A 54,275-nucleotide genomic window follows, 5' to 3' on the forward strand; every position below is an offset into this window, starting at 1 on the left:
GGCCGATCAGCAATCGGCGCGCAGCGGTTGAAAGTTTGGACACGAGAGCCAAGAGTAAGCCCACGCGGGTTTGGCGGTAGCGTTCCCTAGGACCCGAATCGGTTGCCGACGTCGGTCACCGATCAGTTGCGACACGCAGTACTCAACCGAAAGGACCTCGGAGTGCGGGTGGTTGTGATGGGGTGCGGCCGGGTGGGCTCTTCGGTGGCAGACGGCCTGTCCCGCATCGGCCATGATGTAGCGGTCATCGACCGCGACAGTGCCGCGTTCAACAGGCTCAGTCCCGAATTCGCCGGCGAGCGGGTGCTCGGCCAGGGTTTCGACCGGGATGTGCTGCTGCGCGCGGGCATCGAGGGGGCCGACGCGTTCGCGGCGGTGTCCTCCGGTGACAACTCGAACATCATTTCGGCGCGGCTGGCCCGCGAGACCTTCGGGGTACGACGGGTGGTCGCCCGGATCTACGACGCCAAACGCGCCGAGGTCTACGAGCGCCTCGGCATCCCGACGATCGCCACCGTGCCGTGGACCACCGATCGACTGCTCAACGCCTTGACGCAGGAGACCGAGACCGCCAAGTGGCGAGATCCCACCGGCACCGTCGCCGTCGCCCAGGTGGTCCTGCACGAAGACTGGGTGGGCCATCGCGCCACCGATCTGGAGCAGGCCACCGGCGCGCGGGTCGCGTTCCTGATCCGCTTCGGCACCGGCGTGCTGCCCGAACCCAAGACGGTGCTGCAGGCCGGCGACCAGGTCTACGTGGCCGCGATCTCCGGTCGCGCCGCCGAAGCGGTGGCCATTGCGGCGCTGCCACCGAGTGAGGATCTGGACAAGTGAAAGTCGCCGTCGCCGGAGCGGGTGCCGTCGGCCGTTCGGTCACCCGCGAACTCGTCGCCAACTCGCACGACGTGACCCTGATCGAACGCAACGTGGACCATCTGGACACCGACGCCATCCCGGCCGCGCACTGGCTGCTGGGTGACGCCTGCGAACTGAGCCTGCTCGAGCAGATGCACCTCGAAGACTTCGACGTCGTGGTCGCCGCGACCGGTGACGACAAGGTCAACGTGGTGCTCAGCCTGCTGGCCAAGACCGAGTTCGCGGTGCCCCGGGTGGTGGCGCGGGTCAACGACCCGCGCAACGAGTGGCTGTTCACCGACGCCTGGGGTGTGGACGTGGCGGTGTCCACTCCGCGCATGCTGGCCTCGCTGATCGAGGAGGCCGTCGCCGTCGGCGATCTGGTGCGGCTGATGGAGTTCCGCAAAGGCCAGGCCAACCTGGTCGAGATCACCCTGCCCGACGACACCCCCTGGGGCGGCAAGGCGGTGCGTAAGTTGCAACTGCCCCGCGACGCCGCGCTGGTGACCATCCTGCGCGGACCGCGGGTGATCGTGCCGCAGGGCGACGAACCCCTGGAAGGCGGGGACGAGCTGCTGTTCGTCGCGGTCACCGAGGTCGAGGAGGAACTGCGGTCGCTGTTGCTGCCGGCGAGTGATCGCGTCGATTAGTCCAGGACGGCTTCGTCGATCGCGGCTGCGTCCACGTCGTCCTGCGTGCTGCCGCCCTGCCCGGTGGCCCGCAGCACGGCCTTGATCGCCACGTAGGTCACCAGCGCCGCCAGCCCGGTCAGCGGCCAGCCCATCGCGATGCGGGTCGCCCCGAGCCAGCCGGTCTTGCCCAGTTCGTAGAGATGCCCCTGCACGCCGAACCGCGCGACGAACACCACCGTCCAGCACAGGGTGGCCAGGTCGAACGCGTGAACCGCTCGCGGCACCGCACGCCAGCTGTTGTCGCGACCGCTGGCCCAGCTCCACAGATAACCCACCACGGGCCGCCGGATCAGGATCGACACCGCGAACACCACCGCCCACGCCAACGACATCCAGATGCCGAGCAGGAAATAGCCCTTGGACTGGCCGACCAGATAGGCGATCAGCGCGCAGATGGCGACCCCGAAAAAGCCGGACAGGGCCGGTTGCACCGAATCCCGGCGAAGCAGCCGCCAACCCAGGATCAGAACAGCAGCTCCCAGCGCGGCGCAGATCGCGGGCAGCAGCCCGGCGATGCTGGATACGATCACGAACGTCAGCACCGGCAGGGACGAGTAGATCAGACCGCTGATGCCACCGGCCTGTACCAGCAGGCGCGCGGCCTTGTTGTCGCTCACGGGAGATCGGGGCGTCGCGGCGTGGGGCGGCCGCGTCACCGCTGAATTTCGTAGTGCGGGTTGTAAATAGCTTTCGTCCCGTTCTCCAGCTTGCCCAGGCGACCACGTACCCGCAGGGTGCGTCCGGAGTCGATGCCGGGGATGCGTCGCTGACCCAGCCACACCAGCGTCACCGTGTCGCTGCCGTCGAACAGTTCCGCGCGGACTCCGCCCGAGCAGCCCTTGCCGTTGGTCTCGACGCTGCGCAGCGTGCCCACCATGGTGACCTCCTGGCCGCGCTGGCAGTCGATGGCGCGCTGCGCGCCGGTATTGAGGACTTCGTCGGAGAGTTCTTCGACGTCGCGCTGCTCCGGGTCCTCCGTCAACCGACGGGTGAGCCGGCGTAGATACCCTTGGGCCCCCATGGCCACTCCTGACAATTCGACGTCGTTAGGGATGCCTCTTGCCGACAACATTCCACTATGCCAACGGTCACCGTAGACCTGTTGGTTCCCGCACGCCACATGGATGAAACCACCGATATCCGGTCACCAGTCGGCACCGGGCACTATGAAAAGGTGGCTGTCGATCTGCGCGGTGTCACCACCGTGTTGCTGCCTGGCACCGGGTCCGACGATAACTACGTCGACCGGGCCTTTTCCGGTCCGCTGCGACGCGTCGGTGCGGTGTTGGTCACACCTGCGCCGCAGCCGCACCGGCTGGTCGAGGGCTACCTGGCCGCCCTGGACTCCGCGGCTGCCGGCGGCCGGGCGATAGGGGTCGGTGGCGTGTCCATCGGCGCTGCGGTGGCGGCCGCCTGGGCGCTTGCCCACCCGCAGCGCACGGTGGCGGTGCTGGCCGCGTTGCCGCCGTGGAACGGGGACTCCAGCTCGGCACCGGCCGCACACGCCGCGCGCTACACCGCCGCGCAGTTGCGCCGCGACGGTCTGGCGGCGACGACGGCGCAGATGCGCGCGTCCAGCCCGGCGTGGTTGGCCGATGAACTGGCCCGGTCCTGGCGGGCGCAGTGGCCGGCGCTGCCCGACGCGATGGAGGAGGCGGCCGGCTACACAGCGCCCAGCACCGCGGAGTTGACCCGCCTGGTCCCGCCGCTGGGTGTGGCGGCCGCAGTCGACGACCCGATCCACCCGCTGCAGGTGGCCGCCGACTGGGTCAGCGCGGCCCCGCGCGCGGCGCTGCGCACAGTGACCCTGCAGGAGATGGGGGCCGACACGGCCGCGCTGGGTACGGCCTGCCTGGCCGCGCTCGTCGCGGTGGGGCGCTAGCCGCCAGTGATCGTGCTGCGCAGCTGCTGCATCGCGGACCCTTCAGCGCTACGACGCGCCACCGGCTCGTCGGACGGCGTGTCATCCGGCGCCGGGTCGGGCGCCGGCTGCTGGGCCGCGGCGGCGGCCTCCCGCAGCTGCTCCACCATCGGTTCGGGTAGTTGCACCGGCAGCGGCGTGCGCACCGGCAGCGGCGTGTCCCCGCGGCGAACCACCGTGTCGGTCAACGCCGCACGTGCCTCGTCGGTCAGCGCATCGATGGTTTCGTGCGGTCCGTTGACCACGCACCGGATCATCCAGCGGTATCCGTCCACGCCGATGAAACGGACCACCCCGGAGGCGGTGCCGACCACCTCGCGGCCCCACGGGCCGTCCTTGATGGAGACCTTCGCCGAGTCTTTGCGGAGGGATTCGGCGAGTTCGGCGGCCACTTCACGCCACAGCCCGGGGCTTTTCGGCGCCGCGTAGGCCGCGATGGTGAAACGCCCGTTGGGCGTGACGACCCACACGGCGCTGGGCACCCCGGTCTCGGTGAGCTCGACCTGCACCTGGCCCGCCGCCGGCATCGGGATCAGCACCGAGCCCAGGTCCAACCGGGCCACCTCGGCCGCGGCCGGGTCGTCGAAGTCCTCGATGTCGAACGGACCCTCGAGTTCCTCGCCGGACTCGTCGTCGGCGACGAGATCGTCGACCGCGACGGTGTCCTCGTCGGCCGGCCCGCCCGCCGTGGCGCCCTTGCGTCTACCGAATGCAGCCATCTGCGCCGCCCCTCCTCATCGCCACGTCCCCGTTGTCACAGACTCGCATGTCCGCCCGACGAACCGTGGCCGCCTTCGCCACGTGAGGTGGCGGCCAGCCCGGCCTCGTCGAACGACGACACCTCGACCAACTCGACCAGCTCGACCCGCTGCACCAACAACTGCGCGATGCGGTCGCCTCGGTGCACCACGATCGGCGTGGTGGGGTCCAGGTTGATCAGCGCGACCTTGATTTCGCCACGATAGCCCGCGTCGATGGTCCCGGGACTGTTCACGATGGAAAGTCCCACCCGCGAGGCCAGCCCGGACCGCGGGTGCACCAACCCGACCATGCCGAGCGGGATCGCGACCGCCACGCCCGTCGGTACCAGCGCCCGGTGTCCGGGGGCCAGCTCGACGTCCTCGGCGCTGAACAAATCCACGCCGGCGTCGCCCTCGTGGGCACGGCTGGGCAACGGGAGCCCCCGGTCGAGACGGACGATGGCCAGAGTGTTCGACACGGGGGCACAGATTACCCTTGACCGCGTGTCCGATACCCGCCACGTCGCGCCGCAGAGCGTGCGGTATCGCGAGCGGCTGTGGGTGCCGTGGTGGTGGTGGCCACCGGGTTTCGCGCTGGCGGCGCTCATCGCAGCCGAAGTCAACGTCGGTGTGCGGTCCCTGCCCGACTGGCTGCCCTTCGTCACGCTGTTCGCGGTGGCCGTCGGAACGCTGCTGTGGCTGGGCCGCGTCGAGGTGCGCATCGTCGCCGGGGCCGACGGGGTCGAGCTGTGGGCCGGCGACGCCCACCTGCCGGTCACCGTGATCTGCCGATCCGCGGCGATTGCGCGTAGCGCCAAGTCAGCGGCATTGGGCCGCCAACTCGATCCGGCGGCTTACGTGGTGCACCGGGCCTGGATCGGCCCCATGGTCCTGTTGGTTCTCGACGATCCCGACGACCCGACGCCGTATTGGTTGGTGAGTTGTCGTCACCCCGAGCGGGTCCTCTCGGCCCTGCGGAGCTGAACCGTCAGGCCGCGCAGTCGGTACAGATCATCACACCGTTCTTCTCGCTGGCGAGACGGCTGCGGTGCTGCACCAAAAAGCAACTCGAGCAAGTGAACTCGTCCGCCTGCTTGGGTACCACGCGCACCGACAACTCTTCGCCGGACAAATCGGCGCCAGGCAGTTCGAAGGACTCGGCGGACTCGGATTCGTCGACGTCGACCACCGCCGACGCGGCCTCGTTCCGTCGCGCTTTGAGTTCCTCCAGCGAGTCCTCAGAGACGTCGTCGGTCTCGGTGCGTCGTGGAGCGTCGTAGTCGGTAGGCATGGTCTTCTCCCCGTCCTGTCCCCTCGGAGCTCTCACAAAGTTCAAGCAACGCTTTGTACCAGCGTCGAACGCGTGCACCAAATGATTCGTGCCCGTATTGCGACGGAATAGAGTGTGATATGCGTCACACCGAGGGATTAACCCGGGTAGTCGGCCTTAAACGGGTGCGTTCCCGGTGCGATTAGAGTGCATGTGTGGTTGCACACATTACCGAAGGCACCGCCTTCGATAAGCACGGCCGGCCGTTCCGGCGCCGCAACCCCCGCCCTGCCATCATCGCGGTGATCTTCCTGGTAGTGGTGACGGGCGTGGTGTGGACGGTCGCGCTGACCCGCCCGACCGACGTCCGTGAGGCGACCGTGTGCAACCCGCCCCCGGAGCCGACGGGCACGGCAGCCACCGCCGGTCCGACCAAGCTCGGTGAGCAGGTGTCCCGGACCGACATGATCGATGTGGCACCGGCCAAACTCGCCGAAACCAAGGTGCGCGTGCTCAACGCGAGTGGACGTGGCGGTCAGGCCGGCGACATCGCGGGGGCACTGCAAGATCTCGGCTTCGCGCAACCAGCCGCGAGCAACGATCCGATCTACGCGGGCACCCGCCTGACCTGTCAGGGTCAGATTCGATTCGGCACCGCCGGGCAGGCCACCGCGGCTGCGCTCTGGCTGGTCGCGCCCTGCACCGAGTTGTTCCGTGACAGCCGCGGCGACGACTCCGTCGACCTCGCCCTGGGCACCGACTTCAACTCGCTGGCCCACAACGACGACATCGACGCCGTGCTGGCGACCTTGCGCCCCGGGGCCACCGAACCGGCGGATCACACGCTGCTGGCCAAGATTCACTCCAACAGCTGCTGAGCCTCAGTCCAGCGGTTCCAGTCCGCCCGCCTGTCCCAGCGCCCCCAGCAGGGCCTCGGCGATCCCGGGCGCAGCCGCGACCACCACGCCGGCACCGCTGACGTCGGGCGCCGGCAACACCACCCGCGCGCCGGCCTCCGCGGCGATCAACGCACCCGCGGCCTGGTCCCACACCTGCAGCCCGTGTTCGTAGTAGGCGTCCAACCGGCCTGAGGCGACCATGCACAGGTCCAGCGCCGCCGAACCGACCCGACGCACGTCGCGCACCACCGGCAGTATCTGGGCGAGCAACGCGGCTTGTCGGACCCGTCGCCGGGGCGAGTACCCGAACCCGGTCCCCAGCAGCGCCATCGACAGGTCGCCGACATCGGTGCATTGCAGTGCGCGCACCCCACCCTCGCCGGTGACGTGCGCCCCGAGGCCCCGGCCCGCCGAATACACTTGTCCCGCAACGACATCGGCGACCGCACCGGCCACCGACACGCCGCCCACCTGAGCGGCGACCGAGACGGCGTAAGCCGGGATGCCGTAGACGAAATTCACCGTCCCGTCGATCGGGTCCAGCACCCAGGTGACCGCGTCGGCCGGGGCAGCGCTCAGATCCGCCGGCCCGCCGCCCTCCTCCCCGAGAATCGGGTCACCGGGCCGCAGCTGTGCCAGCCGTTCCCGCAGCAGCCGTTCGGTGTCGGTGTCGGCGACGGTGACCGGGTCGGTCGGAGTGGTCTTGGCGCGTACGGTGCCACGGCCGGCGCCTGATCCGCCGCCGAACACCTCGACCCGTCGACGGCGCACGAACGCGGCCGCCTCGGCCGCCAGCGCTGCGGCCACCGAGCGCAGCTCTGCGATCTCATCGAGGGCCAAATCGGGCGGAGTCACCGCTCTATCGCATCACACAGTGACTTCTCGCCGCTCTGAGGCGACTTCCCAACTGCCCCAACCCGCCTCACCGCGCCGGCCCCGGATGGTCGCTAAGGTGAGCGAACCACCCAGTCTCGCCGAGGAGATCCGATGACCAGCACCGTCCCTGGGACCGACACCGCCACCGGACAACGTCGAGGGTTCGGTGTCGACGTCGGTGGCAGTGGCATCAAGGGTGCGGTGGTCGATCTGGACACCGGCGCGTTGATCGGCGACCGGATCAAATTGCTCACCCCGCAACCGGCCACCCCCGCGGCGGTCGCCAAGACCATCGCGGAGGTCGTCAACGGATTCGGGTGGACCGGCCCGCTCGGGGTGACCTACCCCGGCGTGGTCACGCACGGGATCGTGCAGACCGCGGCCAATGTGGACAAAGCCTGGATCGGGACCAACGCGCGCGACGTGATCAGCGCCGCGCTCGACGGCCAGGACGTCACCATCCTCAACGACGCCGATGCGGCAGGTCTGGCCGAGGAACGCTACGGCGCCGGTCGGGGCCACGAGGGCCTGGTCGTGTTGCTCACCTTCGGAACAGGTATCGGTTCAGCGGTGATCCACAACGGGAAACTGATCCCGAATACCGAATTCGGTCACCTCGAGGTCGGTGGGAAAGAGGCCGAACAGCGGGCTGCGTCGTCGGTCAAGGAAAAGAACGGGTGGACCTACGAGAAGTGGACCAAACAGGTGACCAGAGTCTTGGTCGCCATCGAGAACGCCATCTGGCCCGACCTGTTCATCGCCGGCGGTGGGATCAGCCGTAAGGCCGACAAATGGGTGCATCTGCTGGAGAACCGCACCCCGGTGGTGCCCGCCACCCTGCAGAACACCGCCGGGATCGTCGGCGCGGCCATGGCAGCGACCAGGGACGTGACACACTGATTTTCGCTGCCGGGCAAGTAGCAGGTCCCGGTGAAGTTACAATGGTCGTCGGCGGCCGCCCAAACCGATAGCGCGCGATACTCACGCTGATATCAAACGCCGACATTCGACATAGCAGACACTTTCGGTCAACCATGCCCAGACCCACCGGAAGTGCGTCCGACCGAAGGGGTGTATGTGGCAGCGACGAAAGCTACTCCGGCGACTGATGAGCCGGTGAAACGCACCGCCACGAAGGCTCCCGCCAAGCGCACCGCGGCCAAGGCCGCCAACGGAACCGCGCCCGCCAAGCGGGCCACCAAGGCCGGCGCGCACGAAACAGACGGTGAGGCCCCCAAGAAGGCCCGGGCCAAGGCCGCTGCGAAAGCCCCGGCCCGCGGTGCGGCGAAGGCGAAAGACGCCGACGACGTCTCGACCGACACCGTCGGCTCCGAGGCCGCTGAGGAACTCGACACCGACATCGACGTCGAACCCGGCGAAGACCTCGAACTCGATGCCGCCGACCTCGTTCTCGACGAGCTGGAAGTCGACGAGACGCCCGAAGAAGAGGACGCCGTGATCGACCCGGCCGACGCCGAGGCCGAGGACGGCGAGCCCGTAGTCGTGGTCGAGTCCACCGCGGCGGCCGCCGAGGACGAAGAAGACATCGCCGAACCCACCGAGAAGGACAAGGCGTCGGGGGATTTCGTCTGGGACGAAGACGAGTCCGAGGCGCTGCGGCAGGCGCGCAAAGATGCCGAGCTCACCGCGTCCGCCGACTCGGTCCGCGCCTACCTCAAGCAGATCGGCAAAGTAGCGCTGCTGAACGCTGAGGAAGAAGTCGAGCTGGCCAAGCGCATCGAGGCCGGTCTGTACGCCACCCAGTTGATGGTGGAGTTGACCGACCGCGGCGAAAAGCTGCCTGCCGCCCAGCGCCGCGACATGATGTGGATCTGTCGCGACGGCGACCGCGCGAAAAACCATCTGCTGGAAGCCAACCTCCGTCTGGTGGTGTCGCTGGCCAAGCGTTACACCGGCCGCGGCATGGCTTTCCTGGACCTCATCCAGGAAGGCAACCTGGGCTTGATCCGCGCGGTGGAGAAGTTCGACTACACCAAGGGCTACAAGTTCTCCACCTACGCGACGTGGTGGATCCGCCAGGCCATCACCCGCGCCATGGCCGACCAGGCCCGCACCATCCGTATCCCGGTGCACATGGTCGAGGTGATCAACAAGCTGGGCCGTATCCAGCGCGAGCTGCTGCAGGACCTGGGCCGCGAGCCCACCCCTGAAGAGCTGGCCAAGGAAATGGACATCACGCCGGAGAAGGTGCTGGAGATCCAGCAGTACGCGCGTGAGCCGATCTCGCTGGACCAGACCATCGGTGACGAGGGCGACAGCCAGCTCGGCGACTTCATCGAGGACAGTGAGGCCGTGGTGGCCGTGGACGCGGTGTCGTTCACGCTGCTGCAGGACCAGCTGCAGTCGGTGCTGGACACGCTGTCCGAGCGCGAGGCAGGCGTGGTGCGGCTGCGGTTCGGTCTCACCGACGGCCAGCCGCGCACGTTGGACGAGATCGGGCAGGTCTACGGCGTCACCCGCGAGCGGATCCGCCAGATCGAGTCCAAGACGATGTCCAAGCTGCGCCACCCGAGTCGCTCGCAGGTCCTGCGCGACTACCTGGACTGAGCGACCTACCGGCGCAATCCGGGTTATCAGCATCATCGTCGCGTCTCAAGAGTCCGGCTTGCCGAAGGCGCCGCCAGGAATGCGGGCGGTCGAGTGCCGGCGAGGCACTGGCGCCCGCGCTGATCATTGACTCCCGGCCAACAATGCCCGGACGGTATGCAGCCCGAAGGTGGTATCGCCTGGAGGTCTAGGGGCGATCGAGGCCGTCGTGGCCGATAGTTGTTCGGCCGTCCTGATTCATAATGGAAACGCTCTGCCCTGGGCCGCCGCAATTCTGCCGCCGCTGGCTTGCATCAACGCATTTCCGCCATTGCCACCCTGCGCGGTGTTAGTGTTCCCCGCTCCGCCGTTACCGCCGTGAGCAGTGCCGCCGGTGATCTTCGCTGAGGCGTCGGTCGCGTTGATCGAAGCGGTGCCGCCCGCGCCACCGCTTACGGTGGCGGCACACGAGGCAGGTAGGAGACTCATGCGATTCGTAGATGCAGTGAAGTTATCCGCCTCGTAGAGCTCAAGCCCTCGAAATCGCCAAAACAATCACAGCTGATTTACATTCTCGAGCGTTGTTACGCGTTGGCGTATCGGCGCTTATCTCAATTGCACCGTCGAGTGCGGTCTACTTGACTCGGTAGGGCGGCGAACGCGCCGTCTTCTCCGGGCGGGTATGGCACGACCCGAAGCACGGATTGCACCGGCAGCGGGCCGTACAGATGTGGAAAAAGCATCGACTCTGGATCGGTCGGGACCCCCGGCTCCCACCGCACCGGCGCGTCCAGCGACGCGGCATCGAGGTGGAGCAGGACGAGGTCGCGACGACCGCGATAGAGGCGGGTCGCCGGCAGGTGCACTTGGTCGATTCTGGACAGGTGGACGAAGCCGTCGGCGGGATCCGGAAGGATCGCCCCCTGCTCGCGGGCGGCCGTCCACTCCGCTGCGGAACACAACCGCACCAGCCGTTCGTTGGCCTGGTGAAACACGTTGATTACGGTGCCCGATTTTGGGGCAAATATGCGTGAGAAACGACACACCCAATAACGGTCGGGGAACAAGGCAAAAACTCCGAACGTCTGACAGAGTGAATTTATCGCCAGAACGGAGGAGCCATGAACGCAACTCTGACCAGTCCCGAGCTCACTCGGGCAGACCGCTGCGATCGCTGCGGTGCCGCGGCTCGGGTGCGCGCCAAGCTTCCTTCGGGGGCTGAGCTCCTCTTTTGCCAGCACCACGCCAACAAGCACGAAGCCAAGTTGGCTGAGCTTGCCGCGGTGCTCGAGGTCAGCGGCCAGTAATTTGCCGTCGAACTCGCCCGGCCTAATGCCGACCGGGCGAGGGGTCATCGGTAATGCTGGACGGATATGAGTGAGCAGGGTTCCACGCACGCCCGCCATCACGTCTGGCAAATAAGTCGTAGGACACTGTCCAAGGCTTGGGATGACTCGATTTTCTCGGAATCCGCCGAAGCCGGCTTCTGGACCTGTCTCTCGACGCCGCCACTGCTGCTGGGCATCTTGGGCACTTTGGCCTGGGTGGCTCCCCTTTTCGGCGAGGACACCTTGTCCTCGATCATCAAGAGCATTCTGTCCACGGCCCGGAACTTCTTCTCCCCCAACGTCGTAGACCAGATCATCGAACCGACCATCCGCGATATCACGGGTATCGCCGGCGGCGAGGTGGCCTCCGTCGGATTTCTGATCTCGTTGTGGGCGGGATCGTCGGCGATCTCGTCGTTCGTCGACGCCATCGTGGAGGCGCACGACCAGACCCCGTTGCGTCATCCCGTCCGACAGCGGTTCTTCGCGCTGTTTCTGTACCTGATGATGTTGCTGTTCGTGGTGGTGACCGCGCCGGTCGCGGTCGTCGGCCCCCGCAAAGTCAGTGAACATATTCCGGAAGGCACCCAGAATCTATTGCACTACGGCTACTACCCGGCCCTGATTCTGGGCCTGATGGCCGGGGTGACGGTGCTGTATCGGGTGGCACTGCCGGTCCCGCTGCCGACACACCGGCTGATACCCGGAACAGTGCTGGCGACAGTGGTTTTCGCGGTCGCCACCCTGGGCCTACGGCTGTATCTCAGTTGGATCGGCAGCACCGGCTACACCTACGGCGCACTCGCCACACCGATCGCGTTCCTGCTGTTCGCGTTCTTCGGGGGCTTCTCGATCATGATCGGGGCCGAACTCAATGCCGCGCTGCAGGAGGAATGGCCGGCGCCTGCGACGCACGCCCACCGGCTGCGCAAGTGGCTGGTCCATCGCACTTCGTCCATGACCGGCACCACCGATGCGGCGCCGTCACAGTCCGCGGACGACGCAGGGGTCAGCCCTTCTTGAGCCGCTCGTAGATCTGCTTGCAGTCGGGGCACACCGGCGAACCCGGCTTGGCCGCCTTGGTCACCGGAAACACCTCGCCGCACAACGCCACAACATGATTGCCCATAACCGCGCTCTCAGCGATCTTGTCCTTCTTGACGTAGTGGAAGAACTTCGGCGTATCGCTGCCGGTCCCGTCATCGGCGCGTTCGTCGGCGTCAGTGCGCTCAATCGTCTGGGTCTCCATGACCTACATTGTGCATCCTGACCCGCAGCGGGACACCGGGAAAACCGCGATCGGCTCAGGTGTGCCACAGTGGAGGAATGAAGCGCGGCCCCGAGCTGAGTTTCGACGACTTCGATGAACACGGTCGCCCGGTACTTATCACCGCTGCTGCACCCTCCTACGAGGTGCAGCACCGGGCGCGTGTGCGGAAATACCTGACGATCATGTCGTTTCGGATTCCGGCGCTGATCCTGGCCGCCCTCGCCTACGGCGCCTGGCACAACGGTCTGATCTCGCTGCTGATCGTCGCCGCTTCCATACCGCTGCCGTGGATGGCAGTCCTAATCGCCAACGACCGGCCGCCGCGCAGCCCGGACGAACCCCGCCGCTTCGAACAGACGCGGCGCCGTACGCCGTTGTTCCCGACTGCCGAGCGGCCGGCTCTGGCGCCACGGCCGCACCCGACGCCGGAACCGGACTGGCGGACGGTCGAGCCCGACGGTTCCGAGTAACCGTCCACTCGCGCCACTTCTCAGGACATTCTCAGGTCACAAGCGCATTCCCGCACGTCACGGGGTGTGAGATGACGACCTCGTGGGAACTCTCGATGCGGGCTTCTCGTTAACCACATGAACAAGACAAGCCAACCGGGAGGGCGCAATGGCACATGCCACCACAGGCCGATTTGACGGCGATTTGGATGCTCAGAGCCCAGCTGCGGACCTGGTGCGTGTATATCTGAACGGCATCGGCAAGACGGCGTTGCTCAACGCCGCCGACGAAGTCGAGTTGGCCAAGCGCATCGAGGCCGGACTGTACGCCGAGCACCTGCTGGCAACTCGGAAGCGCCTGGGCGAGAACCGAAAACGCGATCTGGCTGCGGTGGTGCGGGACGGGCAGGCGGCTCGGCGCCACCTGTTGGAAGCGAACCTGCGGCTGGTGGTTTCGCTGGCCAAGCGCTACACCGGTCGGGGAATGCCGCTGCTGGACCTCATCCAGGAAGGCAACCTCGGCCTGATCCGCGCGATGGAAAAGTTCGACTACACAAAGGGTTTCAAGTTCTCGACGTACGCCACCTGGTGGATCCGCCAGGCGATCACCCGCGGCATGGCCGACCAGAGCCGCACCATCAGGCTGCCGGTTCACCTGGTGGAGCAGGTCAACAAGTTGGCGCGGATCAAGCGGGAGATGCACCAGAATCTGGGTCGTGAGGCGACCGACGAGGAACTGGCCGCCGAGTCCGGCATTGCCGTTGAAAAGATCAACGACCTGCTCGAGCACAGCCGCGACCCGGTGAGCCTGGACATGCCGGTAGGGTCGGAAGAGGAAGCCCCGCTTGGTGATTTCATCGAGGACGCCGAGGCTATGTCCGCCGAGAACGCGGTGATCGCCGAATTGCTGCACACCGACATCCGCAGTGTGCTGGCCACTCTCGACGAGCGCGAGCACCAGGTGATCAGGTTGCGCTTCGGACTCGATGACGGCCAGCCCCGCACGCTGGACCAGATCGGCAAGTTGTTCGGCCTGTCCCGCGAGCGGGTCCGGCAAATCGAGCGGGATGTGATGTGCAAGCTGCGTCACGGCGAACGAGCTGATCGGCTGCGGTCGTACGCCAGCTGAGGTACGAATTCGCTCGTTTGGCAAGCTTTACTGGAGACGGTGTGCCCGCCGCGGTTACGCGGCGGGCATACTGCTGCGGTGGGGTGTTTTGCGCGAACACCCGCAGGGCTGGCGAAGTAGACTCGGCGGCAACGGAGGATGCTGAATGAACGACTTGGTTGATACCACCGAGATGTACCTGCGGACTATTTACGACCTCGAGGAAGAGGGCGTGACGCCGCTGCGCGCCCGGATCGCCGAACGGCTCGAGCAGAGCGGCCCCACCGTCAGCCAGACCGTCTCCCGGATGGAACGCGACGGACTGTTGCGGGTGGCCGGCGACCGGCATCTCGAGCTCACCGACAAGGGCCGCACGCTGGCCGTGGCAGTGATGCGCAAGCACCGGCTGGCCGAACGTCTGCTCGTCGACGTGATCGGCCTGCCGTGGGAGGAAGTGCACGCCGAAGCCTGCCGGTGGGAGCACGTGATGAGCGAGGACGTCGAACGCCGGTTGGTCAAAGTGCTCAACAACCCGACGACCTCGCCGTTCGGCAACCCGATCCCCGGCCTGCTGGACCTGGGCCTGACCGCCGAATCCGGCGCCGACGACGCCAACCTGGTCCGGCTGACCGAGCTGCCGGGCGGATCGCCGGTCGCCGTCGTCGTGCGTCAACTCACCGAGCACGTGCAGGGCGACATCGACCTGATCAGCCGACTCAAGGACGCCGGAGTGGTGCCCAACGCCCGCGTCACGGTCGAGACCGGCCCGGGTGGTGGAGTGACCATCGTCATTCCCGGACACGAGAACGTCACCCTGCCGCACGAGATGGCCCACGCGGTGAAGGTCGAAAAGGTCTGACCCGCCTCGTTCCGCGCCGTCACCCGGCGCGCCTGCCTTGGCGCGGCGGCAGCCGTACCCCGAGTTGCTCGGCCAGCTGGTAACCGGTACCCGCCAATCTGCGAATGTCGTTGGGCCGCAACCCCGATTGCAAGGCGGTGTCCAGCATGCCCGCCATCCGATGGTCCGGGTCGCAGCGCAGTGCCGCCTCCAGCGACAAACCCGCCAGCGGCCCGTCACCGCGCACGTAGGCACTGAAGGCCAGCAGTACCAGGGCCTCCACCCGCCAAGGTGGCGGCAGCAGCCGTGCCAGCACCGACCACAACGACTCGGCCGCGTCGGCGCTCTCCGCAACAGCGAGGGCATACAGCGTGTCCCGCACCCGGGTATCGCTCAAGGCGCAACCGAGCTCGGCGACCTGGGCATCCGAGAGCAGTTCGCCGTCGAGCACCTGGGCCGCGGCCGCCAGCGCTTTCTCCACCTCGGCTCGGCAACAGGCGGCGGCATCGGTTCGAACCGCCTTCTCGCGCACGCTCTCCGCGTCTTTCAGGGCCGCGAGCAGCGTCGCACCGCGCGCTACGTCCGGGGCGATCACCGCCTGCAGATCGGCACGCCGCCGGTACAGCCGCCGGCCGTCCACCACCGCCGCCACCGCCAGCGGCGACGCCGAGGGATCGTCGATCTCGCCGCCTTTGCCGCAGGAATCGACGCAGTGCCAGCGTCCGCCGCGCGCGATCTCGTCGACCACGTGCGCCGCGTACAGGTCGATGTCGTAACGGGCCAAGGCCGCGGCGACCGCTGCACAGAGCCGCTGATGCTCCTCGTTGCACACCGCGCAATGCGCACCCTCGTCGTCGACGATCACCGCGATCGCGGCGTCCGGGCGCGCCGCGGCGGCAACCTCCGCAAGCTGATCGACCCGCTCGATCAGGTCGTCGGCCAGGTCGGCACGCATCACCGCACCCAGTCCCCCGTCCTCCAGCGACACCAACACCAACGAGTTCTCCGGCACGAAACCGAGGATGGCGGGTAGGGCCGCGATCAACGCGCCGGGCCGATTCAGTTGAAAGTCTTCTCGATGCTTCGTCATGACCACAACGCTGACGACTGACACCGTCAGTCCGCGCTCGCGCAACGTGATTCAGCGCCGCGCTTGTGGAGAAAGTCTGGACTGTGGGCCTTATCGTCTATCCCATGACCTCCATGCGCGAATACGACCTGGTCGTTATCGGCTCCGGACCCGGCGGACAGAAAGCCGCCATCGCGGCGGCCAAGCTGGGCAAGTCCGTGGCGATCGTGGAACGCGGGCGCATGGTCGGCGGAGTCTGCGTCAACACCGGCACGATCCCGTCGAAAACCTTGCGGGAGGCCGTGGTCTACCTCACCGGCATGAGCCAGCGCGAACTCTACGGCGCCAGCTACCGGGTCAAGGACAAGATCACCCCGGCCGACCTGCTCGCGCGCACCCAGCACGTGATCACCAAGCAGGTCGACGTGGTCCGCTCGCAGCTGATGCGCAACCGTATCGACCTGGTCCTGGGCCACGGCCGATTCATCGACCCGCACACCGTGCTGGTGGAGGAAGACGCGCAGGGCGAGCGGGTCACGGTCAGCGGCGACTACATCGTCATCGCCACCGGCACCAAACCGGTGCGCCCGTCCGGGGTCGAGTTCGACGAGAGCCGGGTGCTGGACTCCGACGGCATCCTCGATCTGCGTTCGCTGCCCGCCTCCATGGTGGTCGTCGGCGCCGGCGTGATCGGCATCGAGTACGCGTCGATGTTCGCGGCGCTGGGCACCAAGGTGACGGTGGTGGAGAAGCGCGACACCATGCTGGACTTCTGCGACCCGGAGATCGTCGAAGCGCTGAAGTTCCATCTGCGCGACCTGGCGGTCACCTTCCGCTTCGGCGAGGAGGTCACCGCCGTCGACGTCGGCTCCTCGGGCACCGTCACCACCCTGGGCAGCGGCAAGCAGATACCCGCCGAGACCGTGATGTATTCCGCCGGCCGGGAAGGACAGACCGCCAGCCTCGGCCTGGAGAACGCGGGACTCGAAACCGACCATCGCGGAAGGATTTTCGTCGACGACCAGTTCCAGACGAAGGTCGAACACATCTATGCGGTGGGCGATGTGATCGGCTTCCCGGCGCTGGCGGCGACCTCGATGGACCAGGGTCGGCTGGCCGCCTACCACGCGTTCGGGGAACCGACCGACGGCATCACTGCGCTGCAGCCGATCGGGATCTATTCCATCCCGGAGATCTCCTACGTCGGCGCCACCGAGGTGGACCTGACCAAGGAATCCATCCCCTACGAGGTAGGTGTGTGCCGGTACCGCGAACTGGCTCGCGGCCAGATCGCCGGCGACTCCTACGGCATGCTCAAGTTGCTGGTGTCCACCCGCGACCGCAAGATTCTCGGCGCGCACATCTTCGGCACCAGCGCCACCGAGATGGTGCACATCGGGCAGGCGGTCATGGGGTGCGGTGGAACCGTCGACTACCTGGTCGACGCCGTCTTCAACTACCCGACGTTCTCCGAGGCCTACAAGGTCGCCGCGCTGGACGTGACCAACAAGATGCGCGCGCTCAGCCAGTTCTTGCGGTAAATCTCAGCAGTGGTCGTCGTAGTCGGCTGGTGCGACGTCGCCGGGACCGCGGGCTTCGGCGCGGGCGAGCAGTTGTGCGATGTTCTCGTCGAAAGGCGCGCTGTAGGAGAGGTTTTCGGTGCATCCGCCACCCTCCAGACCGCCGACCACCCCGACGACCTTCGACCCGTCGACCCAGGGCGCGCCGCTCGTTCCGCCGACCAGCCCGGCACACGGCAACGAGGGGAATCCGCTCCCGGTGACGCCGGAGGTGCCCTGGCAGCCGATGGGACCGCCACCCACGCCCGCGGGATAGCCCGTGACACTCACCCGGGTGCCCGGCAGCGGGGAGGTCCCCAGGCTCAGGGCCGCGCCGGCACGGCCCTCCACCGTCCCGCGCGCACCGCTCACCCGGGCGATCGCGTAGTCCGCGCGCGGGTCCCGGCTGCCAGTCCAGCGTCGGTCGAAGTACACCGCGTCGACCGTCCAGACGTCGGCGGGCCCGGCGGCACCGCTGAAACCCGGAACGAAGGTCGTCTTCGCCGGGCCCAGCAGGCAATGCGCAGCGGTCAGCACGAGGTCACCGCGCGCCGAGTGCAGTACCGAACCGCTGCACCCGTGCCGATTGCCGCCGTCCCGGAAAACCGCACCCACCCGCGGGTCCGGCGCCACATGAGCGCCCTCGTGCGCGGCGCAGGACGCAAGAATCACCGCCAGGCTGATCGTTGCCGTCACTGCGCGCATCGGTCCCATCCTGCCCGACCGGAGGGGACCGGCAAGCGAATAGAAACCGGTCCGACTGCGTTCTGAGAGATGCGGCGTCGATTGAGGGAGACTGGTTAGGGCAACCTAGAGAGGCCCGCGCGCGAATCCCGGAAGGAGGCACGCTCAATGTCCGACCATCACGACCCAGGCGAGGCGCAGGAATACCAGCCCGGACAACCCGGCATGTACGAGCTGGAGTTCCCGGCACCTCAGTTATCGGCATCCGACGGCCGCGGTCCGGTGCTGGTCCACGCCCTGGAGGGGTTCTCCGACGCCGGTCACGCGATTCGGCTTGCCGCCGCCCACCTCAAAGAGGTGCTGGACACCGAACTGGTCGCATCATTCGCGATCGACGAGCTGCTGGACTACCGCTCCCGGCGGCCGATGATGACCTTCAAGACCGACCACTTCACCAAGTACGACGATCCCGAATTGAGCCTGTACGCGCTGCGCGACAGCGTCGGGACCCCGTTTCTGCTGCTGGCCGGCATGGAACCGGACCTGAAGTGGGAGCGGTTCATCACCGCGGTGCGACTGCTGGCCGAACGCCTGGGCGTGCGGCAGACGATCGGCCTGGGCACTGTTCCGATGGCCGTCCCCCACACCCGGCCCGTCACGATGACCGCACACTCCAACAACGCCGAGCTGATCGCCGACTTCCAGCCGTGGATTTCCGAGATCCAGGTCCCGGGCAGCGCGTCCAACCTGCTGGAATACCGGATGGCGCAACACGGCCACGAGGTGGTCGGCTTCACCGTGCACGTCCCGCACTACCTCACCCAGACCGATTACCCGGCCGCCGCGCAGGCTCTGCTCGAGCAGGTGGCGAAGACGGGATCGCTGGATCTGCCGGTGGAGGCGCTGGCCGAGGCGGCCGCTGAGATCCGGACCAAGATCGACGAACAGGTCCAGGCGAGCGCGGAAGTCGCTCAAGTGGTGACCGCGCTCGAGCGCCAGTACGATGCGTTCATCGACGCTCAGGAAAACAGATCTTTGCTGGCACGTGACGAGGAACTGCCCAGCGGCGACGAGCTGGGCGCCGAGTTCGAGCGCTTTCTGGCTCAGCAGGCGGAGAAGAAGCACGACGACGACGATTCGAGTTAGTCCCGAACGCCTTAACGGCCCGACGACGAGGTTGGCGACATGACCGAGCGAAAACGCAATCTTCGCCCGGTGCGGGAAGTGACCACCCCGTCGCTGCAGTTCCGCACCATCCACGGCTACAAGCGGGCGTTCCGGATCGCCGGATCCGGCCCGGCGATCCTGCTGATCCACGGCATCGGCGACAACTCCACGACGTGGACCGGTATCCACGCCAAACTGGCCCAGCGGTTCACCGTCATCGCCCCAGATCTGTTGGGCCACGGCAAATCTGACAAACCGCGCGCCGACTACTCAGCCGCGGCGTACGCCAACGGCATGCGCGACCTGCTCAGCGTGCTGGACATCGAGCGGGTCACCATCATCGGCCACTCGCTGGGCGGTGGGGTGGCCATGCAGTTCGCCTACCAGTTCCCCCACCTGGTCGAGCGCCTGATCCTGGTGGGCGCCGGGGGCGTCACCAAGGACGTCAACATCGCGTTGCGGTTCGCGTCGCTGCCGATGGGCGCCGAGGCGCTGGCGCTGCTGCGCCTGCCGCTGGTGCTGCCGGCGGTGCAGTTGCTGGGCCGGTTGGCGGGTCTGGCGCTCGGGTCGACGGCTATCGGCCAGGATCTGCCGAACATGCTGCGGATATTGGACGATCTCCCGGAGCCGACCGCTTCGGCGGCGTTCACCCGCACCCTGCGGGCGGTCGTCGACTGGCGCGGCCAGATCGTCACCATGCTGGACCGATGTTATTTGACCCAGGCGATTCCGGTGCAGATCATCTGGGGCCGCAAGGACTCGGTCATCCCGGTCCAGCACGCGTACATGGCGCACGCCGCAATGCCGGGGTCCCAACTCGAAATCTTCGAGAACGCCGCGCACTTTCCGTTTCACGACGACCCGGCCCGCTTCCTCGACCTCGTCCAGCGCTTCATCGACACCACCGCGCCCCCCGACTACGACCAGGCCGCGCTGCGCGAGTTGCTTCGCACCGGCGGCGGCGAGGGAACCGTGAGCGGTCCGACTGACACCCGGGTGGCCGTGCTCAACGCGATGGGTGCCGACGAGCGCAGCGCCACCTGAGTTCGCGTCCGCGAGCCGGCGCGGCTGTCACAGCTGTCGGCGCAGCGTGGCGGACAGATGGTGTTGCAGGGGTTGCCCAACCGCACCCATCTGCAGCGAGTACGACAGCTCGTCCCCAGCGATCCGCAACGACCGCCCCAGGGCGCTGACCTCTTTGGCCGTCGGCGTCAGTCCGATACTGGTTGTCGCCACATCGATTTCGATGACGTCACCGGTCACCGAGTAGGTGCCGACCGCTATTTCGGTGATGCCGCTGGGATGGGCCAGCACCAGCTCCACGTGACCGGGCTGCGGTACCCGAAGATAGCCCGTCTCGGCATGCAACGGCTTGTCGTCGGCGGGGGCCTTGGTCTTCTGTCCATAGCTCAGGAAAGGTTTGCCGACGTGGGCGAAGACAACCTCTTCGAGGTATTCGAAAGGCTGGATCGTCGGATACTCCCCCGCGCCCCGGCCCACCCAGGTACCCAACAACGGCGCCAGCGCATGCAGATCAGGATGTAGTTCGGCGACCATCGGGGTGCGGTCAGCCGGACGTCGAAACGTTGCGGTGCGCGCGCAGCGCCTCGATCTCGCGCTCGAAATCGTCGGCCGACGAGAAGGACCGGTAGACGGAGGCGAACCGCAGGTAGGCCACCTCGTCGAGGTCGCGCAGCGGTCCCAGAATGGCCAGGCCGACCTCGTTGCTGGGGACCTCAGGGCCGGCGGCACGCACCGCGTCTTCCACCTGCTGGGCAAGCAAATTCAGCGCATCGTCGTCAACCTGGCGCCCCTGACAGGCCCGGCGGACGCCACTGATCACCTTCTCGCGACTGAAGGGCTCGGTGACGCCGCTGCGCTTGACCACGGCCAACACCGCGGTCTCCACCGTCGTGAACCGGCGTCCGCATTCCGGGCACGAGCGACGACGGCGGATCGCCTGGCCCTCATCGGTTTCTCGCGAGTCGATCACCCGCGAATCGGGATGCCGGCAGAACGGGCAGTGCAAGAGCCGCTCCTTTGCCGTACCGACTGGTATCCGGGTAGAAGAACACCCCGACAGTACCCGCGTGCTCCGTAGCGGGCCAACGCTGACCCGGGCAACCATCGACCGGGCGGGTGCTCGCTCAGCCGATCGGGGCGATCAGGGTCTGACCCGCCGAGACCGCACTGGAATCCAGTGCGTTCAGGTCGCGAATCCGTTCCACGACGTCGCGCACCGGCGCGCCGGGCGCCACCCGGGCAGCGAGGTCTTGCAACGACTCCCCCGGTTCCACCCGCACGACCGCCAGGGCGGCGGGCACCTGCGGCGCCGACTCGGCCGCGCCGTCGTTGACCATGCTGCCGAAGTTCGCCATCAGCCCCAGCCACACGGTGATGACGCCCGCGAGCAGGGCCAGTCCGATCGTGGTGGCCACGCTCACCGGGCGTCTGCGATGTGCGACCGTCGAGCGCGTGACGCCGGTGCCGTAGTAGCGAACGGGCGCCACACCCGGGCGCGCGGGCCCCGGTCTGCTGGATCCACCCTGGCCGGCGCGGTACGAGGGATATTGGCGCACCGGCCGCCCAACAGGCCTGTTCAGGTGGCCCTGCGTGTTCCCGCTGCGGTGCGGACCCGCGTAGATGAGTGTCATGCCGTTCCCTCCGGTCGACTACTTATCGCTCGTGTGTTCGACCATAGTCGCTCACGTGTTCGAAACCCGAACATTTGAGCGACGCGTGTCGCACGAGCAAAACGGTAGACCTCACCACCGACAAGGATTTGTCGGTGCAACCAGCTGGGTGACTATCAGATACCCCGACCACGCGGAAGTTACACACTTGTGATTCACTTTATTTCCGCAGATCCCGGCTGTGGTCTGGGCGATGACACGCCCGGTCGAACACATGTTTGAATTTTGAGCCTGGTGCGGTTACATTCAGATCCATGAGCGACAGCAACGACACCGCGGCCGGTTTCGGCCCGGGTAGTGCGAAAGCGACACAAGGCCGGCCACCTGCGGCCGATGTAACGCTGACCGAGCGGCAGCGCACCATCCTCGAGGTCATCCGTACCTCGGTGACAACGCGGGGCTATCCGCCGAGTATCCGCGAGATCGGCGACGCGGTGGGCCTGACGTCCACCTCGTCGGTCGCCCACCAGTTACGCACCCTGGAGCGCAAAGGCTATCTGCGGCGCGACCCGAATCGCCCGCGCGCCGTCGACGTGCGCGGTGCCGACGATGCGGCAGTGCCCCGTACCGATGTCATCGGCTCGGACGCCCTGCCGGAACCCACTTTCGTCCCGGTCTTGGGGCGCATTGCCGCCGGCGGCCCGATCCTGGCCGAGGAAGCCGTCGAAGACGTGTTCCCGTTGCCCCGCGAGCTGGTGGGCGAAGGGACGCTGTTCCTGCTCAAGGTCGTGGGTGAGTCGATGGTCGAGGCCGCCATCTGCGACGGCGACTGGGTCGTCGTCCGCCAGCAGAATGTCGCTGACAACGGCGACATCGTCGCGGCGATGATCGACGGCGAAGCCACTGTGAAGACGTTCAAGCGAGCGGGCGGTCAAGTGTGGCTGATGCCGCACAACCCCGCGTTCGATCCGATTCCCGGCAACGATGCGATCGTGCTCGGCAAGGTCGTCACCGTGATTCGCAAGGTGTAGCGCGCATCCTCAATCGGCTCTGACGAAGCCGTTGGCGCGCGCGGCGTCTTCGTTGGCGAACCAGATCTCGGCCAGGGTGTCGTGGTACAGCGCGCTGGTGGGCGTGTAGTACAGCCCGAACCGGGCACTGGCCTTGATGGGATAGCCGTCCGGCGCCCGGTACGGGTCGTCGTCGAGCGGCAGATGGATGGTCGGGCGCACCGCGGCGCTGCCTGCTGGCGCGGCGGTCGGCGCTTGGACCTGCGGGGCGGCCCCGAACGGCGTGTCAGGTTCCACGGCATACCCGGCCGGGTCCGCTGCGGCATGTCGACCCTTTCGCAGCTCGGGAACCGCGACAGCATCCGGCGGTGAGGCGAGATCGGGTGACTCGTCGTCCGCATTGCGCCCCGGCTCGGTCATCGGGTAAAACGCGTCCGCATAATCCTCGCTGGACGGCCGGGCCGGCTCCGTTTCCGGGTACTCCACGAACTCCGGGGGTTCCGGGCTCTCCTGAACGTCCACAGGTTCGGGCACTTCCTCGAACTCCGGCACGTCCGGGACCGGCAGGTACGGCGCATTCGTCTGCGGCACCGACACCTCCGGCGCGAAATCGTCCGGCGCGACTGTCTCCGGCACGACCGGCTCCTCCTCGGCGAGTTCACCAAGAGCGCCGCGCGACACGACGGGGATGGGCGTGGTGCCCACCGCGTCGGGGTCTTCCTCCTCGAACTCCGCCGACCCGTCCGGATCGAAATGCTCTTCGGCGACGTGGCCGTATTCGTCGTCGTCAACACCCTGCTCGGAGCCGGCCTGCGGGACGGCCCCCGCTCTGGACCAGCTGACCCGGCCGGCGGTGGGGTCTGCGTCCGCCTCTGCCTCGACATGCTGGTCGACGGGCGGGAAACGCTCGGAACCGTAATCGATTTCCTCATGCGGCCAGCGGTCATCGGCACCGGGGTCGTATTCCACACCGAGGTCCCGGTCGCGGTCGTACACCGGCGCATCCGGTACTGCGGCGCGGCGCCGACGCAAACCCGACACCACCAACACCGTCATCAGCACCAGCAGCAGCAAAGGAATGGCCGCGATCAGCCACCACCAGTGGAAGGTGAACTTCTTGCCCGCGGGCGCCGACGCCGAATTACTTGGGGTGTTCTGCCCCGACACCTGCAGGCCGGACAGCAGCGGCGCGAGGTTGGCCGGGTCGGTAGTGAACGTGTTCTTGGCGCGGTTCCACGAGATCTTGCCGCCGGTGAACTTCTGCGACACCACGTCGCCGTCCACCGTCTGGTCAGCGACCGGGGCGCCGAGCTTGCCGGTGGCCCCCTTGAGCTTGTCCCAGGCGGCTTTCATGGCTCCGCGCACGACGAAAGCGCCGTGTTCGGGCGTCCAGAAGATCACCGGCTTGTCAGCTGCGGAGAACACAGCGACACGACTGGCGGGCGTGATGCCGCCGTCGGCCTCGTTGGCGACCGGAAAGCCCAGGTCGCTGCTCACCGGTCCACCGACTGCTTCGTACTTCTGCAGGATCGGCCCCTCGACCGCGTTGGCGCCGGTGGCCGGGCTGAAGAAGATCTTGCCGCCGTCGAACTCCTGGGCGATGCCGTCCCCGCCGATCGGCGACTGACTACCCTTCTTGGCGCCCAGCGGTCCGGCAGCGCCACCTGCGGCGCGCCACGCCATGTTGATGGCGGCAGTGGGGTCGATCGCCACCTGCAGACCCTTGAGCTGCTCGGCCAGGTTCGCCGGATTGGTGGTGAACTCCTTGGTCTTGCGGTTCCAGGACACCTCACCGCCGGTGAACTTCTGCGAGGTCACCTCGCCCTCGTAGGTCTCATCGCTGATCGGGGCGCCCAGCACGCCGCCGGAGCTGCCCAGCTTGTCCCACGCCGCGTTCAGGGCGCCGCGCACCACAAAGGCACCGTGGTCGGGCGTCCAGAAGATCACCGGGTTGTCGCTGGCGGCGAAGGTACTGACCCGGCTGTCCGGTCCGGCGAGGCCGGGCACTTCATTGATGGTGGGAAAACCCAGGTCACTACCCGCGGGACCACCCAGCGATTCGTATTTCTCCAGGATCGGGCCGAACATGAACTTCGCGCCGGAGGCAGGCGTGAAGTACATCTTGCCGCCGTCGAAGTCCAGCCCGAAGCCGTCCCCGATCGGATAGACGTCGCCTTTGCGGGCGCCCAGCGTCGAGGTGTCGCCACCGGCTTTCTCCCACGCGGCCATCATGGCCGCCTCGGCGTCGCCGATCGGGGACGCCGCAGCGGTCGGCGCCAGCAGCGTCACAGCCAGCGCGGTAGCCGCCAAGCCGAGCAGCGCCCGACCGACCAGCTTGCTCAATTGCCCTCTCCGCCCGTCCACCAAGCCTCCCAGCCGATGCCCCTGCCCACCTGGCGAGCCGGCGGATCGCCCGCCGTGGGCCATTCCCCAGCTACGACCTGCATCGTTGCCGGGCTCGCATAACTTTGCTCTAGCGAACGAGAAATGCGAAGTCAAATTGTAGATATTACGGAAACGGTTATCGACCCGACGTCGAAATGATGCCGGGCCGCGCCCGTGTCGCGAGAGATGGGAGAGCGGCACCTGCGCCTCGACCGAGCGCAGCGGATACGCATTTCGCACGGACCGACGCTACGTCAGGGCTCGATCCGGTCAACGTTCCACATCGAAATCGCGGCCTGCGGCCGCCGACCGTCAGACGCCGAGGCTGCGGCCGATGATCTCTTTCATGATCTCGGTCGTGCCACCGTAAATGGTCTGCACGCGAGCATCGAGATACGCACGGGCAACCGGGTATTCGCGCATGTAACCGTATCCGCCGTGCAGCTGCAGGCACCGGTCGATCAGGTGAACCTGCTTCTCGGTGGAATACCACTTGGCCATCGCGGCCTGCTCGACCGTCAGCTTCTCCTCCAGGTGCAGGGCCAGGAAGTTGTCCACCATCATGCGCACCACGGTGGCCTCGGTGGCCAGTTCGGCCAGCAGGAACCGCGTGTTCTGGAAGCTGCCGATCGGCTTGCCGAATGCTTTGCGCTCCTTGGCGTACTGCACGGTGTCCTCCAGCACCGCCTCCATCGCCGCAGCGGCCATGATGGCGATGTTGATCCGCTCCTGCGGCAGGTTCTGCATCAGATAGATGAAGCCCAGACCCTCTTCGCCCAGCAGATTCTCCACCGGCACCTTGACGTCGGTGAAGGACAGTTCGGCGGTGTCCTGCGCGTCCAGACCGATCTTGTCCAGGTGGCGGCCCCGCTCGAAGCCCTCCATGCCGCGCTCGACGACCAGCAGGCTGAATCCCTGGGCGCCCTTCTCCGGGTCGGTCTGGGCGACCACGATCACCAGGTCGGAGTTGATCCCGTTGGTGATGAACGTCTTCGACCCGTTCAGGATGTAGTGGTCACCCTCTTTGACGGCGCGGGTCTTGATGCCCTGCAGGTCGCTGCCGGTGCCCGGCTCGGTCATCGCGATCGCGGTGATCAGCTCGCCGGTGCAGAACTTGGGCAGCCAGCGCTGCTTCTGCTCTTCGTTGGTCAGTTTCAGCAGATAGGGCGCCACCACGTCGTTGTGCAGGCCGAATCCGAGACCGCTGTAGCGCCCGGCCACGGTCTCCTCGGTAACGATCGTGTTGTAGCGGTAGTCGGGGTTGCCACCGCCGCCGTACTCCTCCGGCACCGCCATACCCAGGAAGCCCTGCTTGCCGGCCTCCAGCCAGACGCCGCGGTCGACGATCTTGGCCTTCTCCCATTCCTCGTGGTAGGGAGCGACGTGGCGGTCCAGGAAGGCCCGGTAAGACTCCCGGAACAAGTCGTGCTCGGGTTCGAAAAGCGTGCGCTGGTATTTGACGGCGCTACCCATGCGTATGGCCTCCGGATGTCGGAAAGATGTATGTTTCTTTCCCCAACATATACCAACCGGGTGGTTGGTCGGTGCCGGAGGTCGTCAGCCGCGTGCCGCGAACTCCGCAAGGGCGGCGGCCAGCGCCACCGGGACCCTGGCCTGGATACGGGTGCCGTCGGTCTGGTGCTCGGCCTGCTGCACCCGCCCGTCGGAGTGCACCCGCGCCACCAGATCGCCGCGGCTGTAGGGGATCACCACGTCCACCGCGGTGTCGGTCGGCACCGCGAGTTCGGCCATCCGGCTCCGCAAAGCGTCGATCCCGTCACCGGTGCGAGCCGAGACGAACATCGCGCCGGGCAGTTCGTGCCGCAACCTGGCCAGCATCAGGTCGCCGGCCGCGTCAATCTTGTTCACTACCAGCAGCTCTGGCGGCGCATCGCCGTGATGATCCGCGACCACGTCCGAGATGACCTGTCGCACCGCACTGATCTGGGCAAACGGATTGACATCGGAGCCGTCGACCACGTGCACCAGCAGGTCGGCGTCGACCACCTCCTCCAAGGTGGAGCGAAACGCCTCGACCAACTGGGTGGGCAGGTGACGGACGAACCCGACCGTGTCGGTGAGCACGAACGGGCGACCGTCGTCCCATTCGGCGCGGCGGGTGGTGGGTTCCAGGGTGGCGAACAGCGCGTCCTGGACCAGGACGCCGGCGCCGGTCAAGGCGTTGAGCACACTGGATTTCCCGGCGTTGGTGTAGCCGACGATGGCGATCGAAGGCATGTCGGCCTGCAACCGACGGCTGCGTTGGGTGTCGCGGACCTGCTTCATCGCCCTGATGTCGCGGCGCAGCTTGGACATGCGCTCACGGATGCGCCGCCGGTCGGTCTCGATCTTGGTCTCGCCGGGGCCACGCAACCCCACGCCGCCGCCACTGCCACCGGCCCGGCCACCGGCCTGCCGTGACATCGACTCACCCCACCCGCGCAGTCGCGGCAGCATGTATTCCATCTGGGCCAGCGCCACCTGCGCCTTGCCCTCCCGGCTGGTCGCGTGCTGGGCGAAGATGTCCAGGATCAGCGCGGTGCGGTCGATGACCTTGACCTTGACGGCCTTCTCCAGCGCGGTGAGCTGGGCGGGCGACAGCTCGCCGTCACAGATCACCGTGTCGGCGCCGGTTGCGACCACCACTTCGCGCAACTCCTGCGCTTTGCCCGACCCGATGTAGGTGGACGGGTCGGGACGGTCGCGGCGCTGGATCAGACCCTCGAGCACCTCGGATCCGGCGGTCTCGGCCAGGGCGGCCAGTTCGGCCAGACTGGCCTGGTTGTCCGACGCGCTGCCCTCGGTCCACACACCGACCAGCACCACTCGTTCCAGCCGCAGCTGGCGGTACTCGACCTCGGAGATATCGGTGAGTTCGGTCGACAACCCGGCGACACGGCGCAGCGCCGATCGGTCTTCGAGCGCCAGCTCACCGAGGCTGGGTTCTGGAATGCCCGTCTCGGGCGAATCTGGATATGTCATAAGCGCTTTCGATGGTGGCACGTCGCGGCGGCTGACGCACCCGAATATCAGACCGGCGAGTCCCACCAGCCGTCGTCGAGCTCGCCGTGGGCCACCAGTACCGAAGGGCCCCGCAGGAAGCTGGTGGCCTCGGTGAGGGTGACGACGACGTCGCCGCCGGGCACCCGGACCGTCAACGTCCCGGTGTCGAGGCCCTCGGCTGCCAGCGCGGCGACCACCGCGGCCACCGTTCCGGTTCCGCAGGAACGGGTTTCGCCGACACCCCGTTCGTGCACCCGCATGCAGACCACCCCGTCCGCGGGAGCGGTCAGGATCTCGACGTTCACGCCGTCGGGGAATTGTTCGGCGTCGAAGCCGACCGGGGCCGCCACGTCCAGCGCCGCCAGGGTCGCCGGCGTCAGCTGCGGGTCGACGCAGGCCAGGTGCGGGTTGCCGACGTCGACAGCTACGCCGGTGAAACGCCGCCCCCCGACGAGCGCCTCCCCCGCGCCGGTCCGGTTGGCCTTGCCCATGTCAACGGTGATGTCGGCGTTGGTGGCATCGACACTGTGCAGGCTCACCTGCCGGGGGCCGGCCAGTGACCCGACGACGAACTCGTCGCGCGATTCCAGCCCGCTGGCCCGCAGATAGTGGGCGAAGACCCGCACGCCGTTGCCGCACATCTGCGCGGTCGAGCCGTCGGCGTTGCGGTAGTCCATGTACCAGTCGCCGGCGCCCACTCCGTCGGGCAGGCGTGCCAGCGCGCCGGCCGCCACAGCGGCGCCACCGGTGGTGACCCGCAGGACCCCGTCGGCGCCCAGGCCCCGGCGCCGGTCGCACAACGCAGCAACCCGGAAGGCGGACAGGTCCGCTCGGCTCTGCACGTCGTGCAGCAGCACGAAGTCATTCTGGGTGCCGTGACCTTTGGCGAAACGCACCAGATCAGGTTACGTGCCGCCAGGCCCGCAACGCCTCATCGACGGCACCCTCGGCGGTCCCGTCGATCCACTGCACCCGGTGGTCGCGACGGAACCAGGACCGCTGTCGTCGTACATAGCGGCGGGTACCGACGAATGTCTGCTCGCGGGCGTCGTCGAGCAACGCGGGCGTCCCGCCGGCATCCAGCGCCGCAAGCACTTGGGCATACCCCAGCGCACGGGACGCGGTGACACCGTCGCGCAGGCCGCGATCCAGCAGCCCGCGCACTTCTTCGACCAGCCCGTCGGTAAACATCGCCTCGGTGCGCTTCGCCAGTCGCTGATCGAGAATCGTTGTCTCACAATCTAATCCGATGATCACCGTGCCCCAGCGGGGGGCACCGATGCGCGGCGCGGACGCGGCGAACGGCTGGCCGGTGAGCTCGACGACTTCCAACGCACGCACGATGCGCCGGCCGTCGGTGGGCAGAATTGTCGCGGCAGCGGCCGGATCACGCTGCGCCAGTTCGGCGTGCAAGCCGCCGACCCCGAGTTCGACGAGCCTTTGCTCCCATCGGGCGCGCACCACGGGATCGGTTGCGGGAAAAGACCAGTCGTCGAGCAACGACTGGAGATAGAGCATCGACCCGCCGACCACCACCGGCACCGCTGACCGGCGCCGGATCGCCTCGACGTCGATGGCCGCGGCCTGCTGATAGTTCGCCACAGTCGCTGTCTCGGTGACGTCGAGGACGTCGAGCTGGTGGTGCGGGATACCGCGGCGCTGCGCGACGGGCAGCTTGGCGGTCCCGATATCCATGCCGCGGTAAAGCTGCATCGCGTCGGCGTTGACGATCTCGGCCGGACCGCCGAGCCGTTCGACGACGTCGAGTGCCAGTTGCGATTTGCCGGTGCCGGTCGGTCCGATGATGGCCAGCGGTCTCACGGCTGCCAGACACCGGCGAAATAGCCCACCCCGTAGGGTGCCCCCCGGTAGAGCTCCTTGACCGTCCGCGGTGCGGTGAGCATCAGGCCGGCCAATGTCGCGAACGCCGCCCGGCCCAGGACCTGATCCGGCAGCCGGGTCAGGGCGCCGACGTCGCCGCCGGCCAGTGCGTCGTCGAGGGCCAGCTGTATGTCGGTGGTGGCGGGGTCGTACCCGCCGGGCGCGCGCGGCGTCAGGGTGTTGACGCCGTCGGCGACCAGCAGCACGCCGGTCGGTTCGGTCGCGCGGTCGATCTCAGCACGCAGCCGGCGGCCGCGGGCCACCGCGGCGCCGGAGTCCTGGCCCGCCGCGCACACCCAGACCGAGGCGCTGCCGTCGGGCCGGATTTGGCCGCGAAGCCAGGCCGCGATCAGCCCGCACAGCGGCATCGTCACCGGCATCGTGCCGTCCGGCCCCAACTGAGCCCGCACATCGACCCCGAATCCTGCGAAGCTGCCGGTGCATTCCGGACCCAGCACCGCGTCGGCGCTGCCGATGCCCAGGGCGACCCAGCTGTCGGGCAGGACTGCCGCGGCCGCGCTCACCGCAGCGCTCAGGTCGGCGATTTCTGCGGCGGCCGCGCCGGCCAGTTCGGGGACCAGCACCGGCGCGGACGGAACAATCGCGATTGCGCTCAGCACGCCCTAAAACTAACTTCTCCAGGCGGCCCCGACCGGTCTACCCGGAGGTCGACCCCAGCGCCGAGCCGTCGGCCGCGCTGACGGTGCCCGTCGGAGGCGGGGCTGATTCGTCGACGTGCGGGGCGTCGCCGCCGGCGTCGGCGACGATCTGCGCAGCTTCGCCGCGGGCCAGCGCCACGGTCGCGACGATCACCATCGCGACCGCCGCGATCAGCACGAATGCCTCCGGGCCGTTGGCCGAGATCGTCTCGCCGAGCACCAGGGTGCCCAGTGTCGCAGCCACCACGGGTTTAGCGACTGTCATCGTCGGCAAAGAGGCGGTCAACGCACCGGCCCGGAACGCGGACTGCTGGAAGATCATCCCGCACAACATCGTGACCAACCAGGGAATGAACTCCGGCGAGGTGACCGCGCCGCCGAGTCCGTCTTTGTGCACGACTTCCACCACGCCCTTGGTCAGCACCGCGAACAACGCCAGCGACGAGCCTGCCACGACCGCCAGCAACACCGCAGCCTGCGGACGTCCGTGCCAGATCCTGGCCGCCACCAGACACGACACCAGCAGGGGGCCCATCACCGCGGCGACGATGATCCAGGTCAGCAGGGGCGCGCGGTCGTGGCCGGCCAACGGGTCGCCGACCTTGATCACCACGGCGAGGGCCGCGGCGAGGGTGACGGCCCACATCCATTCCGAGCGGGTGATCTTGTGATGGGTGAGGCGCGAATAGATGGGCAACGCGAACAGCAGAGCCGTCACCTGAAGCGTGGTCACCAGCATGACCGATGCCCAGATCAACGCCACAGCCTGCAGGCTGTAGTTCAGGATCGCGCACAGACCGCCCGTCCACCAACGGGCGTCGCGCAAGGACATGCCGAACAGCTGGAGGTGGCCGACCTCCTTGTCGGTGATCTCGTGAGCCGAGCGCTGCCGGATCACATCACCGGTTGCCGATGCCAGCGCCGCGAACAAAGCGATGATCCCGGCGATCCCAACCATTGACATGGGCGACCCTCAATTCCCGAACTCCGCCGCCAGTTTCCCCCCGTCAGGTGCACGTACACCTGATTGTCGCTGGCAGTTAACCGAACACTCTATGGCTCTGCAAGGCGCTGTGAACAGTGATTCAGCACGTTCGCGACGCCTTCGATACCCGCTGGTGCGACCCCAAAGCCTCGCTCATCAAGCTGAGCGCCACCCAGGGCCGGCTATGCAGAAGCTGTGAAAAACACCTGCCCTGCGTGTTGTCGCAATGCCCAAAGTCACGGTACCCGCCTGCGGATAGGGCCTATCCGGCGCAATCGAACGGGAACCGATTCGTTACCCGGGCGGCGGCGCTGAAAAGCAGCGATAGCCGAAGGTGGCGGCACACCGCTCGCCGAACTGCTTCAATACTTGTGGGAAACCGGTCGGCACCGCACCAGAACTGCCGACCGTCGAGGTGCCGCTGCGCGCGGCCGCTGCGCGGGAAGTCGACCGCGCGATCGGAGAAGGACAGGTGACGAGCACAATGACGGGTGACCAGCCCGGTAGCAATGACTCCGCGGAGTCGATCAATCCGACCGCGAAGCCGGTGCCCGCACCTCGTCCGGGGCCTCGCCCCGGACCGGGCCCCCGTCCCGGCCTACCCGGCCCCGGGCCCCGCCCGGCGGCGGCTCACCTGGTCAAGGCCCCGCACAGTGACCCGCACAAATTCGGCCGCGTCGACGACGACGGCACCGTGTGGCTGGTCACCGGCTCCGGTGAGCGCGTCGTGGGATCCTGGCAGGCCGGCGACCGCGAGGCGGCGTTTGCCCACTTCGGCCGGCGGTTCGACGACCTCAGCACCGAAGTCACCCTGATGGAAGAGCGGTTGGTGTCGGGCACGGGAGATCCGCGCAAGATCAACGCCAACGCCGCGGCGCTGGCCGCGACCCTGCCGACCGCGGCGGTGCTGGGCGACATCGACGCGCTGGAACGCCGGTTGTCCGACATCCAGGCCCGTATCGACGTCTATGTCACCGCGCACCGTTCCCGACGCGAGGAGCACCGGGCCGCGCAGACCGCCCGCAAGGAGGCGCTGGCCGCCGAGGCCGAGGATCTGGCTGCGAACTCCACGCATTGGAAGGTGGCCGGCGACCGGCTGCGGGCCATCCTCGACGAGTGGAAGACCATCAGCGGACTCGACCGCAAGGTCGACGACGCGCTGTGGAAGCGCTACTCCGCGGCCCGCGAGACGTTCAACCGGCGGCGCGGGTCCCATTTCGCCGAACTGGACCGGGAGCGTTCGGGGGTGCGCCAGGCCAAGGAGCGGCTGTGCGAACGCGCCGAGGCGTTGTCGGATTCGACGGACTGGGGCACCACCAGCGCGGAGTTCCGCAAGCTGCTGACCGAATGGAAGACGGCCGGCCGGGCCAGCAAAGACGTCGACGACGCCCTGTGGCGCCGCTTCAAGGCCGCGCAGGACTCGTTCTTCACGGCGCGCAATGCCGCCACCGCGGAAAAGGATGCGGAGTTCCGCGCCAACGCCGCGGCCAAAGAGGCGCTGCTGGCTGAAGCCGAGAAGATCGACCCGAGCAATCAGGACGCCGCCCGGGCCGCGCTGCGCACGATCGGAGACAAGTGGGACGCGATCGGCAAGGTGCCCCGGGAGCGGTCCGCCGATTTGGAGCGACGGCTGCGCGCGGTGGAGAAGAAGGTTCGCGACGCCGGTGAGTCCGATCGCGCCGATCCGCAGGCTCAGGCGCGCGCCGAGCAGTTCCGGTCGCGCGCCGAGCAGTACGAACAGCAGGCCGCCAAGGCTGCGGCGGCCGGAAAGACCAAGGAAGCCGAGGAAGCCAAAGCGAACGCCGAACAATGGCGGCAGTGGGCGGACGCGGCTGCGAAGGCGCTGACCCGGCGGTCCTAGCGGTCGCCGGGGTCGGCCGGTGGCTCGTCGGGCTGCAGGCCGTCCAGCAGGGTCTTGGATTGATGTTGGGCCACAACGCGGCGACGTTCTTCCTCCGCGGCCAACTGCACCACGGTGCGCTGCCACACCACCCGGGCCCAGTGGAACGTCAGCACGATCACCGTCAGCCACGAGACGAACAACCCGACGCCCGGACCGGGGTGGCCGGCCGGCACGGTCTGCCGCGACCAGACGGCCAGCAATCCGGTGCCGCTGGCCAGTGCCGATCCGGCCAGCGCCACCCACGCCACCGCCCAGCGCCGGGTCAGCAACGCCAGCATGGAAAACCCGACGCCGAACACCAGCGTCAACCAGACGAAAACCCGCAATGGCAGCGCCACGGCGGCCCCCGGTGCGTCGTGGGTGTTGAACAGCATGTCCCAGCCGCGCACGCTGCCGGTGTGCGGCAGCACGAACGACCCCAACAGCACGAAAACCAGGATCGCCACGGCCAAAGCTCGCGCGCCGGGGTCGATTTCACGGGCGACGCGCCGTTCAGCCGCCTCGATCTCGGACCGGTAGGCGTCGAAATCCGCGCCGTCCGCTTTTCTGCTCATGCCTTCCGAGCCTATCCGCCGCACCCGATTGGCTGGGTTGCGGCGGCGGGCTGCCCGACGGCGGGCATCCCCAGACCGACGCCGCGACGGCCCTGGCCGGCGGCGTGCGCGTCGCCGGCCCGGGTACGGCGGTGGGTCAAGATGCCGGCGTCGGCGATGAGGTGATGCGGTGCGGCGTCGGTGACTTGCACGGTGATGATGTCGCCGGGACGGATCCGCGCGTCACCGGCGGCGAAATGCACCAGTCGCCCGTCGCGGGCGCGGCCACTCATGCGCGCAGTGCTGGCGTCCTTACGCCCCTCACCGGTGGCGACCAGCAACTCGACCGGCTGGCCGACCAGCGCCCGGTTGTGCTCGAGAGAGATGCGTTCCTGCAGTTCGACGAGCCGCTCGTACCGCTCCTGCACCACGGCTTTGGGCAGCTGGTCGGCGAGCGCCGCGGCCGGCGTGCCGGGGCGCTGGGAGTACTGAAAAGTGAACGCGGCCGCAAAGTGCGCCTGCCGCACCACGTCGAGGGTGGCCGCGAAGTCCTCCTCGGTCTCACCGGGAAAACCCACGATCAGGTCGGTGGTGATGGCCGCGTGCGGCATGGCCGCTCGGACGCGTTCGATGATGCCCAGGTAGCGCTCGGCGCGGTAGGACCGACGCATCGCCCGCAGGACGCGGTCCGACCCGGACTGCAGCGGCATGTGCAGCGCCGGGCAGACGTTCGGCGTCTGCGCCATCGCCTCGATCACGTCGTCGGTGAACTCGGCCGGGTGCGGCGAGGTGAACCGGACGCGTTCCAGACCGTCGATGTGGCCGCAGGCCCGCAACAGGTCGGCGAAAGCGCCGCGGTTGCGGGGTAGTGCGGGATCGGCGAACGAAACGCCGTAGGCATTCACGTTCTGGCCCAGCAGCGTGATTTCGAGCACGCCGGTGTCCACCAGCGACCGCACCTCGGCCAGGATGTCGGCCGGGCTGCGGTCGACTTCCTTGCCCCGCAACGACGGCACGATGCAGAACGTGCAACTGTTGTTGCACCCGACGGAGATGGAAACCCAAGCGGCATAAGCGGATTCGCGGGCGCTGGGCAGCGACGACGGAAACTCCTGCAGGGCCTCGGCGATCTCCACCTGGGCGGCGTTGTTGTGCCGGGCCCGTTCCAGCAACGTGGGCAGCGAGCCGATGTTGTGGGTGCCGAAGACGACGTCGACCCACGGTGCCCGGCGAAGCACCAGGTCGCGGTCCTTCTGGGCCAGACAGCCGCCGACCGCGATCTGCATGTCGGGGTTGCTGCGCTTGCGCGGGGCGAGGTGGCTGAGGTTGCCGTAGAGCTTGTTGTCGGCGTTCTCCCGGACGGCGCAGGTGTTGAACACGACGATGTCGGCATCGGTCCCGTCTGCTGCGCGCCGGTAGCCGGCCGCCTCCAGCAGGCCCGCCAGGCGTTCGGAGTCGTGGACGTTCATCTGGCAGCCGTAGGTGCGGACCTGGTAAGTGCGCGCCGACAGCGGCGCAGCGTCGCCCGCCACGTCCGGAGCCACCGTCGAAGTCACTGGGCCATGGTACTGGCGGCCGGCACACCGGTGCCGTGTCGGCCGTCTTCACCCCTACACCTGGCGCCGCTCCCGTTCCGCAGCCATCTCGCCCAACACCACCTCGCACGCCACCGCCTGGCTGTACCCGCGCCGCGCCAGGATTGCGATCAACCTGCGCGTCACCTTGGTGTCGTCTTCGCCCAGCTCCTCCCGGCGCAGGCGAGTGCGCACCAGTTGCTCGGCTTGGGCCCGCTCAGCGCCGGCATCGATCCCGGCCAGCACGGTGCTGATCACCTCGTTGTCCACCCCTCGGGTGTGCAACTCGGCAGCCAGCGCGCGCTTGCTCTTGCCCGCGTTCGCCCGCCGCGACCGCACCCACTGCTCGGCGAAATCCTCGTCGTCCACTAGCCCGACGGCAGCCAACCGATCCAGAACCCGTTTGCTGACATCGTCGGGATAGCCCTTTTGGGCCAGCTTCCCGGCCAATTCGGCCCGGGTGCGCGCCCGTGCGGTGAGCAGGCGCAGGCACAGCGCCCGCGCCTGCTCATCGCGACGCTCAGAAGTCGACGGGGGCGGGCAGGACGCCGTCATCGGTCACCACTGCGCCAATGCCGAGTTTTTCCTTGATCTTCTTCTCGATCTCGTTGGCCACTTCGGCGTTCTCCAACAGGAAGGTGCGGGCGTTTTCCTTGCCCTGGCCAAGCTGTTCGCCCTCGTAGGTGAACCAGGAGCCGGACTTGCGGATGAAGCCCTGATCAACACCCATGTCGATCAGCGAGCCTTCCCGGCTGATTCCCCGGCCGTAGAGAATGTCGAACTCGGCCTGCTTGAACGGCGGCGACACCTTGTTCTTGACGACCTTGACCCGGGTGCGGTTGCCGACCGCGTTGGTCCCATCTTTGAGCGTCTCGATCCGACGCACGTCCATCCGCACCGACGCGTAGAACTTCAGCGCCTTACCGCCGGTGGTGGTCTCTGGACTGCCGAACATCACTCCGATCTTTTCCCGCAACTGGTTGATGAAGATCGCGGTAGTGCCCGAATTATTCAGTGCGCCAGTCATTTTCCGCAGCGCTTGGCTCATCAGCCGGGCCTGCAGTCCGACGTGACTGTCGCCCATCTCGCCCTCGAGCTCGGCGCGTGGCACCAGGGCCGCCACCGAGTCGATGACCACGATGTCCAACGCGCCCGAACGGATCAGCATGTCGGCGATCTCGAGGGCCTGCTCACCGGTGTCCGGCTGGCTGACCAGCAGGGAATCGGTGTCGACGCCGAGTTTCTTGGCGTAATCCGGATCCAGCGCGTGTTCGGCGTCGATGAACGCCGCGACACCCCCGGCGGCCTGGGCGTTGGCCACCGCGTGCAGCGCCACAGTGGTCTTACCCGAGGATTCCGGGCCATAGATCTCGATGACCCGGCCACGCGGCAACCCGCCGATGCCCAGTGCGACGTCCAGCGCGATGGATCCGGTGGGAATCACCGATATCGGCTGGCGCACCTCGTCACCGAGGCGCATCACCGAGCCTTTGCCGTAACTCTTCTCGATCTGGGCCATCGCCAGTTCGAGAGCCTTCTCGCGGTCAGGGGCTTGTGCCATGGTGCCTCTCCTGTAGTCGGTGTTCGGTGACCGGGATCGGTCGGTTGGCTGTGACACTAGAGAAGGCCACCGACAAGTCGAGATCACCGAATGTCACCCACAGTAGCCGAACACCTGTTCGACTCAAGTTCGACACGCGGTGTATGGCAATATCGCCGGAAAGACACCCGCAAAGACACATGGACATCTCCGCACCGCTCGTCGACATCTCCGCGTATGGCGGTTTTTTCGCAGTCACAGTGGGCGGCGACCCGGCGGGATGGCATCCGGTGACCGCGTCCTATGCCGACGGCTTCGCCGACCTGATCGACGCCACCAACGCCCGCCTGGCCAGCTCCGAGCCGCGCATCGGTGCTTCCCTGGTGCAGCTCGGCCACGCCGCCCGGCTGTGGTCCCCGGTGCTGGCCTGCGTACTCGCCCACGGCGTCCTGCCCGACCTGAGCGACCTGCAGCGAGCCGACGACGGCGCACAGTTACGGCTGCCCGCCCCCGCCGGCGAACCCGTCGCGCCGTCCCCGGAACTCCTGTATCGCGTCGTCGTGCAGGACCACATGGAGCGGTTCGCGGCCGGACTGGACATCAACCTGGCGCCCGGCCTGCTCTACGGCAACATCGCATCCGCGCTCACCGGCACCGCCCGCATGCTGCTCGCGGCGCGGCCAGACCTGCGCGACACGATCGCGCGTACCACTGGTGAGCTGTTGGACACTGGCGCACTGGTCGGAGCAGGCCAGATCAGCGACAACCTGGGCTTCCGGCGCAACAGCTGTTGCCTCTACTACCGCCTGCCCGGCGGCGGGAAGTGCGGCGACTGCGGCATCTAGTCCATCGAGACTGCGGTGCGCAGCGCAACGAGCCTGTACTGGCGGCGGGATTTTCGGCCAACCGGCGTCCTCAGTACAGGCTCGACGCCACCAGTACAGGCTCGACGACACCACAGCCTCGACGCCAAGGGCGAGACGATCACCACTGGTCGCGGGGCACGTCGAAGTCGGCGCACAACGCCCGCCACACGTCGCGCGGCTCGACGCCGTCCTCGATCGCCTGCGCGGCGGTCCGGCCACCGAAACCACTCAGCACGTGATCAGCCAGCACCGACGACCCATAAGCCGCACCGAAGCGCAGCACCACCCGCTCGTTGAACTCCGTCAGCCGCACGCAGCCAAAATACCCAGCCAGTCACCCAGCCAAAGCTTCGCGGCACACCCGCACCGGATCGGCCACCCCGGCAACGCTGCCGGCGGCCCGCTGGGCTGCCGCGCGATACCCGGGCGAGGACAGCACCTTGCCCACCGCGGCCACCAGCGATTCGGCGGTCAGGGGACGAATCAGTTCACCACTGCCCTGGCGCACCACCCGATTGGCCATCTCCCACTGATCGCCACCGCCCGGCACCACCACCAGCGGCACCCCGGCCAACAGCGTCTTGGCCACCAATCCGTGACCACCGCCGCCGATCACCACATCGGCATGCGTCAGCAGTTCGTCCTGGCGCCCCAACCCCACCACCGCCCACGGTGGCACCGTCAGCTCGTCGCCGCCGAGCCGCGACACCGCCAGCCGGGCACCGGACGGCAGCGTCTCCCCCGGTTTCAGGCATTCCAGCGCCAGCTCCGCCAGCCCGACGGTGCCGGTGGCCGCGGTCGACGGCGCGATCATCACCACCGGTCCCGGCCCCGGCGGGACGTCTAGCACCTGGTCGGTCGGCTCGAAGTGCAACGGCCCCACTACGACGGCCTCGGCCGGCCAGTCCGGGCGCGGTACTTCCAGGGCGGGCAGCGTGGCGATGAGCCGCCGCACCGGGCCGGGATCGCGCGCCGGCAACCCGATGTCGACCCGAACCGCGGCGCGTTGACGCAGACCCGCCCGCACGGAACGGGCCGTCAGCTGCCGCATCACGGTGTCGCGCAGGCGGCCGCGCAGCCCCACCCCAGGCGCCAGTCCGCTGCCGATCGGCGGCAGTCCTCTGGACGGCAGGTACAGCGGATGCGGACACAGCTCGACCCAGGGAATCCCGAGCAGTTCGGCGGCCAGCCCGCCTCCGGAGGTGATGACGTCGGAAACCACCAGATCCGGCCCCAGCTGACGCAACGTCGGCGCGATCAGCACCGCCATCCGCGCAGCTCGGCGATGAATTCTGGCTCCGGCGTCGACATCCTCGTCGGTGGCCGTCAACCCGTCCAACTCGACAGCGTCGACGCCGACGTTGCGGGCCGCTTCCAGCCATTCCACCCCGGTGAACAACGTGGGTGTGTCACCGGCGGCCAGGAAGCGTTGGCACAGCGCGATCGCGGGAAACGAGTGTCCGGGGTCCGGCCCGGCGACCACGGCGACGCGCATCGGCCCTACCCTGCCACAGCGGCACTCGCCTAGGCTGGCAACCATGACTGAGCTGACTCAGACGGACGACAAGACCCGGACAGACGACAACATCCGCACAGTGGAGGGATTTCTGTACGCCCTGCAGGATGAGGATTTCGACACTGCGGAGGCCGCCCTGGCCGACGACCTGCTCTACGAGAACGTCGGCTACTCAAAGATCCGCGGCGGACGCACAGTCGGCAAGATGTTCCGCAAGATGCAAGGCCGGATCGGCTTCGAGGTGAAGTTCCACCGGGTGGCGGCAGACGGAAACGCGGTACTCACCGAGCGCACCGACGCGCTGATCTTCGGTCCGCTGCGGCTGCAATTCTGGGTGTGCGGGATCTTCGAGGTGCACGACGGCCGGATCACGCTGTGGCGGGACTATTTCGACAGCTTCGACTTCCTCAAGGCGATCGTGCGCGGGCTGGTCGGAGTCGTCATCCCGTCCCTGCGCAAAACGCTGTAAGAGGTCCCTACTGGGCCTTTCTGAGACCGCCGAGTTCGTCGAAAGCCTGCGCCCACCCGAGTAACCGGTCGGTGGCGCCGACGAGCTCGTCGCGGTATCGCTGCTGGGTGAGCATCACCACGCCGCCGCCGTTGTCGCCGTTGGCCGACGAGACCAGATGCGCCGCCGCGGTCACCATCTCGTTGTATTGGCGGACACCGGCGCCCAGCTGTGCGGTATAGGCGTTGATGGTCGGCACCAGGTATGAGCGCGAGGACGCCGACGAATGCGCGGCGCGTTCCATCGACACCACCTCGGCCGCGGTGGCCGCCATTGCCGCCGAGCTACGTTTCGCCGCGTCGGTCAGGTCCCCGATTTCCTCGGCCGGCAGCATTGCGCCGCGCTCGATCACCCCGAGCAGCGAGAAGAATCCCCGTTCGGAGGCACCCAGCGCATACATCGCCGGGCGCGCCGCCGAACCGGACGGCGGCAGTCGTCGCACGCCGGCAGGTCGCTGCGCGGGAAGGGGCTCGGCTTTCAACCATCGGTAGCGGAAGAACAGCAGCGTCGCCGGAATCACCATCAGCACCGCCACGGCGCCGGTGATCTGCAGCAGCAGCGCAAACCAGCCCCACGCCGCCAGCACCGCGGTCACCAGCCCCCAGAACGCCACTCCGGCGGTGAAGATCCAGGCCCAGCGCAGCGCGCGTCGACGCCGCCGCAGCTGGCGCGCGCGGGGGTCGGAGATGGCGGTGACCTTTCTGGCCAGCAGGTCGGTCGCGTCGGCGAGGGTGTCGAATCCACGCTGCAGCAATCCCCGCCACAACCCGCGCTGATTCGACCTCGCCACCATCAGTCCACTCTCCTACTGGCCGAAGGGTTTCTCGGGAACCGCGCCGCCGGTCTCGGTCACCGGCTTGGTGGTGTTGATCCCCGGCGCGGCCGCGCCGCCGGCCGGCAGCGCGTCGCCGCGCATCGAGGCGCGGATCTGCTCCAGCCGGGAATGCCCGGCCATCTGGACGCCCGCCTGCTCGACCTCGAGCATCCGGCCCTGCACCGAGCTCTGCGCCAGTTCGGCCGAACCGACCGCGTTGGCGTAGCGCCGCTCGATCTTGTCGCGGACCTCGTCGAGGCTCGGGGTGTTGCCCGGCGCGGCGAGATCGCTCATCGAGCGCAGCGACGCGCTCACCTGCTCCTGCATCTTGGCCTGCTCGAGCTGGCTGAGCAGCTTGGTGCGTTCGGCGATCTTCTGCTGCAGCACCATCGCGTTGCGTTCGACGGCCTTCTTGGCCTGTCCGGCCGCCTGCAGGGCTTGGTCGTGCAGGGTCTTGAGGTCCTCGACGCTCTGCTCGGCGGTGACCAGCTGGGCAGCGAACGCCTCTGCCGCGTTGTTGTACTCGGTCGCCTTGGCGGCATCTCCGCTGGCGACGGCCTGGTCCGCCAGGGTCAGCGCCTGACGCACGTTGACCTGCAGCTTCTCGATGTCCGCCAGCTGCCGGTTCAACCGCATCTCCAGCTGGCGCTGATTGCCGATCACCTGCGCGGCCTGCTGGGTCAGCGCCTGGTGGGTGCGCTGGGCCTCCTCGATGGCCTGCTGAATCTGCACCTTGGGGTCGGCGTGCTCGTCGATCTTGGAGTTGAACAACGCCATGACGTATTTCCACGCTTTGACGAACGGATTGGCCATCGGTGAGCTCCGCCTTCGCTTCTTGTGTGCCGGTTGGGCCGCAACGCTACCCTTGCCGCTCAACTTAGTAGGTGAGCGCGCTCAGCCCCACCCTCAGTGCCGCTGCAGCACTCAGGCCACGGCCAGCCGGGCAACCGGCGGAATGACCACCTTGGTGCCGGCGTCGATGCCCGGAATCGCGCTGCGGGCGGCACGGTCCTCACCGGCCAGCCGCTCGCCGGCGTCGATGAGGACTTGCGACAGCGGGACCTGCAGCGCTTCACAGATCGCGGTCAGCAGTTCGCTGGACGGCTCTTTGCGGCCGCGTTCGACTTCGGAGAGATACCCGAGGCTGACCCGCGCCGAATCGGACACCTCGCGCAGCGTGCGGCCCTGTGCCGTCCGGGCTCCCCGCAGCACGTCGCCAATGACCTCGCGCACCAGTGCCGCCATTGCGCTCTCCTTCATCCGCCGGATCCCCCAAAAAACATGGGACTTCAGGTCAACGCAGCTGCGGGCGGCGATGGTTCCCGGCGACGCGCTGAAATCTAGGCTGCGGGTTTGGTGTGCCGGATTTCGCGGACCGTCGAAGCCACGTAGTCGATGCCGGTCACCACCGTCAACAGGATCGCCAGTCCCATCACCACCTGCGCCGCCGTGTGCAGGAAACCTGACAACGGCAGGACGAACAATCCGATCGCCACCGCTTGGACCAGTGTTTTCACCTTGCCGCCCCAGCTGGCGGGAATGACCCCACGCCGGATGACGGCCAGCCGCAACACGGTGATCGCGATTTCACGGCTCATGATCAGCACGGTGATCCACCATGGCAGCTCGCCCAGCATCGACAGACCGATCAGCGCCGCGCCGATCAGGGTCTTGTCCGCGATCGGATCGATGAAGGCGCCGAATTCCGTCGCCATCCCGTAATTGCGGGCCAGCTGGCCGTCAAACCGATCGGTGATGCAGGCGACGGCGAAAATCGCCCACGCGACGATCCGCGCGTAGGTGTGGTGACCGTCGCCGTAGAACAAGGCGTACAAGAAGATCGGGACCAATACCAGGCGGAGCAGCGTGAGCACATTGGCCAGGTTGGCAATGCTGGCAGGACCAGCTATCTCACCGGTTTCCGGCTGCCCCGACACGGCAACAGAATAGCTGTTGACCAGCTCAAGCGAACCTCGACGTCGATACTGTGGCGGCGTGAACGAAAGTCGACCGGATTCTGGGCCGGTGGTGCGGCGCGCGCGCACGTCCGATGTGCCCGCGATCAAACAACTCGTCGACACTTATTCCGGACGCATCCTGCTGGAAAAGAATCTCGTCACGCTCTATGAGGCCGTCCAGGAATTCTGGGTCGCCGAACACCCTGACGGTTCCGGCAAGGTCGTGGGCTGCGGAGCATTGCATGTGCTGTGGTCCGATCTCGGCGAAATCCGGACCGTGGCGGTCGATCCCGCGCTGACCGGCCACGGCATCGGGCACGCGATCGTCGCGCAGCTTCTGGAAGTCGCGCGCGAGCTGGAGTTGCGGCGACTCTTCGTGCTGACCTTCGAGACCGAATTCTTCAGCCGGCACGGATTCACCGAGATCGAGGGCACTCCGGTCACCGCCGAGGTATTCGAGGAGATGTGCCGCTCTTATGACATCGGTGTCGCCGAGTTCCTCGACCTGAGCTACGTCAAACCCAACACGCTGGGGAACTCCCGCATGCTGCTGGTCTTGTAGGCGCGCGAGCGGCCTATTCGGATCCGTCGGCGTTGCTGCCGCCCCGGATCAAGGCCAGCGTGCCGGCCAGCTCGTCGGGCTTGACCAGCACCTCGCGCGCCTTGGACCCCTCGGACGGCCCGACGATGCCGCGGGTCTCCATCAGGTCCATCAGCCGGCCGGCCTTGGCGAAGCCGACCCGCAGCTTGCGCTGCAGCATGGACGTCGAGCCGAACTGGCTGGATACCACCAGCTCCACGGCCTGCAGGAACACGTCCATGTCGTCGCCGATGTCGGGGTCCACGTCGGTGCGTTCGCCGGTGGACTTGGCGGCGGTAACGCCCTCGGTGTATTCGGGTTCGGCCTGGTCCTTGCAGGCTGCGACGACGGCTTGGATCTCTTCGTCGCTGATGTAGGCGCCCTGCAGGCGCACCGGTTTGCTCGCACCCATGGGCAGGAACAACCCGTCGCCCATGCCGATGAGTTTCTCGGCGCCGGCCTGGTCCAGGATCACCCGGCTGTCGGTCAGTGAGGAGGTGGCGAACGCCAGCCGCGACGGCACGTTGGTCTTGATCAGCCCCGTGACGACGTCGACGGACGGGCGCTGGGTGGCCAGCACCAGGTGGATGCCGGCCGCGCGCGCCTTCTGGGTGATCCGCACGATCGCGTCCTCCACGTCGCGTGGTGCGGTCATCATCAGGTCGGCCAGCTCGTCGACGATCGCCAGCACGTAGGGGTAGGGCCGGTACTCCCGCTGGCTGCCCAGTGGGGTGGTGATCGCACCGGAACGCACCTTGGCGTTGAAGTCGTCGATGTGGCGCACCCGGGACGCCTGCATGTCCTGGTAGCGCTGCTCCATCTCCTCGACCAGCCACGCCAACGCCGCCGCCGCCTTCTTCGGCTGGGTGATGATCGGGGTGATCAGGTGCGGAATGCCTTCGTAGGGCGTCAGCTCCACCATCTTCGGGTCGATCAGGATCATCCTGACTTCTTCCGGGGTGGCCCGGGTCAGCAGCGAGACCAACATCGAGTTGACGAAGCTGGACTTGCCCGATCCGGTGGACCCGGCGACCAGCAGGTGCGGCATCTTGGCCAGGTTGGCCGAGATGAAGTCACCTTCGATGTCCTTGCCCAGCCCGATCACCAGCGGGTGGTGGTCACGCCGGGTCGACGGTGCGGTCAGGACGTCGGACAGGCGCACCATTTCGCGGTCGGTGTTGGGCACCTCGATGCCGACCGCGGACTTGCCGGGGATCGGGGCCAGCATGCGGACGCTTTCGGTGGCCACCGCGTAGGCGATGTTCTTCTGCAGTGCGGTGATCTTCTCCACCTTGACCCCGGGGCCCAGTTCGACCTCGTAGCGGGTGACGGTGGGACCGCGGGTGCAGCCGGTGACGGCTGCGTCGACCTTGAACTGGGTCAGCACGTCCCCGATGGCGTCGGACATGTGCGTGTTGGCGGCACTGCGTTTTTTCGGCGGGTCGCCGGCCACGAGCAGCTCGAGCGACGGCAGGGTGTAGGGGCCCTCGACAACCCGGTCCAGTACCTCGGTGTCGCGTTTCGCGGCCTTGGCACTTTTCCGGCGGGGTTCCGGAACGGTCGGCGTGTCGTCGGCGACCGGCTCGGCCGGTACCGGTTCCTTGGCTGACGGCCACGCCCTCGGCACGTCATCGATCGACTGGTCGTAATAGCCGTCGGAGAAGTCCTCGGCCGGTGTGACTTCCTCGGTGTCGGCGTCGTCCCCGGCGAAGTCCTGGTCGTCCTCGTCGTCGTACTCGTCGTAGTCGCGGTGAAACAGCCGGGTACCGAACATATTTCGGAGCGCATCGGGTACTTCACGCATGGTGATGCCGGTCAGCAGCAACAGTCCGAACAGGGCACCGATGAACAGCAGCGGCGCCGCGATCCACGGCGTCAGGCCATCGGAGAGCGGGCCACCGATGGCGAACCCGACGAATCCCGCTGCCCGCCTGCGCATCTCGGGAAGCTCGGGCGATCCTGACCACAGGTGTCGCAATCCCAGGAACGACAGGGTGATCATGCTCGAGCCGAGAATGAGGCGGGGCCGCGCATCGGGGTCGGGCGCCGTGCGCATCAGCACGATCGCCACGGCGGCGGCGACTAGCGGCAGGAGCAGCACCGCCGAACCGATGAACATCCGCAGCCCCGCGTCCACCCACGCGCCAACCGGCCGGGCGGCGCCGAACCACGAACTGGCGGCGACGATTACGGCGACCGCGAACAGCGCGAGCGCGATGCCGTCGCGACGATGTCCGGGCTCGATATGGCGCGCTTGGCCGATCGAACGCGCCGCGCTCCCGGTGCCCCTGGCGGCCATCATCCAGGACGCGCGTGCCGCTCGGCCGCAAGTGAGCCCCGCCGAGACCAGCAGCGACCGGTTTCGGCGCCGCGCCGGCCTGGTCGCCCGCTTGACCGGCTTGTTCGGACGTTTCCTGGGCGCCTGGGACGGTGCGCCCGACCGGGCGTTTCGCGCACCAGCCCCGGAAGCCGCCTTTGACCTGGTCGTTCGGGCTCCGGAGCGGGCCGCGGTCTTACTAGCCATGCCCGCAAGCCTAGTCGCAAAAGTCTCATCTGCACCAACCGCCACACTAGTAACAAGAGCATCTCTGGCTGCCCCGCAGCTGTGCCCCGTTTCGTGACCAGGCGGGCTGAGTAGGGTGACAATCGGTCGCCGAGTTGCACCCGTCACATCCCGCCAGAGTCGTCAGGAGTCCCCAGCATGCCCGTCGTCGTCGTCGCCACCCTCACCGTCAAGCCCGAATCGGTCGACACCGTCCGCGAGATCCTCACCACCGCGGTCGGCGAGGTGCACGACGAACCCGGCTGCCAGTTGTACTCGCTGCACCAGACTGGCGAGACCTTCGTGTTCGTGGAGCAGTGGGCCGATGAGGAAGCCCTCAAGACGCACAGCACGTCACCCGCCATCGGCAAGATGTTCAGCGCCGCGGGCGAGCACCTGGCCGGAGCGCCCGACATCAAGATGTTGCAGCCCGTTCCGGCCGGCGACCCCGATAAAGGGCAAATCCGCGCCTGATGCCCCGCCCGCTGGAGGGCCGAGTTGCCTTCATCACCGGCGCCGCACGTGGCCAGGGCCGCGCCCATGCGGTGCGACTGGCCGCTGACGGCGCAGACATCATCGCTGTCGACCTGTGCGATCAGATCGACAGCGTCCGCTATCCGCTGGGCTCCGCCGAAGAATTGGCGACCACTGCCCAGTTGGTCGAAGACACCGGCGCCGGAATCGTGGCACAGCAGGCCGATGTCCGGGACCGAGCCGCGCTGCAGGCCGCATTGCAGGCCGGCATCGACCGCTTCGGCCGGCTCGACATCGTCGTCGCCAACGCCGGTATCGCCCCGATGCAGTCCGGCGACGACGGGTGGCGCGACGTCATCGACGTCAACCTGACCGGCGTGTACTACACGATCGAGGTCGCGATACCGGCGCTGAAAATGCGGGAAGACGGCGGGTCGATCGTGTTGATCAGTTCGTCGGCGGGTCTGATCGGCGTGGCCAGCGCCGACGCCGGCGCGATCGGCTACGCGGCCGCCAAACACGGGCTGGTCGGTTTGATGCGGGTGTATGCCAATCTGCTTGCCCCGCACAATATTCGAGTGAATTCGATCCATCCGAGCGGGGTAGCAACGCCGATGATCAACAATGAGTTCACCCTGAAGTGGCTGGCGGATATGGCTTCGTCGGGATTTGCTGCGGGCGCCGGCAATGCGCTTCCCGTGCAGATCATGCAGCCCGAAGACATCGCCAACGCCGTGGCGTGGTTGGTATCTGACCAGGCTCGCTACATCACCGGCATCGCCATGCCGGTGGATGCGGGCTGCGTCAACAAGAGGTAGGCACATGTCCCGAAACTCCGCTGCACGCACTGCCTTTGGCCCCATGGTGCTGACGGCTGTCGAGCAGAACGAGCCTGCCGACCGCAGGTTGGTGGACGACGACCTCGCCGAACTCTTCCTACCGATACCGATGCGACTGCTCGTCGCCACCACCCGGTGGCCTGCCGTCCGTCGCGCGCTGATCCGCACGTCAGAACGGACCGGTCGCGGCCTGTGGGCCAATCTGGCCTGCCGCAAACGATTCATCGACGAGAAGCTGGACGAGGCGCGCGACCAGATCGACGCCGTGGTGGTGCTCGGCGCGGGCTTGGACACTCGCGCCTACCGACTGAACCGGCAGACTCGCAAACTCTTCTTCGAGGTGGACCTGCCGGTCAACATCGCCCGCAAAGCCAAGACGGTACGACGGGTGCTGGGCGAGCTGCCGCTCTCAGTTCGGTTGGTGGCGTTGAACTTCGAACGCGACGATCTGCTGACCGCGCTGGCCGAGCACGGCTACCTGCCCGACTACCGGGTGTTCTTCGTTTGGGAAGGCGTCACCCAGTACCTCACCGAGGACGCGGTGCGCACCACACTGAAGGGCCTGCGGCCGACGGCGCCGGGCAGTCGCCTGGTGTTCACCTATGTCCGTCGCGACTTCATCGACGGCACCGACAGATACGGCACCCGGGCCTTGTACCGCTCGGTCCGCGGGCGAAAGCCCCTGTGGCACTTCGGTCTTGAACCAGAGGAAGTGGCGCCGTTCCTGGCCGAGTACGGCTGGCGACTCAGGGAGCAACTCGGACCCGACGAACTCATGCAGCGCTATGTCGCGCCCACCGGGCGCAAGCTGAACACCTCGCAGGTCGAATGGTCGGCCTACGCCGAGAAAATGTAGCGGACAGACCTCCGCCCCTGCTCGCCGAGCGTGGGCCCTAGCGTCAGACCTCGATGACCGTCGGCACGATCATCGGTTGGCGGCGGTAGGTCTCGCCCACCCATTTGCCGACGGTGCGGCGCACCCCCTGGGCGATCCGGATCGGGTCGACGACGTTGTTGGCGGCCAATGCTTCCAGTTCAGCTTCGACCTTGCGCACCACGGGTTCCAGCGCCTTCGGATCTTCGGAGAAACCGCGCGATTGCAGGTGCGGCGGCAACACCGGTACCGCGGTGCCGCGCTTGACGACGACGGTCACCGCGACGAAACCCTGGGCCAAGATCAGCCGCTCGCCCAGCGTGATGTCACCGACGTCGCCGGTGATCAAGCCGTCGACGAACATCTTCCCGACCGGCACCGCGCCCGCGATCCTGGCCTTGCCGGCCACCAGGTCGACACTGACGCCGTTCTCGGCCACCAGAATCGACTCCTCGGGCACCCCGGTGCTGGCGGCCAGCTTGGCGTTGGCCCGCAGGTGCCGCCAGGTTCCGTGCACCGGCATGACGTGGCGCGGACGTACCCCGTTGTAGAGGAACAGCAACTCCCCGGCGTAGGCGTGACCCGAAACATGCACGCGCGCTTGAGCATTGGTGACAACCCGGGCGCCAATCTTGGCCAGCGCGTCGATGACGCCGAACACCGCCTCCTCGTTGCCCGGGATCAGTGAGGACGACAGCACGATGAGGTCGCCCGCCGTCAGCGTGATGCTCCGGTGCTCGCCGCGCGACATCCGCGACAGCGCCGCCATCGGCTCGCCCTGGGTGCCGGTGGTGACCAACACCACCTGGTCGGGCGGCAGCATCTCGGCTGCCGCGATGTCGACCAGGTCGGAATCCGCGACGTTCAAGAACCCGAGATCGCGCGCGATCGCCATGTTACGCACCATGGACCGGCCGACGAACGACACCCGGCGGCCCAATGCCACTGCGGCATCGATGATCTGCTGCACCCGGTCAACGTTGGAGGCGAAACACGCCACGATGACCCGGCCGTCTGCACCGCGGATCAACCGGTGCAGGGTGGGGCCGATTTCGCTTTCCGACGGCCCGACCCCGGGGTGCTCGGCGTTGGTGGAATCGCACAGGAACAGATCCACACCGGCGTCGCCCAGTCGCGACATACCGGGCAGATCGGTCGGGCGGCCGTCGAGCGGCAACTGGTCGAGCTTGATGTCACCGGTGTGCAGCACGGTGCCCGCACCGGTGTACACGGCGATGGCCAGCGCGTCGGGAATGGAGTGGTTGACGGCGAAGTATTCGCACTCGAACACGCCATGCCGGCTGCTCTGGCCCTCTTTGACCTCGACGAACACCGGTTTGATGCGGTGCTCGCGGCACTTGGCAGACACCAGCGCCAGGGTGAACCTGGAGCCGACGACCGGGATGTCCGGGCGCAGCTTGAGCAGAAACGGAATCGCCCCGATGTGGTCCTCGTGGGCGTGGGTGAGCACCAACGCCTCGATGTCGTCCAGGCGGTCTTCGATGTGACGCAGATCGGGCAGGATCAGGTCGACACCCGGCTCATCATGGGTGGGGAACATGACCCCGCAGTCGATGATCAGCAGTCGACCCAAATGCTCGAAAACCGTCATGTTGCGGCCGATTTCGCTGATCCCGCCGAGCGCGGTGACCCGCAGTCCGCCCGCAGTCAGCGGACCGGGTGGAGCGAGTTCGGAGTTCACGCGCGGCTCACCGGAGCACGGATGCCGCACGCATATCGGCGGCGAGTGCGTCGAGTTGTTCCGGGGTGGCGGCGACCTGCGGCAACCGGGGGTCACCGGCGTCGATGCCCTGCAGACGCAGACCCGCTTTGGACAACGTCACCCCACCCAGCCGGGCCATCGCGTTGCACAGGGGTGCGACCGAGACGTTGATTTTGCGGGCGGTGGCGAGATCTCCAGAGTTAAACGCGGACAACAACTCTCGGAGTTGACCAGCGGCCAAATGCGAGATCACGCTGATGAAACCCGTCGCGCCCACGGCCAGCCAGGGCAGATTGAGGGCGTCGTCCCCGGAGTAGTAAGCCAACCCGGTCTCGGCGATGACCTGTCCCCCGCTGTGCAAGTCGGCCTTGGCGTCCTTGACCCCGACGATGTTCGGGTGCGACGCCAGCGCCCGCAATGTATCGGGGTCGATCGGCACGATTGAGCGCGGCGGAATGTCGTAGAGCACGATCGGCAGGTCGGTCGCGTCCGCGACGGCGGTGAAATGCGCCCTGAGCCCGCTCTGCGGCGGCCTGGAGTAATACGGGGTGACCACCAGCAGTCCGTGCGCACCTTCGGCCGCCGCGGCTTTGGCCAGCTTGATGCTGTGCGCGGTGTCATAGGTGCCCGCGCCGGCCACGATCCGTGCCCGGTCGCCCACCGCGTCCAGAACCACTCGCAGCAGCTCACGCTTCTCGTCGTCAGTGGTGGTCGGCGACTCGCCGGTGGTGCCTGAGACCACCAGACCGTCACAGCCCTGATCAACCAGGTGGGTTGCCACCCGGGCCGCAGCCTTGGTGTCCAGCGCGCCCTCGGCGTCAAACGGTGTCACCATCGCGGTCAGCAGGGTCCCCAGACGTGCCGGGGCGTCAAATCCGACGGTGCTCACGGTTCCCCAGATTACCTGGCTACGGCAAGCCGTTTGGCATTGCCGCGGACTCGGGCTTCGGTCACCCAGTCCGATGGCGACCTGCGCCTTCCCCCGCTACGCGGACTCAGGCTTCAGTCACCCGGTCCGATGGCGACCTGCGCCTTCCCCCGCTACGCGGACTCAGGCTTCGGTCGCCCGGTCCGATGGCGACCTGCGCCTTCCCCCGCTGCGCGGGCTCAGGCTTCGGTCGCGAAAGGACTGGTCGCAACTTCGGAGCCGTCCGCCAGGCTGGTCACCTCGAAGTCGGCGAACACCGCGGGCGCGACGTCGGCGAGTTGACGCAGGCACGCGATGGCCAGTCGGCGGATCTCCACGTCGGCGTGTTCGCTGGCCCGCATGGCGATGAAGTGCCGCCAGGCCCGATAGTTGCCAGTCACCACGATGCGCGTCTCGGTGGCGTTCGGCAGTACCGCACGGGCAGCCTGGCGGGCCTGCTTGCGCCGCAGCACGGCGTTGGGTTGATCGGCGAACTTGGCTTCCAGCTTGGCCAGCAGCTCGGTGTAGGTGGCGCGGCTGGCGTCGGCTGCCGCGAGCAGGATCTCCCGCAGTTCGGGGTCGTCCTCCATCCCGGGCGGGACCACGATCTGCGACTCGTTTTCGGGCACGTAGCGCTGGGACAGCTGGGAGTAGGAGAAATGCCGGTGCCGGATCAGCTCATGGGTGCAGGACCGCGAGATCCCGGTGATGTAGAACGACACACTGGCGTGTTCGAGCACCGAGAAATGTCCGACGTCGATGATGTGCTTGATGTAGCCGGAGTTGGTCGCCGTCCGCGGATTGGGTTTGGACCAGCTCTGATAGCAAGCCCGGCCGGCGAACTCGACCAGCGCCGAGCCGCCTGGGCCGTCGGTCGTCCAGGGCACGTCCGGGGGCGCCAGGAAGTCGGTCTTGGCGATCAGTTGCACGCGGAGCGGTGCGGTCTGGGCCACGGCGCTCACCTTAACCCGCGGTACCGGTACCGGCGTCGGCCGGTTTGGGCAGGTTTTGCTCCACCGCGGGGATGAGTTGCTCGACCTGGTCGGCAGCGTGGTCAGCTCAACGCCGATTCGCCGAACGCCTCAAGCAACTCCTTCGTCGATCGCGCGACCTTCTCGTCGACGGCTTCTACAGCCTGTTCGACGACCGGCGTACCGACGAACGGCCGGGCGTCTCGATCTCCGCCAATGGCTCCGACTGAAGAAACCACGGTATGTGCCGATAGACACAACACCGTTGGCGAGTGCTGGGGCAGTCCCGCGCCACCAGAGATAGGCCACCCCAGGTGGCTGATCTCATCGTCGGTCGACGCGATGTGGGTAGCCGCCCGCTTCGGCTTGCGAAAGTTCCAGCTGACCGCTCAGTTTCACCGTGTCGGTCCTGTTCATCAGCCCGACTGCCCGGAGGCCGTTTCCAGTTCAGCCGCCAGATCACCCCGATCGGCCACCGAGACCCCGCTCAAGCCCAACCACCTCGCCATCGACGCCAGCTCCCCGGCCAGCGCCCCCGCTACCCGCCGGCGATCGATCCCGGGCTCCCCAAACGCACCCAGCACCCGCAGCGCATCGGCGCCGCGGTCAGCCTTGAGGTCCACCCGCGCCACCAATTGACCGTCCAACAGCAAGGGCCACACGTAGTAGCCGTACTGCCGTTTGGCCGCCGGCGTGTAGATCTCGATGCGGTAGTGAAAGCCGAACAGCCGCTCCACCCGCGGCCGGAAGAAGATCAGCGGGTCGAACGGGCACAGCAACGCGGTGCCGCGGTCGTAGCGAGGCACCGAACGCGCCCGTAGGTATGCCGGTGCCGTCCAGCCGTCAACCTCCACCGGCTCGATCTCACCGTGGGCGACCAACTCGGCTACCGCCGGTTTGACCTGCTGCGCGGACAGCCGGAAGTAGTCGCGGATGTCGGCTTCGGTACCCACCCCCAGCGCGGTGGCCGCCCGCAGCACGAGTTCGCGGATGGCCTCGTCGTCGTCGACGTTGCGGGCCAGCACGTCGGCCGGCAACACGCGTTCCACCAGGTCGTAGTGCCGTGCGAATCCGACCCGGGTGGCCGTCGTCAACACCCCGGCGGCGAACAGCGCCTCGGCAACCCACTTGGTATCGCTACGCCCCCACCAGGGTCCCCGCGCGCCGCGGGGTTCCGCTTCGAGATGCGTTTCGATCTCACCAGCGGTGCTAGGCCCGAGTTCGGCAACAGCGGCCAGGACGTCGTCGGCGAGTTGTGGGTTGGCTTTGACGATATGGACCCCCCACCGGCCGTGCCGGTATTGCCGCATCCGCCAGCGCATCAACGGCCAATCGTCCACCGCCATCAGCGCAGCTTCGTGCGCCCAGTACTCGGCGAACAGCCGTGCGCTTCGTGGCCCCCACGCGGCGCGATCCAGCACATCGCGGTCATAAGGTCCGAGCCGGCTGAACACCGGGGCGTAATGGGCCCGCACCGCCACCGACACGGAATCCAGCTGTAGCACCTGGATCCGCGAAATCAGCCGCCGCAGCTGCGCACGGGTGATGGGAGCCTGGGGCCGCGGTGCGCCGAATCCCTGCGCCGCCACGGCTATCCGCCTGGCCTGCGCGGTGGTCAGCCTGGGAATGCGGACCGACACCGCGCCGAGACTACCGGTTCGTTGCAGTCAACGGCCGTATTGCCGCCGGCTATCCCGCGGCGACTTTCCGGCCTGATGCGCCGTTGGTGTCGGCCGAGTTGCCCTGTTCCCCGAATGCCACCTCGGCGTCGTGCGCCGCCTGCAGAGCAGCCGGAATCGATTCCAGGTCGCGGTAGACGCCCATCAGCTGCTCCAGCACCTTGATCCGCTGCCGGGCCGCCTCGACCACAGCGCGCCGGGCCTGCTCACGGTAATGATCGGCTTCCTGTTTGGTGTCGGCCAGGACTTGGTCGCGCTCGCGCTGACTTTCCTGCCAGGCGTCGTCGATGGCCGATCGCGTCTCGGCGCGCATGGCGGCCAGCTCGGCCTCGAGGCGCTGCTTGGTCTCGGCGTACTCGGCTTCCATCTCCTGCTGCCGCGCGACCAGGCCCGCCACCAGCTCTTCGTGCTTGCGCCGCTCCGCTTCAGCCTCGGCCCGAGCCTCGGCAAGGAGCGCGTCGGCTTCGGCTTGCGCCTCGGCCTGCATCTGGGACACCTCGTCGACGGCACGGCGCAGCATCTTCGCCATCCGCTGCTGCACCGCGTGCGGCGAATCCGACGTTTCGATGAGCAGGTCGACCTCGTTGCGCAGCGCCGCCGCCTGCTCGCCGGATTCCGTCAACCGGGTCCGGAGACTCTCGACATC

Annotated in this window: 61 protein-coding genes and 1 pseudogene (2 of these 62 running past the window's edge); 24 read left to right on the plus strand and 38 right to left on the minus strand. The window is 67.5% G+C overall.

Translation table 11 applies throughout. From position 1 onward, the window contains the following. On the minus strand, positions 1-43 hold the 5' end (the start) of the coding sequence (locus ACZYZ9_RS14105) for an APC family permease (RefSeq protein ID WP_463826883.1). The gene continues 1,955 nt to the left of window position 1, outside the view; 43 of the gene's 1,998 nt are visible here — the first part of the coding sequence; the start codon lies at positions 41-43; its stop codon lies beyond the left edge, outside the window. 119 nt (positions 44-162) lie between these two features. Here ACZYZ9_RS14105 and ACZYZ9_RS14110 point away from each other — a divergent pair, with 119 nt between their 5' ends. Next, complete coding sequence (locus ACZYZ9_RS14110) at positions 163-834, plus strand: potassium channel family protein (protein WP_463826884.1); 672 nt, start codon at positions 163-165, stop codon at positions 832-834. Continuing rightward, entirely contained in the window at positions 831-1,505 is a 675-nt protein-coding gene (locus ACZYZ9_RS14115; RefSeq protein WP_463826885.1) for a potassium channel family protein, read from the plus strand. The genes ACZYZ9_RS14110 and ACZYZ9_RS14115 overlap by 4 nt, the downstream gene beginning before the upstream one ends. Here ACZYZ9_RS14115 and ACZYZ9_RS14120 read toward each other — a convergent pair. Both ACZYZ9_RS14120 and ACZYZ9_RS14125 read right to left on the minus strand, forming a co-directional pair. After that, positions 1,502-2,164 carry a DUF3159 domain-containing protein gene (locus tag ACZYZ9_RS14120; protein WP_463826886.1) on the minus strand — a complete coding sequence of 221 codons (663 nt, stop codon included), beginning with the start codon at positions 2,162-2,164 and terminating at the stop codon, positions 1,502-1,504. The two genes, ACZYZ9_RS14115 and ACZYZ9_RS14120, sit on opposite strands and share 4 nt — an antisense overlap. 35 nt (positions 2,165-2,199) lie before the next feature. After that, positions 2,200-2,568 carry an OB-fold nucleic acid binding domain-containing protein gene (locus ACZYZ9_RS14125; protein ID WP_180918088.1) on the minus strand — a complete coding sequence of 123 codons (369 nt, stop codon included), beginning with the start codon at positions 2,566-2,568 and terminating at the stop codon, positions 2,200-2,202. A 153-nt stretch (positions 2,569-2,721) separates the two neighbouring features. On the opposite strand from ACZYZ9_RS14125, the gene ACZYZ9_RS14130 reads away from it, so the two are divergent. Beyond that, positions 2,722-3,429: an alpha/beta hydrolase gene (locus ACZYZ9_RS14130; protein ID WP_463827165.1), complete on the plus strand. Its 708-nt coding sequence runs from the start codon at positions 2,722-2,724 to the stop codon at positions 3,427-3,429. Here the strand turns inward: ACZYZ9_RS14130 and ACZYZ9_RS14135 are convergent. Then, positions 3,426-4,187 (minus strand): DUF3710 domain-containing protein, encoded by a 762-nt coding sequence (locus tag ACZYZ9_RS14135; RefSeq protein ID WP_463826887.1) that lies wholly within the window; start codon positions 4,185-4,187, stop codon positions 3,426-3,428. The genes ACZYZ9_RS14130 and ACZYZ9_RS14135 overlap by 4 nt on opposite strands. Positions 4,188-4,222: 35 nt before the next feature. Beyond that, positions 4,223-4,687, minus strand: coding sequence for a dUTP diphosphatase (dut, locus tag ACZYZ9_RS14140; RefSeq protein WP_463826888.1), 465 nt, complete (start codon positions 4,685-4,687; stop codon positions 4,223-4,225). 25 nt (positions 4,688-4,712) lie between these two features. Between dut and ACZYZ9_RS14145 the strand changes: the two genes are divergently transcribed. After that, entirely contained in the window at positions 4,713-5,192 is a 480-nt protein-coding gene (locus ACZYZ9_RS14145; RefSeq protein WP_463826889.1) for a DUF3093 domain-containing protein, read from the plus strand. Positions 5,193-5,196: 4 nt separating this feature from the next. On the opposite strand, the gene ACZYZ9_RS14150 is transcribed toward ACZYZ9_RS14145, so the two are convergent. Continuing rightward, positions 5,197-5,499: a DUF4193 domain-containing protein gene (locus ACZYZ9_RS14150; RefSeq protein ID WP_003899437.1), complete on the minus strand. Its 303-nt coding sequence runs from the start codon at positions 5,497-5,499 to the stop codon at positions 5,197-5,199. Between the two features lie 194 nt (positions 5,500-5,693). Here ACZYZ9_RS14150 and cei point away from each other — a divergent pair, with 194 nt between their 5' ends. Then, a complete protein-coding gene (gene cei, locus ACZYZ9_RS14155) occupies positions 5,694-6,356 on the plus strand; it encodes an envelope integrity protein Cei (protein WP_463826890.1) in 663 nt (220 codons plus the stop codon). 3 nt (positions 6,357-6,359) lie between these two features. Here cei and ACZYZ9_RS14160 read toward each other — a convergent pair whose 3' ends face one another. Continuing rightward, positions 6,360-7,232, minus strand: a complete 873-nt coding sequence (locus tag ACZYZ9_RS14160) for an inositol monophosphatase family protein (protein WP_463826891.1) — start codon at positions 7,230-7,232, stop codon at positions 6,360-6,362. A gap of 132 nt (positions 7,233-7,364) precedes the next feature. Between ACZYZ9_RS14160 and ppgK the strand changes: the two genes are divergently transcribed. After that, positions 7,365-8,153, plus strand: a complete 789-nt coding sequence (gene ppgK / locus ACZYZ9_RS14165) for a polyphosphate--glucose phosphotransferase (RefSeq protein ID WP_463826892.1) — start codon at positions 7,365-7,367, stop codon at positions 8,151-8,153. A gap of 177 nt (positions 8,154-8,330) precedes the next feature. Beyond that, a complete protein-coding gene (locus ACZYZ9_RS14170; RefSeq protein ID WP_463826893.1) occupies positions 8,331-9,821 on the plus strand; it encodes an RNA polymerase sigma factor in 1,491 nt (496 codons plus the stop codon). 237 nt (positions 9,822-10,058) lie between these two features. Here ACZYZ9_RS14170 and ACZYZ9_RS14175 read toward each other — a convergent pair whose 3' ends face one another. Together ACZYZ9_RS14175 and ACZYZ9_RS14180 are read right to left on the minus strand one after the other, a co-directional pair. Next, positions 10,059-10,289, minus strand: a complete 231-nt coding sequence (locus ACZYZ9_RS14175) for a hypothetical protein (RefSeq protein WP_463826894.1) — start codon at positions 10,287-10,289, stop codon at positions 10,059-10,061. Positions 10,290-10,411: 122 nt separating this feature from the next. Beyond that, on the minus strand, positions 10,412-10,795 hold the full coding sequence (locus ACZYZ9_RS14180) for a DUF952 domain-containing protein (RefSeq protein ID WP_463826895.1): 384 nt from the start codon (positions 10,793-10,795) through the stop codon (positions 10,412-10,414). Positions 10,796-10,921: 126 nt separating this feature from the next. Between ACZYZ9_RS14180 and ACZYZ9_RS14185 the strand changes: the two genes are divergently transcribed. Together ACZYZ9_RS14185 and ACZYZ9_RS14190 are read left to right on the plus strand one after the other, a co-directional pair. Then, positions 10,922-11,107 carry a DUF7455 domain-containing protein gene (locus tag ACZYZ9_RS14185; protein ID WP_055578419.1) on the plus strand — a complete coding sequence of 62 codons (186 nt, stop codon included), beginning with the start codon at positions 10,922-10,924 and terminating at the stop codon, positions 11,105-11,107. Between the two features lie 66 nt (positions 11,108-11,173). Further along, positions 11,174-12,151, plus strand: a complete 978-nt coding sequence (locus ACZYZ9_RS14190; RefSeq protein ID WP_463826896.1) for a YihY/virulence factor BrkB family protein — start codon at positions 11,174-11,176, stop codon at positions 12,149-12,151. On the opposite strand, the gene ACZYZ9_RS14195 is transcribed toward ACZYZ9_RS14190, so the two are convergent. Next, positions 12,138-12,377: a DUF3039 domain-containing protein gene (locus tag ACZYZ9_RS14195; RefSeq protein WP_463826897.1), complete on the minus strand. Its 240-nt coding sequence runs from the start codon at positions 12,375-12,377 to the stop codon at positions 12,138-12,140. The genes ACZYZ9_RS14190 and ACZYZ9_RS14195 overlap by 14 nt on opposite strands. Positions 12,378-12,454: 77 nt before the next feature. On the opposite strand from ACZYZ9_RS14195, the gene ACZYZ9_RS14200 reads away from it, so the two are divergent. The 3 genes and pseudogenes from ACZYZ9_RS14200 to ACZYZ9_RS14210 all read left to right on the plus strand — a co-directional run bounded on the left by ACZYZ9_RS14200 (position 12,455) and on the right by ACZYZ9_RS14210 (position 14,814). After that, positions 12,455-12,868 (plus strand): DUF3099 domain-containing protein, encoded by a 414-nt coding sequence (locus ACZYZ9_RS14200; RefSeq protein ID WP_463826898.1) that lies wholly within the window; start codon positions 12,455-12,457, stop codon positions 12,866-12,868. 145 nt (positions 12,869-13,013) lie between these two features. Next, positions 13,014-13,976, plus strand: a pseudogene (locus ACZYZ9_RS14205) (sigma-70 family RNA polymerase sigma factor); the annotation flags it as partial. Between the two features lie 145 nt (positions 13,977-14,121). Further along, positions 14,122-14,814 (plus strand): metal-dependent transcriptional regulator, encoded by a 693-nt coding sequence (locus ACZYZ9_RS14210; protein WP_463826899.1) that lies wholly within the window; start codon positions 14,122-14,124, stop codon positions 14,812-14,814. A 19-nt stretch (positions 14,815-14,833) separates the two neighbouring features. On the opposite strand, the gene ACZYZ9_RS14215 is transcribed toward ACZYZ9_RS14210, so the two are convergent. Then, positions 14,834-15,883: a DUF4192 domain-containing protein gene (locus ACZYZ9_RS14215; RefSeq protein ID WP_463826900.1), complete on the minus strand. Its 1,050-nt coding sequence runs from the start codon at positions 15,881-15,883 to the stop codon at positions 14,834-14,836. A gap of 113 nt (positions 15,884-15,996) precedes the next feature. Here ACZYZ9_RS14215 and sthA point away from each other — a divergent pair, with 113 nt between their 5' ends. Beyond that, positions 15,997-17,403 carry a Si-specific NAD(P)(+) transhydrogenase gene (sthA, locus tag ACZYZ9_RS14220; RefSeq protein WP_463827166.1) on the plus strand — a complete coding sequence of 469 codons (1,407 nt, stop codon included), beginning with the start codon at positions 15,997-15,999 and terminating at the stop codon, positions 17,401-17,403. A gap of 3 nt (positions 17,404-17,406) precedes the next feature. On the opposite strand, the gene ACZYZ9_RS14225 is transcribed toward sthA, so the two are convergent. Continuing rightward, positions 17,407-18,126 carry a trypsin-like serine peptidase gene (locus ACZYZ9_RS14225; RefSeq protein ID WP_463826901.1) on the minus strand — a complete coding sequence of 240 codons (720 nt, stop codon included), beginning with the start codon at positions 18,124-18,126 and terminating at the stop codon, positions 17,407-17,409. Between the two features lie 147 nt (positions 18,127-18,273). Between ACZYZ9_RS14225 and ACZYZ9_RS14230 the strand changes: the two genes are divergently transcribed. Together ACZYZ9_RS14230 and ACZYZ9_RS14235 are read left to right on the plus strand one after the other, a co-directional pair. Beyond that, the gene (locus ACZYZ9_RS14230) at positions 18,274-19,251 is read left to right on the plus strand and encodes a proteasome assembly chaperone family protein (RefSeq protein WP_463826902.1); all 978 of its coding nucleotides are present in this window, start codon (positions 18,274-18,276) and stop codon (positions 19,249-19,251) included. A gap of 39 nt (positions 19,252-19,290) precedes the next feature. Beyond that, positions 19,291-20,316: an alpha/beta fold hydrolase gene (locus ACZYZ9_RS14235; protein WP_463826903.1), complete on the plus strand. Its 1,026-nt coding sequence runs from the start codon at positions 19,291-19,293 to the stop codon at positions 20,314-20,316. Between the two features lie 27 nt (positions 20,317-20,343). On the opposite strand, the gene ACZYZ9_RS14240 is transcribed toward ACZYZ9_RS14235, so the two are convergent. From ACZYZ9_RS14240 to ACZYZ9_RS14250, 3 genes are all read right to left on the minus strand, one after another. Then, positions 20,344-20,829, minus strand: a complete 486-nt coding sequence (locus ACZYZ9_RS14240; protein WP_463826904.1) for a peroxynitrite isomerase — start codon at positions 20,827-20,829, stop codon at positions 20,344-20,346. A gap of 10 nt (positions 20,830-20,839) precedes the next feature. Continuing rightward, entirely contained in the window at positions 20,840-21,301 is a 462-nt protein-coding gene (gene nrdR, locus ACZYZ9_RS14245) for a transcriptional regulator NrdR (protein ID WP_463826905.1), read from the minus strand. Between the two features lie 118 nt (positions 21,302-21,419). Further along, entirely contained in the window at positions 21,420-21,926 is a 507-nt protein-coding gene (locus ACZYZ9_RS14250; RefSeq protein ID WP_463826906.1) for a LysM peptidoglycan-binding domain-containing protein, read from the minus strand. Between the two features lie 293 nt (positions 21,927-22,219). Here ACZYZ9_RS14250 and lexA point away from each other — a divergent pair, with 293 nt between their 5' ends. Continuing rightward, positions 22,220-22,936 carry a transcriptional repressor LexA gene (gene lexA / locus ACZYZ9_RS14255; RefSeq protein WP_463826907.1) on the plus strand — a complete coding sequence of 239 codons (717 nt, stop codon included), beginning with the start codon at positions 22,220-22,222 and terminating at the stop codon, positions 22,934-22,936. A gap of 9 nt (positions 22,937-22,945) precedes the next feature. Here the strand turns inward: lexA and ACZYZ9_RS14260 are convergent, their stop codons facing one another. The 7 genes from ACZYZ9_RS14260 to ACZYZ9_RS14290 form a co-directional block, all read right to left on the minus strand. Beyond that, positions 22,946-25,279 (minus strand): LGFP repeat-containing protein, encoded by a 2,334-nt coding sequence (locus tag ACZYZ9_RS14260; protein ID WP_463826908.1) that lies wholly within the window; start codon positions 25,277-25,279, stop codon positions 22,946-22,948. A gap of 333 nt (positions 25,280-25,612) precedes the next feature. Beyond that, positions 25,613-26,773 (minus strand): acyl-CoA dehydrogenase family protein, encoded by a 1,161-nt coding sequence (locus ACZYZ9_RS14265; protein WP_463826909.1) that lies wholly within the window; start codon positions 26,771-26,773, stop codon positions 25,613-25,615. An 84-nt stretch (positions 26,774-26,857) separates the two neighbouring features. Next, entirely contained in the window at positions 26,858-28,282 is a 1,425-nt protein-coding gene (hflX, locus tag ACZYZ9_RS14270; RefSeq protein ID WP_463826910.1) for a GTPase HflX, read from the minus strand. 47 nt (positions 28,283-28,329) lie between these two features. Next, positions 28,330-29,199 (minus strand): diaminopimelate epimerase, encoded by an 870-nt coding sequence (gene dapF, locus ACZYZ9_RS14275; protein ID WP_463826911.1) that lies wholly within the window; start codon positions 29,197-29,199, stop codon positions 28,330-28,332. A gap of 4 nt (positions 29,200-29,203) precedes the next feature. Further along, positions 29,204-30,124 carry a tRNA (adenosine(37)-N6)-dimethylallyltransferase MiaA gene (gene miaA, locus ACZYZ9_RS14280; RefSeq protein WP_463826912.1) on the minus strand — a complete coding sequence of 307 codons (921 nt, stop codon included), beginning with the start codon at positions 30,122-30,124 and terminating at the stop codon, positions 29,204-29,206. Further along, a complete protein-coding gene (locus ACZYZ9_RS14285) occupies positions 30,121-30,804 on the minus strand; it encodes a class III extradiol ring-cleavage dioxygenase family protein (protein ID WP_463826913.1) in 684 nt (227 codons plus the stop codon). The genes miaA and ACZYZ9_RS14285 overlap by 4 nt, the downstream gene beginning before the upstream one ends. A gap of 37 nt (positions 30,805-30,841) precedes the next feature. After that, complete coding sequence (locus ACZYZ9_RS14290) at positions 30,842-31,807, minus strand: DMT family transporter (RefSeq protein ID WP_463826914.1); 966 nt, start codon at positions 31,805-31,807, stop codon at positions 30,842-30,844. A gap of 505 nt (positions 31,808-32,312) precedes the next feature. Here ACZYZ9_RS14290 and ACZYZ9_RS14295 point away from each other — a divergent pair. Then, on the plus strand, positions 32,313-33,689 hold the full coding sequence (locus tag ACZYZ9_RS14295; protein WP_463827167.1) for a DUF349 domain-containing protein: 1,377 nt from the start codon (positions 32,313-32,315) through the stop codon (positions 33,687-33,689). Here the strand turns inward: ACZYZ9_RS14295 and ACZYZ9_RS14300 are convergent. Genes ACZYZ9_RS14300 through recA form a run of 4 tightly spaced genes read right to left on the minus strand, consistent with a single transcriptional unit; the run spans position 33,686 to position 37,399 of the window. Next, complete coding sequence (locus ACZYZ9_RS14300; RefSeq protein ID WP_463826915.1) at positions 33,686-34,285, minus strand: Rv2732c family membrane protein; 600 nt, start codon at positions 34,283-34,285, stop codon at positions 33,686-33,688. The two genes, ACZYZ9_RS14295 and ACZYZ9_RS14300, sit on opposite strands and share 4 nt — an antisense overlap. A gap of 11 nt (positions 34,286-34,296) precedes the next feature. Further along, positions 34,297-35,820, minus strand: coding sequence for a tRNA (N6-isopentenyl adenosine(37)-C2)-methylthiotransferase MiaB (gene miaB, locus ACZYZ9_RS14305; RefSeq protein ID WP_463826916.1), 1,524 nt, complete (start codon positions 35,818-35,820; stop codon positions 34,297-34,299). Between the two features lie 54 nt (positions 35,821-35,874). Then, positions 35,875-36,393: a recombination regulator RecX gene (recX, locus tag ACZYZ9_RS14310; protein WP_463826917.1), complete on the minus strand. Its 519-nt coding sequence runs from the start codon at positions 36,391-36,393 to the stop codon at positions 35,875-35,877. Further along, positions 36,359-37,399: a recombinase RecA gene (gene recA, locus ACZYZ9_RS14315; RefSeq protein WP_463826918.1), complete on the minus strand. Its 1,041-nt coding sequence runs from the start codon at positions 37,397-37,399 to the stop codon at positions 36,359-36,361. Before recA ends, recX begins: the two co-directional genes overlap by 35 nt. A 179-nt stretch (positions 37,400-37,578) precedes the next feature. Here recA and ACZYZ9_RS14320 point away from each other — a divergent pair, with 179 nt between their 5' ends. Further along, positions 37,579-38,223: a (2Fe-2S)-binding protein gene (locus ACZYZ9_RS14320; RefSeq protein ID WP_463826919.1), complete on the plus strand. Its 645-nt coding sequence runs from the start codon at positions 37,579-37,581 to the stop codon at positions 38,221-38,223. 139 nt (positions 38,224-38,362) lie between these two features. Here ACZYZ9_RS14320 and ACZYZ9_RS14325 read toward each other — a convergent pair whose 3' ends face one another. Next, on the minus strand, positions 38,363-38,557 hold the full coding sequence (locus ACZYZ9_RS14325) for a DUF3046 domain-containing protein (RefSeq protein ID WP_463826920.1): 195 nt from the start codon (positions 38,555-38,557) through the stop codon (positions 38,363-38,365). 21 nt (positions 38,558-38,578) lie between these two features. Then, positions 38,579-39,739, minus strand: coding sequence for a glycosyltransferase (locus tag ACZYZ9_RS14330; RefSeq protein ID WP_463826921.1), 1,161 nt, complete (start codon positions 39,737-39,739; stop codon positions 38,579-38,581). 43 nt (positions 39,740-39,782) lie between these two features. Here ACZYZ9_RS14330 and ACZYZ9_RS14335 point away from each other — a divergent pair, with 43 nt between their 5' ends. Continuing rightward, positions 39,783-40,229: a limonene-1,2-epoxide hydrolase family protein gene (locus ACZYZ9_RS14335; RefSeq protein ID WP_463826922.1), complete on the plus strand. Its 447-nt coding sequence runs from the start codon at positions 39,783-39,785 to the stop codon at positions 40,227-40,229. A 7-nt stretch (positions 40,230-40,236) separates the two neighbouring features. Here ACZYZ9_RS14335 and pspM read toward each other — a convergent pair whose 3' ends face one another. The 4 genes from pspM to pgsA all read right to left on the minus strand — a co-directional run bounded on the left by pspM (position 40,237) and on the right by pgsA (position 43,019). Further along, positions 40,237-41,061 carry a phage shock envelope stress response protein PspM gene (gene pspM, locus ACZYZ9_RS14340; protein WP_463826923.1) on the minus strand — a complete coding sequence of 275 codons (825 nt, stop codon included), beginning with the start codon at positions 41,059-41,061 and terminating at the stop codon, positions 40,237-40,239. Between the two features lie 12 nt (positions 41,062-41,073). Beyond that, the gene (gene pspA / locus ACZYZ9_RS14345) at positions 41,074-41,895 is read right to left on the minus strand and encodes a phage shock protein PspA (protein WP_463826924.1); all 822 of its coding nucleotides are present in this window, start codon (positions 41,893-41,895) and stop codon (positions 41,074-41,076) included. Between the two features lie 111 nt (positions 41,896-42,006). Next, positions 42,007-42,327: a transcriptional regulator ClgR gene (clgR, locus tag ACZYZ9_RS14350; RefSeq protein ID WP_463827168.1), complete on the minus strand. Its 321-nt coding sequence runs from the start codon at positions 42,325-42,327 to the stop codon at positions 42,007-42,009. Positions 42,328-42,422: 95 nt separating this feature from the next. Next, complete coding sequence (gene pgsA, locus ACZYZ9_RS14355; RefSeq protein ID WP_463826925.1) at positions 42,423-43,019, minus strand: CDP-diacylglycerol--glycerol-3-phosphate 3-phosphatidyltransferase; 597 nt, start codon at positions 43,017-43,019, stop codon at positions 42,423-42,425. A 58-nt stretch (positions 43,020-43,077) separates the two neighbouring features. On the opposite strand from pgsA, the gene ACZYZ9_RS14360 reads away from it, so the two are divergent. Then, a complete protein-coding gene (locus tag ACZYZ9_RS14360) occupies positions 43,078-43,602 on the plus strand; it encodes an amino-acid N-acetyltransferase (RefSeq protein WP_463826926.1) in 525 nt (174 codons plus the stop codon). Positions 43,603-43,615: 13 nt separating this feature from the next. Here the strand turns inward: ACZYZ9_RS14360 and ACZYZ9_RS14365 are convergent, their stop codons facing one another. Continuing rightward, positions 43,616-46,144 carry an FtsK/SpoIIIE family DNA translocase gene (locus ACZYZ9_RS14365; RefSeq protein WP_463826927.1) on the minus strand — a complete coding sequence of 843 codons (2,529 nt, stop codon included), beginning with the start codon at positions 46,142-46,144 and terminating at the stop codon, positions 43,616-43,618. A 177-nt stretch (positions 46,145-46,321) separates the two neighbouring features. Between ACZYZ9_RS14365 and ACZYZ9_RS14370 the strand changes: the two genes are divergently transcribed. Genes ACZYZ9_RS14370 through ACZYZ9_RS14380 form a run of 3 tightly spaced genes read left to right on the plus strand, consistent with a single transcriptional unit; the run spans position 46,322 to position 48,331 of the window. After that, positions 46,322-46,636 carry a putative quinol monooxygenase gene (locus tag ACZYZ9_RS14370; protein ID WP_463826928.1) on the plus strand — a complete coding sequence of 105 codons (315 nt, stop codon included), beginning with the start codon at positions 46,322-46,324 and terminating at the stop codon, positions 46,634-46,636. Next, on the plus strand, positions 46,633-47,454 hold the full coding sequence (locus tag ACZYZ9_RS14375) for a mycofactocin-coupled SDR family oxidoreductase (protein ID WP_463827169.1): 822 nt from the start codon (positions 46,633-46,635) through the stop codon (positions 47,452-47,454). The genes ACZYZ9_RS14370 and ACZYZ9_RS14375 overlap by 4 nt, the downstream gene beginning before the upstream one ends. Positions 47,455-47,458: 4 nt before the next feature. Then, positions 47,459-48,331, plus strand: a complete 873-nt coding sequence (locus ACZYZ9_RS14380; RefSeq protein WP_463826929.1) for an SAM-dependent methyltransferase — start codon at positions 47,459-47,461, stop codon at positions 48,329-48,331. Between the two features lie 43 nt (positions 48,332-48,374). Here the strand turns inward: ACZYZ9_RS14380 and ACZYZ9_RS14385 are convergent, their stop codons facing one another. The 3 genes from ACZYZ9_RS14385 to thyX form a co-directional block, all read right to left on the minus strand. Next, positions 48,375-50,051 carry a ribonuclease J gene (locus tag ACZYZ9_RS14385; protein WP_463826930.1) on the minus strand — a complete coding sequence of 559 codons (1,677 nt, stop codon included), beginning with the start codon at positions 50,049-50,051 and terminating at the stop codon, positions 48,375-48,377. Between the two features lie 7 nt (positions 50,052-50,058). After that, positions 50,059-50,961 (minus strand): 4-hydroxy-tetrahydrodipicolinate synthase, encoded by a 903-nt coding sequence (gene dapA, locus ACZYZ9_RS14390; RefSeq protein WP_463826931.1) that lies wholly within the window; start codon positions 50,959-50,961, stop codon positions 50,059-50,061. A 218-nt stretch (positions 50,962-51,179) separates the two neighbouring features. After that, on the minus strand, positions 51,180-51,932 hold the full coding sequence (gene thyX, locus ACZYZ9_RS14395) for an FAD-dependent thymidylate synthase (protein ID WP_463826932.1): 753 nt from the start codon (positions 51,930-51,932) through the stop codon (positions 51,180-51,182). A gap of 71 nt (positions 51,933-52,003) precedes the next feature. Between thyX and ACZYZ9_RS14400 the strand changes: the two genes are divergently transcribed. Then, on the plus strand, positions 52,004-52,180 hold the full coding sequence (locus tag ACZYZ9_RS14400; protein ID WP_463826933.1) for a hypothetical protein: 177 nt from the start codon (positions 52,004-52,006) through the stop codon (positions 52,178-52,180). Positions 52,181-52,366: 186 nt separating this feature from the next. Here ACZYZ9_RS14400 and ACZYZ9_RS14405 read toward each other — a convergent pair whose 3' ends face one another. After that, positions 52,367-53,578 carry a winged helix-turn-helix domain-containing protein gene (locus tag ACZYZ9_RS14405; protein WP_463827170.1) on the minus strand — a complete coding sequence of 404 codons (1,212 nt, stop codon included), beginning with the start codon at positions 53,576-53,578 and terminating at the stop codon, positions 52,367-52,369. A 61-nt stretch (positions 53,579-53,639) separates the two neighbouring features. After that, positions 53,640-54,275: the 3' portion of a cell division protein DivIVA gene (locus tag ACZYZ9_RS14410; protein ID WP_463826934.1), read on the minus strand. Its footprint extends 111 nt past the window's final position; 636 of the gene's 747 nt are visible here — the last part of the coding sequence; its start codon lies beyond the right edge, outside the window; the stop codon is at positions 53,640-53,642.

The organism is Mycobacterium sp. IDUB_28 (assembly GCF_055419285.1).

Coding starts and splice junctions, on each gene's coding strand:
- ACZYZ9_RS14125 (WP_180918088.1), bottom strand. CDS start 2,568: ATGGGGGCCCAAGGGTATCTACGCCGGCTCACCCGTCGGTTGACGGAG.
- ACZYZ9_RS14135 (WP_463826887.1), bottom strand. CDS start 4,187: ATGGCTGCATTCGGTAGACGCAAGGGCGCCACGGCGGGCGGGCCGGCC.
- ACZYZ9_RS14150 (WP_003899437.1), bottom strand. CDS start 5,499: ATGCCTACCGACTACGACGCTCCACGACGCACCGAGACCGACGACGTC.
- ppgK (WP_463826892.1), top strand. CDS start 7,365: ATGACCAGCACCGTCCCTGGGACCGACACCGCCACCGGACAACGTCGA.
- ACZYZ9_RS14175 (WP_463826894.1), bottom strand. CDS start 10,289: ATGAGTCTCCTACCTGCCTCGTGTGCCGCCACCGTAAGCGGTGGCGCG.
- ACZYZ9_RS14185 (WP_055578419.1), top strand. CDS start 10,922: ATGAACGCAACTCTGACCAGTCCCGAGCTCACTCGGGCAGACCGCTGC.
- ACZYZ9_RS14190 (WP_463826896.1), top strand. CDS start 11,174: ATGAGTGAGCAGGGTTCCACGCACGCCCGCCATCACGTCTGGCAAATA.
- ACZYZ9_RS14195 (WP_463826897.1), bottom strand. CDS start 12,377: ATGGAGACCCAGACGATTGAGCGCACTGACGCCGACGAACGCGCCGAT.
- ACZYZ9_RS14200 (WP_463826898.1), top strand. CDS start 12,455: ATGAAGCGCGGCCCCGAGCTGAGTTTCGACGACTTCGATGAACACGGT.
- ACZYZ9_RS14210 (WP_463826899.1), top strand. CDS start 14,122: ATGAACGACTTGGTTGATACCACCGAGATGTACCTGCGGACTATTTAC.
- ACZYZ9_RS14215 (WP_463826900.1), bottom strand. CDS start 15,883: ATGACGAAGCATCGAGAAGACTTTCAACTGAATCGGCCCGGCGCGTTG.
- sthA (WP_463827166.1), top strand. CDS start 15,997: ATGCGCGAATACGACCTGGTCGTTATCGGCTCCGGACCCGGCGGACAG.
- ACZYZ9_RS14225 (WP_463826901.1), bottom strand. CDS start 18,126: ATGCGCGCAGTGACGGCAACGATCAGCCTGGCGGTGATTCTTGCGTCC.
- ACZYZ9_RS14230 (WP_463826902.1), top strand. CDS start 18,274: ATGTCCGACCATCACGACCCAGGCGAGGCGCAGGAATACCAGCCCGGA.
- ACZYZ9_RS14235 (WP_463826903.1), top strand. CDS start 19,291: ATGACCGAGCGAAAACGCAATCTTCGCCCGGTGCGGGAAGTGACCACC.
- ACZYZ9_RS14240 (WP_463826904.1), bottom strand. CDS start 20,829: ATGGTCGCCGAACTACATCCTGATCTGCATGCGCTGGCGCCGTTGTTG.
- ACZYZ9_RS14250 (WP_463826906.1), bottom strand. CDS start 21,926: ATGACACTCATCTACGCGGGTCCGCACCGCAGCGGGAACACGCAGGGC.
- lexA (WP_463826907.1), top strand. CDS start 22,220: ATGAGCGACAGCAACGACACCGCGGCCGGTTTCGGCCCGGGTAGTGCG.
- ACZYZ9_RS14265 (WP_463826909.1), bottom strand. CDS start 26,773: ATGGGTAGCGCCGTCAAATACCAGCGCACGCTTTTCGAACCCGAGCAC.
- hflX (WP_463826910.1), bottom strand. CDS start 28,282: ATGACATATCCAGATTCGCCCGAGACGGGCATTCCAGAACCCAGCCTC.
- ACZYZ9_RS14290 (WP_463826914.1), bottom strand. CDS start 31,807: ATGTCAATGGTTGGGATCGCCGGGATCATCGCTTTGTTCGCGGCGCTG.
- ACZYZ9_RS14295 (WP_463827167.1), top strand. CDS start 32,313: ATGACGGGTGACCAGCCCGGTAGCAATGACTCCGCGGAGTCGATCAAT.
- ACZYZ9_RS14300 (WP_463826915.1), bottom strand. CDS start 34,285: ATGAGCAGAAAAGCGGACGGCGCGGATTTCGACGCCTACCGGTCCGAG.
- recX (WP_463826917.1), bottom strand. CDS start 36,393: ATGACGGCGTCCTGCCCGCCCCCGTCGACTTCTGAGCGTCGCGATGAG.
- recA (WP_463826918.1), bottom strand. CDS start 37,399: ATGGCACAAGCCCCTGACCGCGAGAAGGCTCTCGAACTGGCGATGGCC.
- ACZYZ9_RS14320 (WP_463826919.1), top strand. CDS start 37,579: ATGGACATCTCCGCACCGCTCGTCGACATCTCCGCGTATGGCGGTTTT.
- ACZYZ9_RS14330 (WP_463826921.1), bottom strand. CDS start 39,739: ATGCGCGTCGCCGTGGTCGCCGGGCCGGACCCCGGACACTCGTTTCCC.
- ACZYZ9_RS14335 (WP_463826922.1), top strand. CDS start 39,783: ATGACTGAGCTGACTCAGACGGACGACAAGACCCGGACAGACGACAAC.
- pspM (WP_463826923.1), bottom strand. CDS start 41,061: ATGGTGGCGAGGTCGAATCAGCGCGGGTTGTGGCGGGGATTGCTGCAG.
- pspA (WP_463826924.1), bottom strand. CDS start 41,895: ATGGCCAATCCGTTCGTCAAAGCGTGGAAATACGTCATGGCGTTGTTC.
- clgR (WP_463827168.1), bottom strand. CDS start 42,327: ATGGCGGCACTGGTGCGCGAGGTCATTGGCGACGTGCTGCGGGGAGCC.
- ACZYZ9_RS14365 (WP_463826927.1), bottom strand. CDS start 46,144: ATGGCTAGTAAGACCGCGGCCCGCTCCGGAGCCCGAACGACCAGGTCA.
- ACZYZ9_RS14370 (WP_463826928.1), top strand. CDS start 46,322: ATGCCCGTCGTCGTCGTCGCCACCCTCACCGTCAAGCCCGAATCGGTC.
- ACZYZ9_RS14380 (WP_463826929.1), top strand. CDS start 47,459: ATGTCCCGAAACTCCGCTGCACGCACTGCCTTTGGCCCCATGGTGCTG.
- ACZYZ9_RS14400 (WP_463826933.1), top strand. CDS start 52,004: ATGAGTTGCTCGACCTGGTCGGCAGCGTGGTCAGCTCAACGCCGATTC.